A 56408-nucleotide genomic window follows, 5' to 3' on the forward strand; every position below is an offset into this window, starting at 1 on the left:
CTGCGCGGCGCTGGTCTCGATCAGCTACGCCTCGACAAGGCCCAAGCGCAAGCCCAGATGGAAAGCATCGGCCGCAGCTACCGCCTGATGGTCGAGGGCCTGATCGACGTGTTGCGTGCCCGCGCCAGTCTCAAGGGCGAGTTCCGCATGCAGCAAACGATGATCCAGCCTGCTGAAAACAATCCGTTGAAATTCGCCCCGAATGCCGACGAAGCATTACTGCTTTTGCTACGCCACGGAAACCAAGCGTTTATGGCGCCGGACCTCGCCGTGCGCGACAGTTTCAACGATCTGCGCGCCCACCAGTTGGCGGTAATGGCCGGCGTGGAAGCGGCGATCAAGCACCTGCTCAGCCGTTTCGAGCCGGCGCAATTGGAAGAGCGCATGGGCAAGCCCGGCGGGTTGTCGAGCATTTTCAACGGCTCGCGCCAGGCCCAGTACTGGCAGCAGTTCACCGAGCTCTACAGCAATATTTCCCGCGAGGCCCAGGAAGATTTCCAGGACCTGTTCGGCCGCGAATTCAGCCGGGCCTACGAAGAACACAGCGCACGACAGCGTCGCTAAACCCGCGCGCAACACATGAATTAACGGATAGCTAAGTACGTCATTGAGGACGCAGGATGATTCCCAGGTTTTTACTCGCAGCCGCCACCGTGCTACTGCTGACGGCGTGTGCCAAAGACGCCGCGAAACCCGAAGCGGTGGCAGAAGCAGAGGCCGATACAGCTGCTGTCGAGCTGCACTTCCACGCGATCAACGGGCTTAACCCCGGCGCCAGCGGCCAGGCCGCTCCGGTGCGGGTGCGTATTTTCGAGCTGAAAAACGCCGCCACCTTTGCACGCGCCGATTACTTCGCCTTGGCTGACCGCGCGCAATCCACCCTCGGCCTGGACCTGTTGGACCAGGACGAAGTGACGGTGCAGCCCGGCGAGCAACTGAGCATTCAGCGCGACCTCGACCCGTCCACGCGCCAGATCGGGCTGTTGGTGGGCTATCGAGAGTTGGACCGCGCGCAATGGCGCACAGTGATCAAAGTGCCCGCGCGCCAATACACCGAATACCAGATCAGCCTCGATGTACGCGCCGTGCGCGCCGACCTCGTGGTCTCACCATCCAGCCCTGCCCAATAAGAAGCAATCGGAGCTCCCATGTCCTGGAACAATCGCGTGGTCTGGTCGGAAGGCATGTTCATCGGAACGCAGCACTTCCAACAGCATGACCGTTACCTGGAAAACCTGATCGACGCCCGCAGCCGCCCGTTGTCCGCAGGCGCCTGGGGTTTTTCCGAGTTGCTGATCGACCAGGGCCTGCTGGCCCAGGGCAAGCTGGCAATCGTCTCGGCGCGCGGCCTGTTGCCCGACGGTACGCCCTTCAACATTCCCCATGATGACCTCGCGCCAAGCCCGCTGAATATTGACGACAACCTGCGCGACGGACTGGTGTACCTGGCCTTGCCGCTCAAGCGCGCCGGCGCCCGCGATACCGTGGACGAAGGCGAGGCCCTGGAAGCCGCGCGTTATGTGAGCCAGGTGCGTGAAGTACGTGACGACAACGCCCCCTTTGAAAACCGTGCGCCAGTGGCCGTCGGCTCTCGCGCCCTGCGCCTGTTGACCGCCCAGGATGGCATCAGCGATTACGCCGCTATCGGCCTGGTGCGCATCAAGGAAAAACGCGCCGACCGCGCGCTGGTGCTCGACGACACCTACATCCCGCCCGTACTGGACGTGGCCGCAAGCAAGCCGCTGACGGCGTTTCGCAGCGAACTGCTCGGCCTGCTGCACCAGCGCGGCGAAGCCTTGGCCGGCCGCGTAGTTGCCTCGGGCGCGGGTGGTGCGTCGGAGATTGCCGATTTCATGCTGCTGCAATTGGTCAACCGTGCCCAACCGCTGATCCAGCATTTGAGCCAGTTGAGCCCGCTGCACCCTGAACGCTTCTTCAGTGAATTGGTGAGCCTGGCCGGCGAGTTTTCGACGTTCTCGACCTCGGGCCGCCGCCCTCAGGAATACCCGCACTACCAGCACGACGACCTGGTGCTGAGCTTCGCCCCGGTGATGGCCGCGCTGCGTGAAGCGCTGTCGATGCTGATCGACAGCAAAGCCACGCCGATCCCGATTGTGGAGAAAGCCTATGGCATCCACGTGGCGATGCTGGCCGACAAAACCCTGATCGACAGCGCCAGCTTCATTCTTGTGGTGCGCGCCGATGTGCCCGGCGAAACCCTGCGCGCGCGCTTCGGCCAGCAGAGCAAAGTCGGTTCGGTGGAACACATCCGCGACATGGTCAACCTGCAACTGCCGGGCATTGGCCTGCTGCCGTTGCCGGTGGCGCCTCGCCAACTGCCGTACCACGCAGGCTCGACGTATTACGAGCTGGATCGTGGCAGCGAGCATTGGCAACAACTGAGTAATTCCGGCGGTTTCGCTTTCCACATCGCCGGGCAGTTCCCGGGCTTGAACCTGGCCTTCTGGGCGATCCGAGGATAATCCGCGATGCATCCCAATGATGATGACCGCACCCAGTTCATGCCGCGCCCCGGTGGCCGCGCGCCGGAACCTGTGCGTGCTGAGCCCTCGCCGCTGGCGATGCCGGCCGCGCCGATGCTCACTGGCAAGAGCCAGGGCCTCAACCCGCTGGAAAGTGCCGCCGGCCCGTTGCTCGCCTTGCTGACGCGCCTGCGCAACACCATCGCCCACCCGGCGCCGGCCAGCCTGCGCGCGCAGTTGCTGGCCTACCTGCGCCAGTTCGAAGAGCGCGCAGAAGCGGCCGGCATCGCCCGCAATGAAGTGCTGTTGGCGCGTTACGCGCTGTGCACCGCCCTTGATGAAGCGGTGTTGAGCACGCCTTGGGGCAGCACCAGTGATTGGGGCAAGCAAAGCCTGTTGATCACCGTGCATAACGAAGCCTGGGGCGGGGAAAAAGTCTTCCAGTTGCTTGATCACTGCCTGCAAAGCCCGCGGGAACGCCTGTATCTGCTGGAGCTTTTATACCTGTGCATGTGCCTGGGTTTCGAAGGCCGCTACCGCGTGATGAACGACGGTCGCAGCCATTTGGAAACCCTGCGCGAACGCACGGCCGCCGCTATCCGCAGCGCGCGTGGCGAACATGAGCGCGAGCTGTCGCCGCACTGGCGCGGCGTGACCGTGGCGCGGGATCGCCTGGCGCAATTCATGCCGCCGTGGATCGCCGTGGCCATCGGCGTCGCGCTGTTGCTGGCGTTGCTGTTTGGCCTGCGCCTCAAGCTCGCTTCGGATGCCGAGCCGGTGTTCAAGAATATCCATGCACTGGGCGAAATTCCGGTGCAGGCCATCGACCGTCCGGTGGCACAGCCGAAGGTGATCGAACGCCCGCGCCTGGCTGGCTTCCTGGTGGAGGACATCAAGGCCGGCCGCGTTGCCGTTGAAGATGCCGTCGACCGTTCTGTGGTGACCATCCGTGGCGATGAACTGTTTGCGTCCGCCAGCTCGAGCATCGTGGATGACTACCAGCCGCTGATGCTGCGCATCGCCGACGCCATCCGCAAGGTCAAGGGCCAGGTGCGCGTCACCGGGCACAGCGACAACCGCCCGATTGCCACGCTGCGCTTTCCGTCCAACTGGGCGTTGTCCGAGGCACGGGCCAAGTCAGTGCTGGAGATCCTCGCGGCCAAGACCGGCCAGTCGGATCGCTTCAGCGCCGAAGGCCGAAGCGACACCGAGCCGGTAGCCACCAACGCTACAGCCGAAGGCCGCGCCCGTAATCGTCGGGTTGAAATCACCGTATTGGCGGAGGGCGTCGAGTGAAGGCGTTTTTCAGTTTCATGATTCGCTGGGTGATCCCCGTGCTGGGCCTGATCGCCCTGAGTTTGATCATCTGGTTTGTCGGGCCGTTGCTCGACGTGCTGGTGCCGGAAGGGCGCCGTTGGGCGCTGATCATCCTGGTGTTTGCGGTGTGGATCGCCTACCGCATGTTCCGCATCATCCAGGCCCGCCGCCAGGCCGCCGAAGTGATGCGCAGCCTGGCCGCCGAAACCCCGGCCGACCCCAACAGCGTCGCCACGGCCGAAGAACTCACTACCTTGCGCCAGCGCATGGACGAAGCGCTGACGCTGCTGAAAAAGGCCAAGCTCGGTGGCGATGAGCGTCGCAATCTTTACGAGCTGCCGTGGTACGTGATCATCGGCCCACCGGGGTCGGGCAAGACCACCGCGCTGGTCAATTCCGGGCTGCATTTCCCATTGGCCGCGCAGTTGGGCGCCGGTGCCGTGCGTGGCGTGGGCGGTACGCGTAACTGCGACTGGTGGTTTACCGACCAGGCCGTGTTGCTCGACACCGCTGGGCGCTACACCACCCAGGACAGCAACTCCACGGTGGATAAAGCTGCGTGGCTGGGCTTCCTCGACCTGCTGAAAAAGCAGCGCTCGCGTCGGCCTATCGATGGCGCTTTTATCGCCATCAGCCTGTCGGACTTGCTGCTGGGCACCGATGCGGAACGTGCCGCCCACGCCGCGGCCATCCGCCTGCGTATCCAGGAGCTGTACACCCAACTGGGCGTACGGTTCCCGATCTACCTGATGCTCACCAAGCTCGACCTGGTGCCGGGCTTCATGGAGTTCTTCGACAACCTGAGCAAGGAAGACCGCGCCCAGGTGTGGGGCATGACCTTTGCACTGGACGATGGCAAGAACAGTGACAGCCCGCTGGCGCACCTGCAGAGCGAATTCGCCGGCCTGGAACAGCGCCTCAACGAACGCCTGGTCGAACGCCTGCAGCAGGAACGTGACCCGGCGCGGCGCGACCTGATCTACGGTTTCCCGCAGCAGTTCGGCGCGTTGAAGGATTGCCTGCAGAGCTTCCTCGAAGGCGTGTTCAAGCCCAATGCCTTTGAAGAACGCGTGTTGCTGCGCGGTGTGTATTTCACCAGTGGTACCCAGGAAGGCAGCCCGATTGATCGCTTGATCGGCGCGATGGCCCAGAGCATGAACCTGGACCGTCAGCACCTGGCACGCCAGAGCGGCACCGGGCGCAGTTACTTCATCGAAAAGCTCTTCACCGCCGTGGCGTTTGCCGAGCGTGGCCTGGTGGGGGTGAACCCCAAGGTCGAGCGGCGGCGCAAGTGGATTGCCCGTGGTGTCCTCGCCGCCACGGTTGCGTTGGTAGTGGTGGTCAGCAGCCTGTGGTGGGTGAGTTATCGCGCCAACCAGGCTTATATCGCCCAGGTTGACCAAAAGGTCGCGCCGCTGGGCCAGACCGTCCAGAACCTGAGCCCGGCGCAGCGCGAAGTGCTCGCCGTGCTGCCGTTGCTCAACGCCGTGAAGAACCTGGCAGGCGACTCGCCAAGCTGGTCCGAAGGGCTGGGGCTGTATCAGGGCGATATGCTCGAAGCCGAATCCGCCAGCGTCTATCGCAAGCTGTTGATCGCCGTGTTTGCACCACGCTTGGTGACGCGTATTGAAGAACAACTGCACGGTGGCGGTAGTTCCGACTTCCTCTACGAAGGCCTTAAGGCCTATTTGATGCTCGCCGACACTGAGCATTACGACCCGGACTTCATCAAAGCCTGGATCGCTCTTGACTGGGACCGCAACCTGCCGCGCGACCTGCCGGCCGATCAGCGCCAGGCCTTGGCCGGGCACCTGCAGGCGTTGTTCGAGCGCCATCCGCCGAGTGCGCGCCTTGACCCACGCTTGATTGATGACCTGCGCCGCCAGTTGCAACAACTGCCGGTGGCCCAGCGCGTCTACGACCGGGTCAAGCGCCAGAAACTGCCCGAAGGCATTCCGGATTTTCGTATCAACGAAGCCGCCGGCCGTGACGCGGCGCTGGTGTTCAGCCGTAAAAGCGGCAAGCCGTTGGGCGAACCGCTGAGTGGGTTCTTTACCGCCAAAGGCTATCGCCAGGCGTTCCTTCTGAGCAGCCTGAACCAGACCGGCACCCTCGCCGAAGAGCAATGGGTGCTGGGCCATGAGCAGGCCGACCAGCAGAACGTAGTGAGCCTCGCCGCTGACGTGCGTCGCCTGTATTTCCAGGACTACCAGCGCCAGTGGGATGCCTTGCTGGCGGACATCGACTTTGTGCCGATCACCAGCGTGGCCCAGGCGGCCGACGTATTGCGGGTGATATCCGGCCCGACCTCGCCGCTGAAAAAACTGCTGGTGGCGGTCGCCAAGGAAACCGACCTGCAAGCCGAAGAACGCCAGTTGGCCGCCAAAGGCGTGCCAGTGGAAGGCGGTGTCGACAAGCTCAAGGAGCGCCTGGGTAGCCTGCTCGGCCAGGAACAACCGACCACCCATGCGCCCGCCGCTACGGATGATCCAGTGACCGCGCACTTTGCCGAACTCAACAGCATCGTCAGCAAGAGTGAAGGCGAACCGGCGGCCATCGACGGCCTGCTCACGGACATGAACGCGCTGTATGTGCAGGTCAGCGCTATGGTCGGCGCCAGCGGCGATGCGTTGCTGGGCGAGGCGAAGAACCAGGCGGCGGCGGCGGCCACGCGGGTCAGCCTGAATGCCGAGCGCCAGCCGCCGCTGGTGCAGGGCATGGTCAAGTCGGTGGTCAATTCCACCACCAACAGCATGATGGGCGGGGTGCGTAACCAGCTGAACGCGGCGTGGGTCAGCGAAGTGGTCAACGTGTATCGCCAGTCCCTGGCTGGGCGTTATCCGATGTCGCCGGGCAGCGCCCGCGATGCCACCTTGGACGACTTCGGCCAATTTTTCGGCGTGGGCGGGGTGATGGATAACTACTTCCGCAAATACTTGCAGCCTTACGTCGACACCTCCACGCAAACCTGGCGCTGGCAGCCGGGCGCGGCGCAGAAACTCGGGATTGCACCGGGCGTGCTGCAAACCTTCCAACGTGCGGCGACCATTCGTGATGCGTTCTTCAGATCGGGGGGCACGCAGCCCGTTGTGCGTTTCGAACTCAAGCCCGTGTCGATGGACCCGACCATCACCCAGTTCCTGCTCGACCTCGACGGCCAGCAATTGAGCTACGACCACGGCCCAAGCCGCCCGGTTGCGATGCAATGGCCGAACCCCGGTAGCATTGGTGTGGTGCGTATTTCCATCATGCCGCCGTCGGCCAGTGGCCGCTCCGGTGTGACCCTCGATGGGCCATGGGCGTGGTTCCGTTTGCTGCAGCAATCGGACCTCACCGCCGGTAATTCGCCCGACCGTTTCAACCTGCGCCTGCGGGTCGACGGCGCGAGCATCGCCTATGAGTTGCGCGCCAACAGCGCCTTCAACCCGTTCAAGAGCCGCGTGCTCAGCGGCTTCAGCCTGCCGGAGCGGCTATGACGACGCTGGGTTTCTACGGCAAGTTGGCCAGCCGCGGCGACTTTGTCAGCCGCGCCTTGCCCCAGAGTTTTATCGGCCCGTGGGACAGCTGGCTGGCGGCAGGCTTGCTCGCCAGCCAGAGCAGCCTCGGCGGTGATTGGCTCAATGTGTACCTGGTCAGCCCGTTGTGGCGTTTTGTATTGGCGCCGGGCGTATGCGGGCCGGATGCGGCGGCGGGTGTGGTGATGCCGAGCATTGACCGGGTCGGGCGGTATTTCCCGCTGGCAGTGGTGGCGCTGCTTGATCACGACACCAATCCAGCGTCCCTCGTGGGCGGGCCGGACATCTGGTTCGAGCAGGCCGAAGAGCTGTTGCTCAGTACCCTGGATGCCGGCGCCACCTTTGAGCGTTTCAATGACGGTCTCGACACCCTGGGCTTGCCGGCGACTGAGCCGCGCGCAGTGGACAGCCGCTTCGCCGACCTGCAGCGCGTGAGCGCTACCGTGCCCCATGGGCGCATGACCGCACTCGCCGAACAGGCCTGTGAAGGCGCGAGTTTGTGGTGGGGCCGTGGTTCGCAACGGATTTCCCCTGGTTTATTGCGGTGTCAGGGCCTGCCTGCCGCTGGCGATTTTGCGCAGTTTTTGCTCGGACAAGAAGGTGTGGTGTAGATGGGCGCGACGTACAAATCCGCGAGCAAAAGCCATGTGGGCATGGTCCGCCAGGTCAACGAAGACGCCTGCCTGGACCTGCTGGAAAACCGCCTTTGGGTAGTTGCCGACGGCATGGGCGGGCATGCGGCGGGGGATTATGTCAGCAGCCTGATCATCGACAGCCTGCGCGGTGTGGCGCTGGGCCGTTCCCTAGAAGAATATTGCGCGGCCTTGCGCAATGACCTGATCCGCATCAACGCGGCCGTGCGCGAAGAAACCGCCAACCGTGGCGTGACCATGATGGGCAGCACTGTAGTGTTGCTGGCGGCGCGAGGCTTGCGCGGCGTGTGCCTGTGGGCCGGTGACAGCCGCTTGTATCGCCTGCGTGACGGCGTGCTTGAAGGCATTTCCCGCGACCACAGTTACGTGCAGGACCTGCAAGACAGCGGCTTGCTCAGCGAAGCCGATGCGCGCACGCATCCGCGCGCCAACATCGTCACCCGCGCGGTGGGCGTGGAAGCCCAGCTGGAGCTGGCAGCGGTTGACCTGCTGATTGCCCCCGGCGACAGCTACCTGCTGTGCAGCGATGGGCTGAACAAGACCGTCGAAGACCATGAAATCCGCGAAGTCCTCAGCCATGACACGCCGGATGAAATCGTGCGCAGCCTGGTGCATCTCGGGCTTAGCCGGGGCGCGCCGGACAACATCACCGCCATCGTCGTGAAGGTATCGTCATGAACATAGTCATCCCGGGTTATGACATCGAAGGCGAGATCGGCGAAGGCGCCATGGCCAGCGTGTACCTGGCGACCCAGCGTTCGCTGGAGCGCAAGGTGGCGTTGAAGGTGATGGCGGCGGCGCTGGCCGCCGACCCGAGCTTTTGCGAGCGTTTCCTGCGCGAGGGCAAGACCCTGGCGCGCTTGTCGCACCCGCACACGGTGACCATCCATGACATCGGCAATGTCGGTGAGCTGTATTACATGGCGATGGAATACCTGCCCAATGGCACGCTCAAGGAGCGCATTGCCGCAGGCCTGACGCCGGAGCAGGGCGTGACGCTGATCCGCCAGATCGCTTCGGCGCTGGGCTATGCCCACGCTCAAGGCCTGGTGCACCGCGATGTGAAGCCAGCGAACATTCTGTTTCGCGCCGATGGCACGGCGGTGCTGTCCGACTTCGGTATCGCCAAGTCTTTGGATGACCGCACTCAATTTACCCAGGCCGGTTTTGCCGTGGGCACGCCGAGCTATATGAGCCCGGAACAGGCGCGGGGCCAGGAGATCGACGGCCGCGCCGACCTGTATGCGCTGGGCGTGGTGCTGTATGAAATCCTCGTCGGCAAGTTGCCTTACAGCGGCACCGACGCGCTCTCTACGGCACTCGCACACCTGACAGAGCCTTTGCCGGAGTTGCCGGTGCACCATGGCCGTTATCAGGGTGTGCTGCGCAAGCTGTTGGCTAAGGACCCGGCGGAACGCTTCCCGGATGCGGACGCGCTGTTGCTGGCGCTGGACGAACTGCCGGCGGATTCACCGGAAGCCACGCTGGTGCGGCCGCTGCCGATCCCGCTGAGCTTTGATCTGGCGGGCATGACCCCGGTCACCATCGATATTCCGACCGATAAACCACAGCCGCAACCCGTGGTACGCCAACCTGTGGTGACCCCGACGCAACACAAGGCCGTGGCCGAGCAACACCGTGGGCCGGTGTTGGCCCTGGCCGCTGTTGCAGTAGCGGTTGCATTGGCCATTGGTGGCGCCAGTTATTGGTGGTTGAGCGGCAGCGATGAGCCGGCCAAGCCGCCTGCTGCGGTGGTGCCCAAGGTGACGCAACCGCCACCTCCAGTCGCTGAAGTGGATGGCGGTCAGCGCCCGCTGCTGATGGCGGGTAAGAAGACCCTGTTCCAGCGCGTGCTCAGCAAGCCCGGTGCGAAGCTTTCGGCGCACGCAGGCAGCGCGCCAGGAAAGGCGCTGCCGGCGTTCTCCGTACTCTACGTTTACCAGCGCAAAGACATCGACGGCAGCCCGTGGGTACGCGTCGGCGCGGCCACCGATGGGCGTAGCGATGGATGGTTGCCGGCCGCGCAGGTCAGCGACTGGAAGCAGAGCCTGGTGCTGAAATTTACCGAGCGCTCGGGCCGGGCACCGGTGATGTTCCTGCGTCAATCCAGTGAAGTCGAAAAGCTCTTGGCTGACCCGGCCGCCGCCAAAGGCGTGCTGGCCAAGGCGCAGAAAAACAGCGAAGACAATAGCCAAGTCCTTGCGCTGGAACCGACTGCCAGCGCCGTGCCGCAGAACCAGTTCTACCTGTTGCCGATCTTCGACTCCAAAGAGAGCTTTGACGAAAACGGCCAGCTGGTGCAGTTGCTCAATGTGGCCTCCATCGACCCAGGCACCAGCGCGGTTAAACCGGCCACGCCTGTGATCAAGGCGAATGCCGACGCCTTCCGCACGGCCGTTGTATTGGTGGTCGACACCACCGTGTCGATGCAGCCCTATATCGACCAGATCCGCGATGTGGTGCACGAACTGCAAACCCGCATCGGCGAGCGCGGCGAGTTGGACAGTGTCAGTTTTGGCATGGTGGGTTTTCGCAGCAGCATCAAGAAAACCCCTGGCCTGGAATACGTCGCCAAGACGCTGATCAGCCTCGACCAGGGGCGCGACCCGCAACGCTTCCTCGACATGGCGCGCCAGGTCAAGGCTTCCACCGTGTCCAGCCATTCCTTCAACGAAGACGCGTTCGCCGGGGTGATGCAGGCGGTGGACGGCATGGATTGGTCCGGTTACGGCGGGCGCATTATCCTGCTGGTCACCGATGCTGGTGCGCTGCGCAAGAACGATCCGTTTGCCGCCACCCAGATGAACGAGGCGGAAGTGCGCCAGGCCGCGCTGGGCAAGCAGATCAAGATCTACGCCCTGCACCTGCGCACCGACGCCGGCAAGAAAACCCACGCCGGCGCCGAAAGCCAGTACCGCATCCTCACCGCCGACGCCAACCCGCAGATTGGCGACCTTTACACGCCGGTGCCGGGTGGCGACGTGCGCAAGTTGGGCGAGCGCGTCGACGAGATCGGTACGGTGTTCGCCAACCTGGTGCATCAGGTGCGCAGCAACACGCCGCAGCCGGTGCCGTTGCTGAGTTCTGCGCCAACCCTGGCAGACAAATCCGCAGCGGTCGGCTATGCCATGCACATGGACTTTCTCGGTCGTAAGACCGCAAGCCAGGCGCCGCAACTGGTCAGCGCATGGACCGCCGACCGCGACCTTACCAACCCGGCGCTGCCGGCGTTCCAGGTGTGCGTGATGCTGACCAAATTGCAGCTTAACGACCTGCAGCAGTCGCTGAAACTGATCGTCGATGCGGCGCGCAAGACCCAGACCTCACCCAAGGATTTCTTCCAGGAAATCGCCAGCGCCTCGGCTTACATGAGCCGCGACCCGCAAGCCTTGCGCAAGGGCGGCAACCTGGCCGACGGCGGCGTCCTCGGCGAATACCTCGAAGGCCTGCCGTACCGCAGCAAGTCGCTGAGCATGACCCAGGACCTGTGGTTGTCGTTGAGCGTGGCCGAGCAGGAAGACTTTATCGACGAGCTGGATTCGAAAATCCGCCTCTACGAGACCTTCCACAATGACCTGGCCAACTGGGTCCGTTTCGGTGATGCCGAACCGGGTGATGCGTTGTACCGCGTGCCGTTGTCGACGCTACCGTGATGCTTAACCTGGGCGCGGTGCACAAGAGCCGGGGCGTCGGTAGCCAGCGCTATAGCCTGGTGATTCCGGCGCTGGCGCTGCGTGCGGGCGAGCAATTGGCGATTGTCGGGCCCAGTGGCTGTGGCAAAAGCACTTTGCTGGACATGTTGGCGCTGGTGTTGGCGCCGGATCAGGCCGGGCAGTTTGAATTCAATCAGCACGATATCCGTGGGCTGTGGCGCAGCGATCAGCAATCCACGCTGGCCGCACTGCGTAGTCAGCATTTGGGCTATGTGCTGCAAACCGGCGGCCTGCTGGGTTTTCTCGATGTGCGCGGCAATATTGATTTGTCGCGGCAACTGCTGGGGTTGAAGGATGACGGCAGCGTGGTGCGTCTGGCCGAGCAGCTGGAAATCAGCGACCAGTTGGCCAAGAAACCGGCGGCGCTCTCCGTGGGCCAACGCCAGCGCGTCAGCTGTGCCCGTGCGCTGGCGCATGCACCGCAACTGGTGTTGGCGGACGAGCCGACGGCGTCCCTCGACCCCTTGAATGCCGAGCGCGTGATGCAGGCGTTGCTGGCCCAGGCTCGCGAACATCGCTCAGCGTGTGTGATTGCCACCCATGACGAACCCTTGGCGCGCGCCAGTGGCTTGCAGGTGCGGCGTATCAGTTGCCGTCGCGACACCGACGGCGGCGTCACCGCCACCCTTGGGGAGGCGTGCTGATGCGCATCGGCCTGGTGGCGTCGCTGGCCTGGCAGGATTACCGCAACGATGCGTGGCTGTCGGCCTGTTCGGTGCTGGCGCTGGTGGCGGTGATCGCGCCGTTGCTGGTGTTATTCGGCCTGAAATTTGGACTGGTTAGCAGTTTGACCGAACGTTTGCAGACCGACCCCGCCACCCGCGAAATTATTCCGTTGGGCGGTGGTCGATTCAGCAGTGCATTTATCGAGCAACTCAGTCAGCGCAGTGACGTGGCGTTTGCCGTGCCGCGTACGCGGCAGATTGCAGCGACGGCGCAAGTGGGCGAGCTGAGCCTGGAAATGCTGCCGACCGCGGCGGGTGATCCGTTGTTGGGCGGTCTGCCGTTGCCAAAGGGCCTGGATCAGATCGTGCTGAGCCACACCGCGGCTGAGAAGCTCGCGGCGCGGCCTGGCGATTGGCTGGAGACCCGCTTTGCACGGCAAGTGGCGGGACGCGTAGAAGCCCAGCGCACGCGCTTGCAGGTGTTGGCGGTATTGCCGCTGGAAGCCTTTGCCCGTGACGGTTTGTTTGTTGAATTGAGTTTGCTGGAAGCCGTTGAAGATTACCGCGATGGTCGTGCAGTGCCGACGTTGGGTTGGGCCGGTGATGAGGTGGGTGTGAGCGCACAGCGCGTGTATCCCGCGTTTCGCCTGTATGCCCGCAACCTCACCGATGTGGAGCCGCTGCGGGTGTATTTCGCGAGGCAGAATGTGTTGGTGTCGACCCAGGCACAGACCATTGCGCAAGTGCAGTCGTTAAGCCGCAACCTGTCGATCATATTCTGGGTGATCTGCGGGCTGGCGTTGGCGGGCGCGTTTGCGGCGATCTTTGCCGGAGCGTTGGCCGCCGTGGCGCGCAAGCGTCGAGAGTTATCAGTGTTGCGCCTGTTGGGGTTTTCCACGGGCGGGCTGTTGGTGTTTGTGGTGGTGCAGGCGCTGTACAGCGCAGGTTTTGCTGCTGCGCTCAGTGCCGGGTTGTATGGCCTGGCCGAGGCCGCTTTGAATCAACTATTCGTGCAGGTGCCGGGCGAATACGCCAGCCACCTGCTGGCGCGTCATTACGGCCTGGCCCTGGCTGCCGTGCTCGGCGTAAGCGCCGTGGCGGCGGTTTGTGGCGGTTGGCGAGTGGCGCGTATCCAGGCTTCTGAAGGAATCAGAGATGTATAAGTTACTGGGCGCCGCCGTGGCGCTGAGCCTGGCCTCGATGGCCTGGGCTGATGACGCGAGTGACAAACTCGACAACCCCAAGCCGTTGCCGGATGACGTGAGCCTGCCGCTACCGTGTGAAGGCAACATGGTGTTCCGCTACGCCTATGTGCTGGCTCAAGGCACCCTGGACGATCGCGAAATCAGCCTCGGCTACCCCTTTGCCGAAGGCGAGGCGGGCTATAAGCAGTCGTTTATTTCCGGTTACCGCCGCGACTTCATCAACGGCCAGTTCACCCTCAAGGATTTGCCCAAAGGGTGGAACAAAGTCATCGCGCCGTTGATGCCGAAGACTGACGCCAAGACCCCGCTCAAGCCCATGCTGTACTTCATCGGCAAGTACGAAGTGACTGCACGCCAATACGCCCAAGTGATGGCCCAGGCGCAGTCACTGGCCAGTGGCGAACCGGCGCCTGCGTGCGATGCGCCCACCGGCATGGCCGGGCGTTTGCCCAAGGTGAAGCTGTCGCGCTTTGAAGCCGAGCGCTTCTCGGCGGTGTACAGCGCCTGGCTGATGAAATACCACCGCGAGTTACTGCCGGTCAGTGGGCGCGGTTCGTCAGCGGAGGATGGCGGGCTGGGCTTTGTGCGCCTGCCCACCGAAGTGGAATGGGAATACGCCGCGCGCGGTGGCCAAGCCGTGAGCCGTCAGGACCTTGAAGGGCGCCTGTTTCCGCGCCGTGTCGAAGGCAGCGAAAGCGACGGCCCGCTCGGTAATTACGCCGTGTTCAACCAGGTCGCCGGCGGCACTGGCCAGGCCGCACGCCTGATGCCCATCGGCACCAAATTGCCTAACCCGATTGGTCTGTTCGACGTGATCGGCAATGCGGCGGAAATGGTCCAGGAATCCTTCCAGCTGGTGCATGCCGGGCGCCGTCAGGGCACCTACGGCGGCTTTGTGGTCAAGGGCGGCAACTATTTGGAAGGCGAGGGCACGTTGTTCACCGGCATGCGCCGCGAGTACCCGTTGTTTGCGGCCGACGGCACCGAGCAAAGCAACGAGACCACCGGTTTCCGCGTGGCGATTGGCGCCTTGGCGGCGCCGCGTTCGCGCTACAAGGAACTGTTCGCGCAGTGGCAAAAGGAGGGTCGCCTGGCTTCGTTGACTGACGCCATCGACGACGCCCAGGAGCCGACCAAACGCCTGGACAGTATCATCGCTGCCAGCGTCGATCCCAAGCTGCAAGCCGAGCTTGGGCTGGTCAACGAAGAGCTTAAGCGCAACGTCTCGCTGATCGCCCAGCAACGCGAAGAAGCGGCGGGCAACCTGATTCAGTCCGCCGCGTTGGTGGCCGAAACCATCAGCAACTACAACATTCGCTTGGCCAATCTGCAGAAGAGTCGCCAGCAGGCTACCGACAACAAAGACGAGGCCAGCGCGCAGCTGTTTGACATGGCGATTGCCAACGGCCGCAGCGCGCTGGATGGCGCAGTGGCGATCTACATCGACAACCTGGCCACCGGCACGCGCTATACCGATGCGGTGATCCAGGCGCAGTTTCAACGGATCAAGGAAGAGTTGGATCGCAAGCCTGTGCTCGGCAAGAGCCTGGTGACGCGCGCAACACTGTTCGTTCGTCATGTTGGCAACTACCGCAAGCAACAGCGGGCCGACCCGGCAACGATCTTGAAGGAACTGCTCGCAGCGAGCGGTCAGCGATGATCGCTGGCTGTATGGCGAGCTTGGAAGGGACTCAGGCGGCGGTGGGCCGTGCTGGGCAATTCAAACTTAAAAGAGAACACATCTATGTTTTTTTCCCGTAAGGCGGTTTCCAAACGTCACTTGCTGCTGATCGCGGCCGGCTTCAGCACAGTGCTGACCGGTTGTGCCACGTCGCCGGCCTCCAAGGTCGCGTCGAGCACCAAGGTCGAGTACTACCCGAACTGCTACGAGCCGGTGCAGCACCTGCGCGCGACTGATTCGGACATGACCAAGTCGGTCGTCACTGGCGCGGCCATCGGCGCGGCCGGCGGCGCACTGCTGGGGGCTTTCACTGGCGACAAGGAAAAGCGCGGCCGCAACGCCGCGATTGGCGCTGCGGGCGGCGCCTTGGCTGGCGGCGCGGCGGGTTACTACACCGAGCGTCAGAAGCAGATCAGCGATGACAATCAACGCATTGCTTCCTACTCCACCGACTTCAACAAAAGCGCGTCCGACATCGACCGCAGCACCGCCTATGCCAAAGCCTCGCAGCAGTGCTACCAGGGCGCATTCACCAAGCTGGTGGCCGACCGCAAGGCCAAAACCGTCAACGAGACTGAAGGCCGCAAGCGCCTGGCGGAAATCGTTTCGGGCCTGAAGGAGTCCAATGACCTGATCGTCGCGGTCAACGGCAAAGCCAGCGAAGACCTGAACAATTACACCCAGGCCTACGAGAAAGACCTGCAGCAAGTAGGCGTGCAGCGTAATGACGTAGTCACCGTGGCCCAAGCCGACGTGGCGCCGCTGGTCGTTCCGGCCAAGAAAGGCAAGAATCCGCCAAAAGTCGCGAAGAAGAAGAAATTGCCGGTCGTGCCTAAAGAAGCGGTCACCACCGAGAAGAGCATCCAGGCCGTTCAGGCCAAGCAAGCTGAAAGCAAGCAGGTCGCCAGCGCTGGCAAGGCTCAGATGGAAGGCGCCTGCCGCGATCCAAACCTGGCCGACTGGGCCCCGGTACCTTGCCCAAACGTTTAAGTAACATGCTGCTATAAGCGTCAAACGCCAGCCGATCTTCCGCTAATGCGCAAGATCGGTGGCGTTCTCTTAGCAAATCGTTAAACTGCTGCGGCCACTCAATAATTACACCGAGGCCGTGTGCATGAAATTTCGTCTTCTGCTGTGGGTGCTGGGCCTGATGATGGGCAAAGCCAGCCGCACCAATCCTGCCTTCCAGCAGCAACTGGGTGATAAAGACCTGGCTTTCCAGCTGCAGACCCTCGACGGCAAGGTTGCCCGTCACTTCATCGTCAAAGACCAGCGCATCACCAGCCGCTCAGGTGTTCACCCTGCGCCGGCGTTTGCCATTGCCTTTAAAGATGCCGCCTACGGCTTCGCCACGATGCAGGCGAAGAACAAGCAACTGGCGTTCATGACGGGGATTCAAGACAAGTCGATCCAGATCAAGGGTAACCCGGCGCTGGTGATCTGGTTCCAGGGGTTGACCAAGTATTTGGGGCGTAAGCGCAGCTCCAAGCGATGAGCCATAAGCTGCAAGCTTGAAGCTGACTACTTGAAGCTTGCAGCTGCTGTTAAGCCTGACTGAATTGCGACGCCAACTCACGCAACAACACCTCGGCATCCAGCACTTTGCCGACCACCTCTTCAGCCTTGTCCCGCGTCAGCCCCAAGCGCTCAAGCAGCGCATCCGGAATCGTCTCATCCGGCCCCGAACCAATCCCTCGGCTGCGCAACAAGCGCACGGCCAAACACACCAGGTTCGGATACTCAGCGTATTGCCCGTCATAAGTCGGGTCGTGCTGGAAGCGCAGCGCGGTGGATAACTCATCCGGCATGTCCCAGTAGCGCATCAGCCAGGCACCGATCTGCTCGCGACTGATGCCCAGCAGGTGTTGCTCTACATAGCTGTGGCACAGGTGCGGGTTGACCTCCAAGTGACGGCAGATCAGCGAGAAGTGCGGCGGGAACACGTGGGCCAGCAGCAGGTAACCGAAGTTGTGCAGCAGGCCGGCGAGGTAGGTCAGGCCGGCTTCCGGGCGCTGGGCGCGCGGCATGGCGCGGGTCAGACCCTCGATTACGGCGGCGGTGTAGATCGACTGATGCCAGTACGGCGTGGCTTGGTGCGGGTTGTCCTTGGGCAGGCTCAAGGTCTTGCCCAGAGCCAGGCCCAGCGCCAGGCTGATCACCAGGTCAAAGCCGAGCACGCGCACGATGGCGTCCTCAACGGAGCGGATCTTGCCCGGCGACGCGTAGTAGGGCGACGCGGCCCAGCTCACGACTTGCGCGGCCAGGGCCGGGTCGGTCTCCACTACGCCGGTGATGTCATCGATGGTGGCGTTGGGGTCGACACGCAGCTTGATAATCTTCTGCGCAGTGTCGGCCAGCGGTGGAATCTCGATGGTCGCTTCCAGGCGCTGCTGGATGCGGCGCGCGGTGAACGCCTGCATGGCCTGGGTGATTTCCTCACGGTCATCATTCGGGCGGTCAAGGTTGGGGCGGATGTTGCTCAGCTGCTCGCCGAAGTGGCCGGCGCTGGCCTTGGTGAGCATGGTCTTGAAGGCGTCGCTGGAGATCTCCAGCAACAGCCCAGCTTCACCCGAATGCACCAGCAGACTCGGCTCGTTGAGCAGGCTGCCTTCGTACAGGCACGGCGAGCTGGTGAGCGGCGGCAGGCCCGGCAACAGGCTCAGGTCATGTTTGCCGAGCATGCGTGCGACGCGGTCCGGCGACACGGCGATCAGGCGGCGGCCAGTGAGTTCGGTGAGGCGGTTGAGGTCGAGCAGCTGGTTCTGCGGGAACAGCACCATCAGTGCGCCCACTGCATCTTCCAGCAGCACCGCCTGGACCTTTTGCGCAGGATTCAGGCCCTGTAGATCGCTGACTTCCGTGTAGGGGATGGCGAGTTTTGCGAGCAGAGCCCGAATGACCGGCGGTGCGGTCAGTGGGGCTGTGGCGAGGGCAACTTCTGACATGGCCTGATCCAATTTCTTACATTCAACGAAGTATAACCAGCTTGATACATAGTTGGTCGACTAACTGTGGTTTGTGACGCGGTTGGCTATGGGGGCTGTCGTTCCTGCTGGCGCCATCGCCGGCAAGCCAGTGCCTACACGGTCTTCAGACCTGGCCGTATTGCTGCCCATGGCGCAACCAGCGATCCAGCAACGGGCTGACATGTTCCGGCCAGCGCTCCATCAATGCTTGCGCCGCATCGCGCACGGCGGGAAGCAAATCGGCGTCGCGCATCAGGTCGGCGACCTTGAATTGCAGCAGGCCGGTTTGGCGGGTGCCGAGCATTTCGCCGGGGCCGCGCAGTTCGAGATCCTTTTCGGCGATGATAAAACCGTCGTTGGTTTCGCGCATGATGCCCAGGCGCTGGCGCCCGATCTGTGACAGCGGCGGATGGTACAGCAGCACGCAATGGCTGGCTGCGCTGCCCCGCCCGACACGACCGCGTAACTGGTGCAGTTGCGCCAAGCCCAGGCGCTCGGGGTTTTCGATGATCATCAGGCTGGCATTGGGCACGTCCACCCCCACCTCGATCACGGTAGTGGCCACCAGCAGTTGCAGGTTGCCGGCCTTGAATTCGGCCATCACCGCGGCCTTTTCCGCAGGCTTCATGCGCCCGTGGATCAGCCCGACCTTGAGCTCACCCAGGGCGCTGGTGAGGTCTTCAAAGGTGGTCTCGGCGGCCTGGCAGGTCAGCTCTTCGGACTCTTCGATCAGCGTGCACACCCAGTAGGCCTGGCGGCCTTCGGCACAGGCACCGCGTACGCGCTCGATCACTTCGACACGGCGGGTGTCGGTGACCAGCACCGTGTTGACCGGGGTACGGCCGGGCGGCAATTCGTCGAGGATCGAAGTGTCGAGGTCGGCGTAGGCGCTCATGGCCAGGGTGCGCGGGATCGGCGTCGCGGTCATGATCAACTGGTGCGGGTTCATCCGGCCACCCACGCCTTTCTGGCGCAGGGCCAGGCGCTGTTGCACGCCGAAGCGGTGCTGTTCGTCAATGATCACCAGGGCGAGGTTCTTGAACTTCACTTCCTCCTGGAACAGTGCGTGGGTGCCCACCACCATCGGTGCGCCACCGGCGATTTGCTCCAGCGCGGCGGCACGCACCTTGCCCTTGAGCTTGCCTGCCAGCCACGCGACTTCCAGGCCCAGCGGTTCGAGCCAGCGCTTGAAGGTGATGAAGTGTTGCTCGGCGAGAATCTCGGTGGGTGCCATCAGCGCCACCTGGTAACCGGCTTCCAGGGCTTGCAAGGCAGCGAGGGCGGCGACCACGGTCTTGCCCGCGCCCACGTCGCCCTGGATCAGCCGCAGCATTGGCTCTTTCTGGCTGAGGTCGTAGGCGATTTCATTGCCGACGCGCTGCTGGGCACCGGTCGGCGCGAAGCCGAGGTTGGCCAGGTATTGGGCAGGCAAACGCGTTGCCTTGGGCATCGCCGGGGCGCGCAGGGAACGCATGCTCTCGCGCAGGCGTTGCTGGGACAGTTGGTGGGTCAGCAGTTCTTCAAAGGCCAAGCGGTGCTGGGCCCAGTGATGACCCAGCGCCAGTTCATCGACATCGGCGTCGGCGGGCGGGTGATGCAGGTAGCGAATCGCATCGTCCAGCGGCGCCAGTTGATAGTCGCGGGCCAGCTCCAGGGGCAGCCAGTCGGGCAGGCTCTTCGGGCCAAGCATCGCCAGGGTCTGCATGCACAGTTGGCGCAGGCGCTGCTGGGTCAAGCCCTCGGTGAGCGGGTAGATCGGGGTAAGTGTAGTGTCGACCGGCGGCGGTTCGTCGCCCGTGATGGCGCGGTATTCCGGGTGGTAGATCTCCAGGCCCGACGCGCCGGGCCGCGCTTCGCCATAGCAACGCACGCGTGTGCCGCGTTTGAGGCCTTCCTTCTGCGCATTGCTGAAATGGTAGAAGCGCAGGCTCAGGCCACCGGTACCGTCCTGCAGGCGCACGACCAGGCTACGGCGCTTGCCCATCACCACGTCGGCGCCGCTGACGGTGCCTTCGACCACCGCATCCTGCCCAGGGCGCAGATGGCCGATGGGCACCACGCGGGTACGATCCTGGTAGCGCAGGGGCAGGTGAAACAGCACGTCCTGGAGGTTCTCCAGGCCGACCTTGGCCAGCTTCTCGGCCATGGCCTCGCCGACACCCTTGAGTGCCGTCACCGACACCTGCGACAGCTCCGTCATATTGTTGCTCAGCTCGCGGCAGGCGGCTTGGCCACCGAACACAGGCGGATCGAGTCGGCGAGGATCTCAATCGCTTTGGGCCGTGGGAAGCTGGCGCGCCAGGCGATCGCCACGGTGCGGAACGGCACCGGCGGCGTCAGTGGGCGCACTGCGATGACGCCGGGGGCGTAGTGATGGCTGTCCACCGCCGACAGCGGCAGGATTGAAATGCCCAGGCCGGAAGCGACCATGTGGCGAATGGTTTCCAGGGAACTGGATTCCACGGTGGTGTGCTTGGCACCGTCGTTGCCCTTGGTCAGGGTCGGGCAGGCTTCCAGCACCTGGTCGCGGAAGCAGTGGCCTTCGCCGAGCAGCAGCAGGCTCTTGTCGTTGAGCAGGCCGGCATCGATGGTGTCTTTTTGTGTCCACGGATGGGAGGCGGGCATCAACACGTAGAACGGCTCGTCGTAGAGCGGCAGGGTCAGTACGTCTGCTTCGTTGAAAGGTAAGGCGATGATGATCGCGTCCAACTCGCCGTTGCGCAGTTTGTCGCGCAAGACGTGGGTGAAGTTTTCTTCGATATACAGCGGCATCTGCGGCGCAACGCGATGCAGTTGCGGGATCAGGTGCGGAAACAAGTATGGGCCGACGGTGTAGATGGCGCCGACTTTCAGCGGTGCGGTCAGCTGGTTTTTGCCGGCCTGGGCCAGTTCGCGAATGCTTTGCGCCTGCTCCAGCACCTTCTGGGCCTGGGCCACGATGCCTTCGCCCACCGGGGTGAGGCGCACGGCGCTCTTGCTGCGCTCGAAAATCAGCACACCGAGTTCGTCTTCAAGCTTTTTCACGCCCACCGACAGCGTCGGCTGGCTGACGTGGCAACGCTCGGCCGCGTGGCCGAAGTGCTGCTCTTGGGCGAGGGTAACGATGTAGCGTAATTCTGTAAGAGTCATAGCGGGCGTCCATGAGGTTGCGGGCCAAGCATACCGGCTGCAATCGATAGACGCACGTTATCAGAACTTTGGTTGGGATTGAGCGGGGAGTGCGGAGGATTTAGCTGAAAAACGGATTTTTTGAGGCAGTGAAATCAAATGTGGGAGCGGGCTTGCCAGCGATGCAAGCACCTCGGTCTATCAGTTGCACCAAGGTGATGCTATCGCAGGCAAGCCCGTTCCCACACAAGCTGACTCCTGCAACCTTCAGCGGCGACGCTTCTCAATGTTGTACACGAACGGTGCAACGATCTCGATGCTGCCGCCTTTCAACATATAGGCTGGTGGCTTGGGCAGCGGCTGGGCACGACGGATCATGTCCAGGGTCGCGCGGTCCAGGTCGGCATTGCCGGAGCGGCCCACCAACTCATAGGACAGCACGTTGCCTTCGGCATCCACCACAAACTTCAGGCGGTTCAGGCCTTCTTTGCCACGAGCCTGGGCACCTGGTGGGTACTTCTTGTACTTCTGCAAGTGCGCCAACAGTGCGCCTTCCCAAGACGCTTTGGCGGCGACCTGTTGCGGCGAAGGGCCAGGCACGGGCTGGGCCGATTTTTCCGCTGGCGTGTTAGTTGGTGGAGCGTCGCTCGGCGGTTCCTCGGAGGGTTTCTCCTTGGGTGGCTCGATCTTTTTCTCCACAGGCTTGGGCGGCTGCGGTTTTGGCTTGGGCTTGACCGGCTTGGGCGCCTGGATCGTCGGCTTGGGTGCCTCGGCCATTTTCGGCAGGGGCAGCTCTTCGACCGGTGCAGGCGGTTGCGGCGGCGTGACCACCTTGGGCGGTGCAGGCGGCGGTGGGGCTGGCATCGGTGCCAGGTCGATGACCATGGCGGCCGGTGGCAACTGCACCGTACGCGGCGCTGACCAATGCAGCGCGATAGCGATCGCGACGGCATGCACGCCCAGTACGACGGCGAGGCTGGTGCCATAACGCGTCAGTTTGTGGCGCGTTGTGATCATTTCTTGGCTGCCGTCTCAAGTCCAACCAGGCCTACCTTGAGGTAGCCGGCTGCCCGCAGGGCGTCCATCACGCTCATCAGGTCGCCATAGTCCACGCCTTTGTCAGCCTGGAAGAAGATCGTCGTGTCTTTCTTGCCTTGGGTCTTGGCGTCGAGCACCGGCCCCAGGGTTTCCGTCTTGACTTCTTCTTCACCCAGGAACAGGCGTTGGTCCGCCTTGACGCTGAGGAAGATGGGTTTTTCCGGCCGCGGCGCCGGCTTGGCGCTGGACGCGGGCAGGTCAACCTTGATGTCCACGGTCGCCAACGGTGCGGCCACCATGAAGATGATCAGCAGCACCAGCATCACGTCGATAAACGGCGTGACGTTGATTTCGTGGTTCTCGACGAGTTCGTCGTCGCCTTGATTCAAATGCAGGCCCATGGCCGATTACCCCACTTTCACCATGTGCGGTTGCGAGCTGCGCTCGGTAGGCAGGTGATCGAGGTCGCGGCTGACCAGCAGCAGGACTTCAGCCGACGCGTCCGATACCTGGGCCTTGTAGCCGGCTATCGAGCGGGCGAAGACGTTGTAGATCACTACCGCAGGAATCGCGGCAACCAGGCCCAGTGCAGTAGCCAGCAGGGCTTCGGCGATGCCGGGGGCAACGACGGCAAGGTTGGTGGTTTGGGTTTTGGCGATGCCGATGAAGCTGTTCATGATGCCCCACACGGTACCGAACAGGCCGACGAAGGGTGCGGTCGAGCCGATGGTTGCCAGCACGCCGGTGCCGCTGCTCATGTTTCGACCGCAGGCCGCCACTAGGCGCTCCAGGCGGAAGGCCACGCGTTCCTTGATGCCTTCTTTTTCGCGGGCGTTGGCCGACAGGCGCATTTCTTCCAGCGCGTCGTGCACCAGGGTGTTGGCCAGAGTGCCTTTCTTGGTCGCGCTTTCGCTCGCTTCCTTAAGGGTGGTGGCCTTTTTCAGGTGGACGATTTCGCTGCGCAGGCGACGCTTGGCACCCAGCAGTTCGAGGCCTTTGGCGATCCAGATGGTCCAGGTGATGATCGAGGCAATGGCCAGGCCGATCATGACGGCTTTCACCACGACGTCGGCGTTCTGATACATGCCCCACGGCGACAGGTCGTGGGCCATGCCCAAGGTGTTGTCTTCTTCCAGAACTACGCCGGTGTCGTCGGCGGAGGCTGGGTCAGCAGCCTGGGCCGGGTCGGTAGCGGCTGGCGCGGCGGCCGGTGCGGCAGCAGCAGGCGGGGTAGCTGGCGCGGTGGCATCAGCCAAGGCGGCGGTCGGTGCCAGCAGAACGCTGAACAGCAGCGCAGCAATCGCGCGCCAAGCGCGGGACGGGCTGTGAAGCTTGGTTGGCGAAGCGGGGGTTGTATTACGTGTCATGCTGGCCGGACCTGAGTAAAAAAATGAGTGATCGTCCTTCCAGACCCAAGGGGTCGAGGACAAATGGGCGGTTATTATTGCAAGTAATTCTTGTTAACAAAAGTAATACAGTAACTTTATTTATGCTTTTTCTGGCCGGCGATCCACCGAGGCGGCTAACCTAGACCTTTCAATACGGAGTTTTGTGATGTCAGCGCCTTCTGTTGTGATTGCCGGCTGTGGCGATGTAGGTAGTCGGCTGGCAAGCCAATTGCTCGCCTCGGGATGGGAGGTGCATGGCTTGCGGCGGGATATTTCGCGGCTCCCTGACGGTGTGATAGGCATTGCTGGCGACCTGTTCAACAAGGATTGCCCTGACACCTGGCCGATCGGCGGGGTGGATTACCTGGTGTACTGCGCCGCCGCGACTGACCACGACGAAGCCGGCTATCGCGCCGCTTATGTAGAAGGGCTGAAACACGTACTGGAGTGGTTGGGCGACTACGGTCAGGAGCCGAAACATTTGTTGTTTGTTTCCAGCAGCAGCGTCTATGGGCAGCAGAATGGAGAGTGGGTCGACGAAACGTCGGAGACTCAAGCCAAGGGTTATTCCGGGCAAGTGATGCTGGAGGCTGAGCAAGTGGCGCTCAATAGTGGCATTCCGGCCAGCATCGTCCGATTGACCGGTATTTATGGCCCAGGCCGCGAATGGCTGCTGACCCAGGTTCGCCAGGGCTACCGTGTCGCAATTGATCCGCCTTTATATGGCAACCGGATTCATGCGGATGATGCGGCGGGCTTGTTGGCGTTTTTGTTGCGGCATGTGGAGCAGGGTGGCTCGTTGGATGAGATCTACATCGGCGTCGACGATGCGCCCGCTCCGCTGGCGGAAGTGGTGGCGTGGTTGCGCGAGTATCTGGGTGTGACGGAGTGGTCCGAGGATGCGAGTGTGCGTCGTGCGGGCAGCAAGCGATGCAGTAATCCGCGGGCGAAGGCGCTGGGTTGGACGCCGACCTATCCAACTTACCGCGAAGGCTACGCGGCGATCCTCAGAGGCTGAAACACAGTTAAAAAATATGGGAGCGGCGGTGCGCCGCGCCCACATTTGAATCTGTGTTTGGCAGCTTAATTACTTTTCCAGCAACCACTGCCGCGGTCCGGGCGTAAACGAAGGCACTTCATCCGCTCCCGCAGTATTGATCGCCTGGAAGATTTCCAGCTGCTTGCCCTTGCGCACAAAAATCCACGGGTTGCCCTGGCCGTTGAGTTGCAGCCAGATGCTGTCATAGCCGCCGCTCATCGAGGCGCAATCACCGGCCAGGCACAGCGAGTACCGATCAACATTAGGCAAGCCGACAACCTTGCCGTCAGCCTGGAACTGCACGATGGCGCCGCTACCGAAGCCGTCGGTGATCTTCCAGTCGCCGCCCATGTAGGCCGCGTAAAGCGCACGCTCAAAGTTCGCGCCGATGGGAGCACCGTCCGGCGCGGCGTCCTTGGGGCGGGCAAGCAGCTGTGCTGGCTCGTTGTCGTTGGCCGATTGCAGCAGTTGTTCACCTTTACGCTTGAGCTCGGTGGCTGAGCTGCCGTAGAAGTCTACGCTCCAGGCGCCGGATTTCTCACCCAGCAACTTGCCTTCGGCTACTTCAAAACCGTTGTAGTAGCGCGCCTGCGCGGCCTTGGTATTAACCTCCCATTCGAGGTTAGGGCCATAGCTTTGCAGGGCTTCACGCAAAGGGCCGCCCTTGGCTGCCGCATCGATGGCGACCTGGTTGATCCAGGTGCCGCTCACGTCCAGGTCGGCAGGGTTGCTGGCGCAGCCGCCGAGCAGCAGGGCGAGCAATGATGAGGCTACAAGCGCTTTGCGCATCATGAAATCCTTTTAAAACGAAGTCGGCGCAGCCTATGGGAGGGCCGCGCCGGGTGTTTTACTCGATGACCAGAATCGCGTCCATCTCAACCTGCGCACCCTTTGGCAGGGCAGCAACGCCGATAGCGGCGCGGGCTGGGTACGGCTGTTCGAAGTACTTGCCCATGATCTCGTTGACCTTGGCGAAGTGGCTCAGGTCGGTGAGGAAAATGTTCAGCTTGACGATGTCCTTGAACGAACCACCGGCAGCTTCAGCAACCGACTTGAGGTTTTCGAAGACCTGCACAGTCTGTGCTTCAAAGCCTTCCACCAGTTCCATGGTCTTCGGGTCCAGTGGGATCTGGCCGGACATGTAGACGGTGTTGCCCGCCTTGATCGCCTGGGAGTAAGTGCCGATCGCGGCCGGGGCTTTCTCGCTGGTGATAACGGTCTTGGTCATTTATGACTCCTTGTAAGAGGTGGTGACGTATTTGAAGCCCTATGCCCGCATACGGGTGATGCGGATCACACCGATCAGGGCGCGCAGTTTCTTGATCACGCGGGCTAGGTGCACACGGTCGTGCACGCTGACCACCAGCTGGACCACGCTGATGCGACCATCGCGCTCGTCCATGCTGATTTTCTCGATATTGCCGTCGGCCGCGTTGACGCTGCTGGCCAGCAGGGCGATCAGGCCGCGTTGGTGTTCCAGCTCCACGCGCAACTCGACGTTGAATTCGCCGGTGACATCCTTGGCCCACGAGAGCTGGATGCATTTTTCCGGGTTGTGACGGACTTCGGTGATGTTCCGGCAGTTGTCCAGGTGCACCACCATGCCTTTGCCCGCCGACAAGTGGCCGACAATCGGGTCGCCCGGGATCGGCGTGCAACACTTGGCGTAGCTGAGCACCAAGCCTTCGGTGCCGCGAATCGCCAGTGGGCCTTCCGGGCTTGGTAGCTGTTCACCTTCGCCGAGCAAGCGGCGGGCGACGACGTAGGCCATGCGGTTGCCCAGGCCGATATCTTCCAGCAGGTCTTCGATGGTTTCCTGGCGATACTCGTGAAGCATCGCTTGCACGCGCTCTGTAGGAACTTTGTCCAGGGCACTGTCGAAACCATTAAGTACCTTGTTCAGCAGGCGTTCGCCGAGGCTGATGGATTCGGAGCGGCGCTGCAGCTTCAGGGCGTGACGGATATGTGTGCGCGCTTTGCCGGTGACCACAAAGTTGAGCCAGGCTGGGTTCGGGCGTGCGCCCGGTGCGCTGACGATCTCGACCGTGGAGCCGCTTTGCAGCGGTTCGGACAGCGGCGCGAGGCGGCGATTGATCCGACAGGCAATGCAGCTGTTGCCCACGTCGGTGTGCACTGCGTAGGCAAAGTCGACCGCCGTGGAGCCTTTGGGCAGTTCCATGATCCGGCCTTTGGGCGTGAACACGTAGACCTCGTCCGGGAACAGGTCGATCTTCACGCTTTCGATAAATTCGAGGGAGTTGCCGGCACGTTGCTGCATTTCCAGCACGCCCTTGACCCACTGGCGGGCGCGGGCATGTGTGCCTTTGGGCTGCTCGTCGCCGCTGGATTTGTACAGCCAATGGGCGGCGATGCCGTTGTTGGCCATCTCTTCCATTTCGCGGGTGCGGATCTGGATTTCGATCGGCACCCCGTGCATACCGAACAGCGTGGTATGCAGCGACTGGTAGCCGTTGGCCTTGGGAATCGCGATGTAGTCTTTGAAGCGGCCGGGCAGGGGCTTGTACAAATTATGTACAGCGCCGAGCACGCGGTAGCAGGTGTCGACCTTGTCGACGATGATCCGGAACGCGTACACGTCCATGATCTCGTTGAAGGCCCGACGCTTGCCGCGCATCTTTTTGTAGATGCCGTAGAGGTGCTTCTGCCGCCCGCTGACTTCGCCTTCGATCTCGTCGATCGCGAGGCAATGGCTCAGCGACTCTTCGATTTTGTTGACGATTTCCTTGCGGTTGCCCCGGGCGCGTTTGACCGCCTGGTAGATGCGCGCCGAACGCATCGGGTGCATGGCTTTGAAGCCGAGGTCTTCGAACTCGATACGAATGGCATGCATGCCCAGCCGGTTGGCGATGGGCGCGTAGATTTCCAGGGTTTCCTTGGCGATGCGCCGGCGCTTTTCGCCGGACAGCACTTCCAGCGTGCGCATGTTGTGCAGCCGGTCTGCCAGCTTGACCAGAATCACCCGAATGTCGCGGGCCATGGCCATGGCCATCTTCTGGAAGTTTTCCGCCTGGGCTTCGGCCTTGGTCTCGAAGTTCATCTGGGTCAGTTTGCTGACCCCGTCGACCAGTTCGGCCACGGTTTCACCGAACTGCGCTTGCAGCGCTTCTTTGGCGATACCGGTGTCTTCGATCACGTCATGCAGCATTGCGGCCATCAGGCTTTGATGGTCCATGTGCATGTCGGCAAGAATATTTGCCACCGCAAGGGGATGCGTGACATACGCCTCGCCACTACGGCGGCGTTGCCCGTCGTGGGCTTGTTCGGCGTAGAAATACGCTCGGCGGACCAGGTTGACCTGGTCTGGGCCGAGGTAGGCCGATAAGCGATCGGCGAGGGCGTCTATGCTCGGCAAAGTGTTAACTCCTGCCGTTGGCTGTGACCCCGCGCCGTGCTACGTCGACCAGGCATAGGCTTAGACGGCCTCGTTGGACTCGTCCTCGAACGCTGCAAACAGCGGTTCGTCTTCAACGATTTCGGCGTTGGCGATGAACTCGTAGCTCATCAGCCCTTCAGCGATTTCACGCAGCGCCACAACGGTAGGCTTGTCGTTTTCCCACTGGACCAATGGCTCTTTGCCGCCAGTGGCCAGTTGACGGGCACGCTTGGTAGAGAGCATGACCAGCTCAAAGCGGTTATCCACGTGTTCTAGGCAGTCTTCAACGGTTACGCGGGCCATGGTATTCCTCGGAGCGAATGCAAGATGCGCGCTGCCCGGTTGGGCAAGCGGACTAAACAGTTTAAAAAATCACCAGCGTTTAGGGAAGCGCTGATTTTTCTCAGGCCCTCGCAAAACCGCTACAAGCGCCAATGTAAAGCCCTTGCAGCGGTTTTGGGAAGAGCCAATCAGCCGAGCAGTTCGGCCAGTAATTTGCCGAAACGCTGTTGTTGGCGCTTTTGCTGGAGCTGGTTGGTGCGGAAAATCGCCTTCAAATCGTCCAAAGCGTGGGCAAAATCGTCGTTGATGATCAGGTAGTCATAGTCGACGTAATGGCTCATTTCGCTGACGGCCTCACGCATGCGGCCTTCGATGATCTCGTCGCTGTCCTGGCCGCGATTTTTCAAGCGCTGGTGCAAGGCTTCAAGCGACGGAGGCAGGATAAAGATCGAACGCGCCTTGGGCATCAGCTGGCGCACTTGCTCGGCTCCCTGCCAGTCGATTTCCAGAATCAGGTCGTGGCCTTCGTCCAGGGTCTGCTGCAAGTGGCTTTGCGACGTGCCGTAGAGGTTGCCGAAGACTTCGGCGCGCTCGAGGAAGTCGCCGTGCTCGATCATCTTGACGAACTCGGTGCGTTCGACGAAGTGATAGTGCACGCCGTTCACCTCACCCGGGCGCATGGCGCGGGTGGTGTGGGAAACCGAGATGCGGATCTGCTCGTCAGCGTCGGTCAGGGCCTTGACCAGGCTGCTTTTGCCCGCGCCCGAGGGGGCGGAAATGATGTAAAGGGTGCCGGTGCTGTGGGTCATGGAGGTTGCCTTACTCAATATTCTGTACTTGTTCGCGCATCTGCTCGATCAACACTTTGAGGTTGACCGCAGCCGTAGTGCTACGCGGATCGAACGCCTTGGAGCCCAGTGTATTGGCTTCGCGGTTGAGTTCCTGCATCAGGAAGTCCAGGCGCCGACCGGCGGCTCCTCCCGATTTGAGCACGCGGCGCACTTCAAGGATGTGGGTGCTCAGACGATCAAGCTCCTCGGCGACGTCGCTCTTTTGCGCCAGCAACACCATTTCCTGTTCCAGGCGCACCGGGTCGAGGTCGGCCTTCATGTCGGTAAAGCGGTCGAGCACCTTCTGGCGCTGGGTGGCGAGCATCTGCGGCACCAGCTCGCGCAGGGTGACCACGTCTGCTTCGATGGAGGTAAGACGCTCGCTGATCAGGCGTGCCAGCTCGGCGCCTTCGCGCTCGCGGCCGGCCTTGAGCTCCTTCAAGCCCTGGTTGAACAGGGCGAGGGCTTCGGCGTTGAGGGCTTGCGGGTCGGTGGCGTCGGCCACCAATACGCCAGGCCAAGCCAGCACTTCCAGTGGGTTGAGCGCGGCAGGTTGCTTGATCAGGCCGGCGATGGTCTCGGCGGCGGCCACCAATTGTGCCGCGCGGTCGCGATCAACCTGCAGCGGCTTGCCGGTGGTTTCCTCGGTAAAGCGCAGGGTGCATTCCAGCTTGCCACGGGAGATGCCCTGGCGCAGCGCCTCACGCACGGCGCCTTCGAGATCGCGGAATGACTCCGGCAGACGCAGGTGCGGTTCCAGGTAGCGGCTGTTGACCGAGCGCAGCTCCCAGCTCAGGGTGCCTTGTACGCCGGCTTTTTCGACGCGGGCGAAGGCGGTCATGCTGTGCACCATGGAGGTACCTCGCGTTGCAGTCCCGCAAACACGGGCTGATGGTTAAGAAGGCGCAGGATTGTAGCGCAGTGGGGCGAGCACGCCCAAACTCGACCATTCGTAACAGGATTTTTTAGCAGTGCCCCGAATCGGCTCGCGGCTCTATAATGCTCGGCAGTTTTTCGTCCTCAGTACAGGTGTCTCCCTATGAAACGTCCAAGTGGTCGCGCTGCCGATCAGCTCCGCTCGATCCGCATCACCCGCAACTACACCAAACACGCCGAGGGGTCTGTACTGGTCGAGTTTGGCGATACCAAGGTGATCTGCACCGTCAGCGTCGAAAACGGCGTACCGCGTTTCCTTAAAGGTCAGGGCCAGGGTTGGTTGACCGCCGAGTACGGCATGCTGCCGCGTGCCACCGGTGAGCGTAACCAGCGTGAAGCCAGCCGTGGCAAGCAAGGCGGCCGCACCCTGGAAATCCAGCGCTTGATCGGTCGTTCCCTGCGCGCAGCCCTGGATATGTCCAAGCTGGGCGACGTGACCCTGTACGTCGACTGCGACGTGATCCAGGCCGACGGCGGCACCCGCACCGCGTCCATCACCGGCGCCATGGTCGCCCTGGTTGATGCACTCAAAGTGATCAAGAAGCGTGGCGGCCTGAAAGGCGGTGACCCGCTCAAGCAAATGATCGCTGCCGTATCGGTAGGCATGTACCAGGGCGAGCCTGTGCTGGACCTCGACTACCTGGAAGACTCGGCCGCCGAGACCGACCTGAACGTGGTGATGACCAGCACGGGTGGCTTCATCGAAGTGCAGGGCACTGCCGAAGGCGCGCCGTTCCAGCCGGCTGATCTGAACGCGATGCTGGCCTTGGCCCAGAAAGGCATGACCGAGATTTTCGAACTGCAGAACGCCGCCCTGGCTGACTGAGTCGGCCTCAAGGAGAAACGCCATGAATGACAGCCAGATGCCGGTGCCTACGCCTTCCTACGAAGTGCGTCAGGGGGCAATGTTGTGCCATCTCGCGGCGTTTCTGGGGTTTGTGTTCCCCTTCGGCAGTGTCGTGGGGCCGCTGATCCTGTGGCAGATGAAGAAGGAAGTGGACCCGTTCATTGATGATCAGGGCAAGGAAGCCCTGAACTTCCAGATCACCGTGGCCATCGCCTGGATGGTTTGCATCGTGCTGGCCTTCGCGGTGGTTGGGTTTTTCCTGATGTTCGCCCTGGCGATCGCCACGGTGGTGCTGACCATCATTGGTAGCATCAAGGCCAACAAGGGCATTGCCTATCGCTATCCCTTGACCTGGCGCGTGATCAAATAATGAACAGGCACAAAAAAACCGGCAGCGATGTCGGTTTTTTTGTGCCTGGAAAAAGACCTTAGATAGTCAGTGTCCAGTCGTAGTCCACGATCAGCGGCGCGTGCTGCGAGAAGCGCGGCTGGCGCGGCAGGCGTGCGCTGCGAACGAACCGGCGCAGACCTGGGGTCAGCAACTGGTAGTCGAAACGCCAGCCCAGGTTAAGCATCTCAGCCTGTTCGTTGTCCGGCCACCAGCTGTACTGGTCGCCTTCGCGGCTGACTTCGCGCAGGGCATCCACATAGCCCATGTTGCCGACAATCTCGTCCATCCAGGCGCGCTCTGGCGCCAGGAAGCCCGGGGATTGCTGGCTGTCGCGCCAGTTCTTGATATCCAGCTTTTGTTGCGCCACGTACAGCGAGCCACAATAAATGTACTCGCGACGTTTGCGCCGCTGTTTATCCAGATAACGGGCGAAATCGTCCATTAGCTTGAACTTCTGGTTCAAGTCTTCATCGCCGTTCTGCCCCGAAGGGAGCAGCAAGGTCGCGATGCTGACCTTATCGAAATCGGCTTGCAGGTAGCGCCCGTAGCGGTCGGCTGTCTCGAAGCCGAGGCCGCTGATGACCGCCTTGGGTTGCAACCGCGAATACAAAGCCACGCCACCTTGGGTGGGCACTTCGGCATCGCAGGCATAAAGGAAGTAGCCATCCAGTTGGAAGGCTGGGTCGTCCAGTTCAAAGGCGGAGGCGCGGGTATCCTGCAGGCAGATGACGTCGGCATTCTGGGCTTGCAGCCAACTGAGCAAACCACGCTCGACTGCAGCCTGAATACCATTAACGTTCACACTGATGATCCGCATAAATGGCCCCAAAAATCGCGTGCGTGTATGATACACGCCGTCTACCTAATTAGCTAAATCCGTGGTATCTGAGGCTTTTTTCATGCAGGCGTATCAACGCGATTTCATTCGTTTTGCCATCGATCGCGGCGTTTTGCGCTTCGGTGAGTTCACTCTGAAGTCCGGGCGCACCAGCCCGTACTTTTTCAATGCAGGCTTGTTCAACTCGGGTTCGGCCCTGGCTCAGTTGGGTCGTTTCTACGCGGCAGCCATCGTTGAAAGCGGTATTTCCTTCGACGTTTTGTTCGGTCCGGCCTACAAGGGCATTCCCCTGGCAGCTGCGACTGCCGTGGCACTGGCTGAGCATCACGGGCGGGACCTGCCGTGGTGCTTCAACCGCAAAGAGGCCAAGGCCCATGGCGAAGGTGGCAGCCTGGTGGGCGCGCCGCTCACCGGCGATGTGTTGATCATCGATGACGTGATCACTGCCGGTACTGCCATCCGCGAAGTGATGCAGATCATCGCGTCCCAGGACGGCGCCAAGGCCGCCGGTGTACTGATCGCGCTGAACCGCCAGGAGCGTGGCAACGGAGCGTTGTCGGCAATTCAGGAAGTGGAGCGCGATTTCGGTATTCCGGTAGTGAGCATCGTGTCGCTGAACCAGGTACTGCAGTTCCTGGAGGATGATCCTCAGCTCAAGCAACACCTGCCGGCTGTGCGTGCGTACCGCGAGCAATTCGGCGTCTGACACAGTAAATCCTGTGGAGTTGTCGTGTGTGCGGGCTTGTTCGCGAAGGCGGTCTTTCAGTGATACGGGTGCTGACTGATCCACCGCTTTCGCGAGCACGCCCGCTCTCACAGGGGATCTCCCCATTGCTGCAAAATCAGTGTCCAAAAAAAGGCCCCGCTCAATCAAATTGAGCGGGGCCTTTTTGTTTGCAGTGTTTAAGGACGCTTGCGGTTACTGATCAGTGTGCCCACACCCGTGTCGGTGAAGATTTCCAGCAGGATCGCGTTCGGTACCCGGCCATCCAGGATCAATGAGCTGCCCACGCCGCCTTGCACCGCTTCCAGCGCGCAACGGATTTTCGGCAGCATGCCGCCGTAGATGGTGCCGTCGGCGATCAACTCGTCCACTTGTTGAGTGGTCAGGCCGGTCAACACCTTGCCTTCCTTGTCCATCAGGCCGGCGATGTTGGTCAGCAGCATCAGCTTTTCAGCCTTCAGCGCTTCGGCCACCTTACCGGCCACCAGGTCGGCGTTGATGTTGTAGGACTCGCCGTTTTCACCCACGCCTATTGGCGCGATCACCGGGATGAAGTCACCTTTCACCAGCAGGTTCAGCAGGTCTGTGTTGATGCCGATGACTTCACCCACCTGGCCGATGTCGATGATTTCCGGTTGGGTCATCTCCGGCGTCTGGCGGGTCACCGTCAGTTTTTTTGCGCGGATCAGCTCCGCGTCCTTGCCGGTCAGGCCAATGGCGCTGCCGCCGTGGCGGTTGATCAGGTTGACGATGTCCTTGTTGACCTGGCCGCCGAGGACCATCTCCACCACGTCCATGGTTTGCGCGTCAGTGACGCGCATGCCATCGATGAAGTGACTCTCGATCGACAAGCGCTTGAGCAGATCGCCGATTTGCGGGCCACCACCGTGGACTACCACCGGGTTGATCCCCACGGCTTTCATCAACACGATGTCGCGGGCAAAGCCGGTTTTCAGCTCTTCGCTTTCCATGGCATTGCCGCCGTACTTGATCACCAGCGTCTTGCCGACGTAGCGTCGGATGTAAGGCAACGCTTCGGAAAGGACCTTGGCAGTGTTGGCAGCGGCTTCGCGTTCGAGGGTCATTCAGGGCTCCGGTTAAAAATCAGAACGGTAATTGGAGATCAGGGGCAACACGTTTCAACTGGGCGTGGAACACGTCCTTGATGCGCTGCAACTCAGCCTCGGTATCCGCCTCGAAACGCAGGACCAGCACCGGTGTGGTGTTGGACGCGCGAACCAGGCCCCAGCCTTTGGCGTAATCGACTCGCACACCATCAATGGTGGTCAGGTTAGCGCCTTCGCCCCATTGCGCATCGTGCAGTGCGTCAATGATGCTGAATTTGCTCTCCTCGGTCACATGGATATTGATCTCTGGCGTAGAAATATCATTCGGGAAGGTCTGAAACAGCTCTTCGGCCGTGGATTTTTCCTTGCTGAGGATCTCCAGCAGACGGGCGGCGCTGTAAATGCCGTCGTCAAACCCGAACCAGCGCTCCTTGAAGAACACATGGCCGCTCATTTCGCCGGCCAACAGCGCGCCGGTTTCCTTCATTTTCTTTTTGATCAACGAGTGACCGGTCTTCCACATTAGCGGGCGACCGCCATATTCCTTGATCAGTGGCGTGAGGCGGCGGGTGCACTTCACGTCGAAGATGATCTCGGCGTTGGGGTTGCGCGCCACCACATCGCGGGCGAACAGCATCAGCAGGCGATCCGGGAACACGATTTCGCCGGTTTCGGTCACCACACCCACGCGGTCGCCGTCACCGTCGAAGGCCAGGCCCACGTCAGCCCCGGTTTCCTTGACCTTGGCGATCAGGTCCACCAGGTTTTCAGGCTTGCCCGGGTCTGGGTGATGGTTCGGGAAGTTGCCGTCGACGTCGCAGAACAAGGGGATCACTTCGCAGTTAAGGGCTTCGAGCAACTGCGGAGCGATCACGCCGGCCGCGCCGTTGCCGCAGTCCACCACCACTTTCAGGCGGCGTGCGAGTTTGACGTCGCCGGTGATTTCATCAGAGTAGCGCTGCAGGATGTCGACTTTGGTGACGGTGCCCTGGCCGCTGGCCAGGTTGTTGGTCTTCAGGCGGTTGTGCAGGGCCTGGATCTGTTCGTTGGCCAGGGTGTCGCCAGCGATGACGATCTTGAAGCCGTTGTAGTCCGACGGGTTATGGCTGCCGGTGAGCATCACTCCGGACTTGCCGGCCAGTACGTTGGCTGCGTAGTACAGCGCAGGCGTCGGCACCAGGCCCACGTCGCTGACATGGCAACCGCTGTCGGCCAGGCCCTGGATCAACTGTTCCACCAATTCCGGGCCGGACAGGCGACCGTCACGGCCAACCGAGACGTTGGGCTCGCCCTGGGCCTGGCTCTGTGAGCCGATGGCACGGCCAATCCAGTAGGCTGTTTCGGCAGTCAGGGTCTTGGGCACCACGCCACGAATGTCATAGGCGCGAAAGATGCTGTCGGGGAATGTCGGGGCTACGCGGGCTGCGGTACTCATCGCGGGGGGAAACTCCATCTGAAGGGGGCAAGGCTAGCCTCAATGTGGCTGACCGGCAGGCTCAAACTGAAGGGTATGACGGTGTTTTCGGCAGAGAGTTCGTGGTGCAAAAATGCCATCGGCGTGCTGGCTCCGACTTGTTTTCTGCGTAATGCGTTGATTTATATGGAGAAATCTCGCTGATAAAATCCGCGCATTCTTCGTCCTGAAAGCCCAGCGGTGGCGTCGGGCCGGGCAACGGCGCCCGGCCAGATTCAGCTTAGTCAGTGGCTGCCGGAATGCCCGAACCCGCCCGCGCCGCGCTGGGTTTCGTCGAACTCCTCTACCAGTTCGAAATGCGCCTGTACGACCGGCACCAGTACCAACTGGGCAATGCGCTCGCCGACGGCGATGTTGAACGCGGTCTGGCCACGGTTCCAGCACGACACCATCAGTTCGCCTTGGTAGTCCGAGTCGATCAGGCCCACCAGGTTGCCCAGCACGATGCCATGTTTATGGCCCAGGCCGGAGCGCGGCAGGATCAGCGCAGCCAAGCCAGGGTCGCCGACATAGATCGACAGGCCCGTTGGAATCAGAATGGTCTGGCCCGGCTCAAGCACCGTGTCTTGCTTGAGCATGGCGCGCAGGTCGAGGCCGGCGGAGCCCGGGGTGGCGTAGGCCGGCAGCGGGAATTCGTTGCCGATGCGTGGGTCGAGAATCTTGGCTTGCAAAGCGTGCATGGACATTAAACCTGGTTCAGCCGTTGGGCGATAAAAGAGATCAGTTGGCGGGCAATCTTGCCCTTGCTGGTCTGGGCGAAAAGGGTGGCGTGCAGCTCGCGATCGATCACGCTGCACGCGTTTTCCTCACTGTTGAAGCCGATGCTCGGGTTGGCGACATCATTGGCAACGATCAGGTCGAGGTTTTTGTCTTTCAATTTGCGTGCTGCGTAGTCCAGCAAATGCTCGGTCTCGGCCGCGAAGCCGACACTGAACGGACGGTCCGGGCGCGTGGCGATGGTGGCCAGGATGTCCGGGTTACGCACCATTTGCAGGAGCAGGCCGTCACCGCTCGTAGGGTCTTTCTTGAGCTTTTGCGGGGCGACGACTTCCGGGCGGTAGTCCGCAACCGCTGCCGAGGCGATAAACAGGTCGCACGGAATGGCCGCCTCACAGGCCGCGAGCATGTCGCGGGCGCTGACTACGTCGATTCGCGTGACCCGATCCGGGGTCGGCAAATGCACCGGGCCGGTGATCAAGGTAACGCGTGCGCCTGCCTCGACCGCCGCTTCGGCCAGCGCAAAGCCCATTTTTCCTGAGCTATGGTTGGTGATGTAGCGCACCGGGTCGATGTTTTCCTGGGTCGGGCCAGCCGTGATCAGCACATGCTTGCCGGTGAGCGCCAAGTGCTGGAAGCACTCGGCGGCGCACTGGGCCAGGTCGGTGGCTTCAAGCATGCGACCCATGCCGACATCGCCGCAGGCCTGGCTGCCGGACGCCGGGCCGAATACCTTGAGGCCACGGCTTTGCAAGAGTTGGGTGTTGGCCTGGGTGGCCGGGTCGCGCCACATGGCCTGGTTCATGGCCGGGGCGATGGCGACGGTGGCGTCCGTGGCCAGTACCAGGGTGGTCAGCAGGTCATCGGCGATGCCTTGGGCCAGGCGCGCGATCAGGTCGGCGGTGGCCGGGGCGATCAGCACCAGGTCGGCCCATTTGGCCAGCTCGATATGGCCCATGGCGGCCTCGGCCGCCGGGTCCAGCAGATCCAGGTGAACCGGGTGCCCGGACAAGGCCTGCATGGTCAACGGCGTGATGAACTCACTGCCGCCGCGAGTCATGACCACGCGCACTTCGGCGCCTTGGTCCAGAAGCCTGCGGACCAGCTCTGCGCTCTTGTAGGCGGCAATGCCGCCGCCAACGCCGAGAACGATGCGTTTCCGATACAGACGCTGCATTGGTTTGCCTTTCCAGTTCAGTGATGCCAGTTCAGTGGCGCCTGCGATGCCCCCTCCCCAGGGGAAATCGCGGCAAAAAAGAGGGCCTACGATAACACAGCGTCCGCGAGGCAACAGCGGTGCACGTGGCGCACAGGACGCATATGGAAAGGGAGGCGGGATGAGTATTCGCGATTGGCCAGCAGCAGAGCGGCCGCGAGAGAAGCTTTTGGAATGGGGCGCAGCGAGCCTGTCGGATGCCGAGTTGCTGGCGATCTTCCTGCGTACCGGGGTCGCTGGCAGGAGCGCGGTGGACCTGGCGCGCCATCTGTTGGCGCAATTCGGTGGCTTGCGCCCATTGTTGGAGGCCAGCCAGGCGCTGTTCAACCAGCAATTGGGCCTTGGGCCGGCGAAATTTGCGCAGTTGCAGGCAGTGCTGGAAATGTCCCGGCGACATATGGCCGAGCGCCTGCGTAAGGATTCGGTGCTGGAAAGCCCGGTAGCCGTGCGTGATTACCTGAAGGCTTTGCTGCGCCATGAGCCTCACGAGATCTTCGGTTGCCTGTTTCTCGACTCAAAACACAGGGTGCTGGGTTTCGAAGCGTTATCCCAGGGCACCATTGACGCGGCGATGGTTTACCCCCGGCAAGTGGTCAAGCGCGCCTTGGCATATAACGCGGCGGCATTGATTCTGTGCCACAACCATCCTTCCGGCAGCGCAGAGCCCAGTGCGGCTGATCGAAAATTGACCAAGTTGCTGCAAAAGGCCTTGGAAGTAGTGGACGTGCGGGTACTGGATCACATCATCGTGGGGGATGGCGATCCGTTGTCGATGGCTGAATATGGGTGGATGTAAGCCCGCCCATTGGGGCGGGCTTGGTTGTCAGGGCTTGATGCTGACCTTGGAGAAATCCTGGCGCCCGAACGGGCTCACCTGATAGCCCTCGACATTCTTGCGGGTCAGGGCAAATGCCGTAGGGTGCGCCAATGGCAGCCACAACGCTTGCTGCTGGATCTGCGCCTGGGCCTGCTGATACAGCTTGCTGCGTACCCCCTGTTCGCTGGTGGTCTTGCCGGCGCTGATCAGCTTGTCCAGGGCTGGGTCGCAGTAGCGGGCGAAATTGGTGCCGGACTTGACTGCCGCACAGGAGAACTGTGGGGTAAGGAAGTTATCCGGGTCGCCGTTGTCGCCGGCCCAACCCATGAACAGCAAGTCGTGTTCGCCGGCTTTGGCGCGGCGAATCAACTCGCCCCATTCGATCACGCGGATCTCGGCCTGGATGCCGACCTTGGCCAGGTCAGCCTGCAGCAGTTGTGCGCCGAGGTTGGGGTTGGGGTTCAGCAGGCTGCCGGTGGGGCGGGTCCAGATAGTGGTCTTGAAACCATCCTTGAGCCCGGCACGGTTGAGCAGCGCCTTGGCCTTGGCGAGGTCCTGTGGATAACCGGGCAGCTCTTTGGCGTAGCTCCAGGTGTTGGGCGGGAAAGGCCCGTTCGCGGCTTCGGCAGTGCCTTCAAACACGGCCTTGAGGTAGCTGCCCTTGTCGAAGGCCAGGTTGATCGCTTGGCGTACTTCGGGCTTGTCCAGGGGCGGGTGCTGGGTGTTGATGGCCACGAAGGCGGTCATGAAGGCGGCGGTTTTCTCCACCTTGAGCGCCGGGTCTTTTTCGGCCTCGCCCACGTCCAGCGGCTTGGGCGAAAGGGCAATCTGGCATTCATTGCGGTGCAATTTCTGCAGGCGCACGTTGGCGTCAGGCGTGATCGCGAAGATCAAGTTATCCACAGCCGGTTTGCCGGCGAAGTAGTCCGGGTTGGCCTTGTAGCGCACCACGGCGTCTTTCTGGAAGCGGCTGAAGATGAACGGCCCGGTGCCGATGGGCTGGCTGTTGAGCTTCTGCTGCGTGCCGGCCTTGAGCAGTTTGTCGGCGTATTCGGCCGGGTAGATCGAGGCAAAGCCCATGCTCAGGGCGGCGAGGAAGGTGGAGTCGGCGTGATCCAGGGTGAAGCGCACGGTCAGCGGGTCGAGAGCGTCGATCTTCTTGACCAGTGCGGGCAACTGCAGCGACTGCGCATGGGGGAAACCGCTCTGGGCGATCTTGTGCCAAGGGTTGGCCGGGTCGAGCATGCGTTCGAAGCTGAAGCGCACGTCTTCCGCGGTCAGTGTACGGCTAGGGGTGAAGTATTCGGTGCGATGAAATTTCACATCCGGGTGCAGCTTGAAGGTATAGGTCAGGCCATCCGCTGAAACGTTCCAGCTGTCTGCCAGGCTTGGCACCAATTTGCCGCTGGCCGCGTCGTAGTCCACCAGGCGGTTCATCAGCACGTCGGCTGAAGCATTGGTGGTGGTCAGTGAGTTGTATTGCACCACATCGAACCCTTCGGGGCTGGCCTCGGTGCAAACGCTCAGATTGGTGGCAGCAACAGCCGCCGGAGCGATAAATAGAGGGGCAAGCAAGAGCGGTAGGGCAGCGAGGCGCATGTTCGGTTTCCTTTGCAGATCGAAGGCCCATCTGCGAGTGCAGTCTGGAAAAGTTCTACCGTAGAGGTCTGATAGATAAATGACTAGCCCATTTTTGCCTGTGCTTTTGCCTGAAATGCTGTTTTGATGGCGCCTCAGCGCGTTCCGCCGTGCACTTCACTGCGCGCGCGGGCGCTGTAAATCATTCTGTGCGACGAGTGGTCGATTGTTACTGCGGCCCCTATTAGCAACGGTTCAGGCGTTTGCCGCCGAGATTTACGCCGGTAAAAACACACGGGCTGTTGTTGCAATAGGGTCTTTCTGGTATAAAGCAGCGCTCTTTTCTAGGGGCCCGGTTCCTTCGCTTGTAGGTGTAGCCGGTAAGACCCTAAAGAAACGCGGCGCCTGGCGCCAAATGACTGAGAGATTAAGCGGCCAACCCATGCCGGGTTGGGCATGTGGTTTTAGAGGGCTGAGGCATGTCGAGAGTATGTCAAGTTACCGGTAAGGGTCCGGTGACTGGGAATAACATTTCCCACGCAAATAACAAAACCCGTCGTCGTTTCCTGCCAAACCTGCAGCATCACCGCTTCTGGGTTGAAGAAGAGAAACGTTTTGTCCGTCTGCGCGTATCTGCTAAAGGCATGCGTATCATCGACAAGCGTGGCATCACTGTCGTGCTGGCCGAAATTCGTGCCGCTGGCAAGATTTAAGGAGCTATATCATGCGTGAATTGATTCGAATGATCTCTAGCGCCGGTACTGGTCACTTCTACACTACCGACAAGAACAAGCGTACTACCCCGGACAAGCTCGAAAAGAAAATGTTCGACCCGCGCGTTCGCAAGCACGTGATCTACAAAGAAGGCAAAATCAAGTAATTGGTTTTCTTCAATGTGAAAAAAAGCCCGTCTCTCACGATTCGGGCTTTTTTTTGCCTGCGATTTACTGATCAGGCCTTTTGTTCGAACACCACGTAGATCTTGCGGCACGGCTCCAGCACTTCCCAGGTGCCGCTGAAACCAGCCGGGATCACGAAGCGGTCACCAGCGCGCAAGGTCTTGGCGTTGCCGTCCGCATCACGTAGGACAGACACACCCTGCACAATCTCGCAGTACTCATGCTCGCTGTAGTTGACCTTCCAGTGCCCCACCTCACCTTCCCAGACCCCGGCGCTCATTTGGCCGCACGGGCTGTTGTAGTGGTTGTAGATCGTTTGCTCGGGATCGCCCTTGAGGATTTTTTCGGCAGCAGGGCGGTAGCGCTCGGCGGCGGTCTTGGCTTGGCTGAAGTCGACGATGTCCTGGATGCTCATGTGCGTTTCCCGTCTGGCCTGCGGTTGGAGAGCCCAAAGTCTATGTTTATTAAAATGAACATCGCAAGGGCGTTTACTGGCGTTATGTCAAATATATTGAAACATCCCCAGCCGCTGGTTTAGGGTGGCAGCTGCCTTGAGCCGAACAGATGGCTGGCCGGGCAAGCATTCTTTGAGGCTGCCGGGGGACATCGCCTGGCCCTCGTATTCAATAAGAGGAGGACACTCGCATGACCACCCTGACCCGTGCCGACTGGGAGCAACGCGCCAAGGATCTGAAGATCGAAGGCCGCGCCTACATCAATGGCGAGTACACCGCCGCCGTTTCCGGTGACACCTTCGAATGCATCAGCCCGGTCGATGGCCGCCTGCTGGCCGCTGTTGCCAGCTGTGACGCCACCGATGCCCAGCGCGCTGTGGAAAACGCCCGCGCCACGTTCAATTCCGGTGTGTGGTCGCGCCTGGCACCGGCCAAACGCAAAGCCACCATGATCCGTTTCGCCGCGTTGCTCAAGGCCAATGCCGAGGAGCTGGCGCTGCTCGAAACCCTGGACATGGGCAAGCCGATCAGCGACTCCCTGAACATCGACGTACCCGGCGCGGCGAATGCCCTAAGCTGGAGCGGCGAGGCCATCGACAAGATCTACGACGAAGTTGCCGCCACTCCGCACGACCAGCTGGGTCTGGTGACCCGCGAGCCAGTCGGCGTGGTGGGCGCTATCGTGCCGTGGAACTTCCCGCTGATGATGGCCTGCTGGAAGCTCGGCCCTGCGCTGTCCACTGGTAACTCGGTAATCCTCAAGCCGTCCGAAAAGTCCCCGCTGACCGCCATCCGTATCGCAGCCCTGGCCGTTGAAGCCGGTATTCCAAAAGGCGTGTTCAACGTGCTGCCGGGTTACGGCCACACCGTGGGCAATGCGCTGGCGCTGCACATGGACGTCGACACCCTGGTGTTCACCGGTTCGACCAAAATCGCCAAGCAACTGTTGATTCGCTCCGGCGAGTCGAACATGAAGCGCGTGTGGCTGGAAGCCGGCGGCAAGAGCCCGAACATAGTGTTTGCCGATGCTCCGGACCTGCAAGCGGCCGCCGAATCTGCCGCCGGCGCCATCGCCTTCAACCAGGGCGAAGTGTGCACCGCGGGTTCGCGCCTGCTGGTGGAGCGTTCGATCAAGGACACTTTCCTGCCGTTGGTGATCGAGGCCCTCAAGGGCTGGAAGCCCGGCAACCCGCTGGACCCAGCCACTAACGTGGGGGCGCTGGTGGATACCCAACAAATGAACACCGTGCTCTCGTACATTGAAGCCGGCCATGCCGATGGCGCCAAGCTGGTAGCTGGCGGCAAGCGCACCCTGGAAGAGACCGGCGGCACTTACGTCGAACCGACGATTTTCGACGGCGTGACCAACGCGATGAAGATCGCCCAGGAAGAGATCTTTGGCCCAGTGCTGTCGGTGATCACCTTCGACACTGCAGAAGAAGCGATCAAGATCGCCAACGACACTGTCTACGGCCTGGCTGCTGCGGTGTGGACGTCAGATATCTCCAAGGCGCACCTGACCGCTAAAGCCTTGCGTGCCGGTAGCGTGTGGGTCAACCAGTACGATGGCGGCGACATGACTGCGCCGTTTGGTGGCTTCAAGCAGTCGGGCAACGGTCGCGACAAGTCGCTGCATGCGTTCGACAAGTACACCGAGCTGAAGTCGACCTGGATCAAGCTCTAAGCCACACCGCAGTCCAAATGTGGGAGTGGGCTTGTGTGGGAGCCGGCTTGCCTGCGATAGCATCACCAAGGTGTGACTGACACACCGAGGCATCTGCATCGCGGGCAAGCCCGACTCCCACACAAGCTCGCTCCTACAGTTCGTTTGCAGCCCTTGAAATAATTATCCACAGGAGCGTGGACATGCGTTGGGCGACCTATTTCGCCGTCCTGGCCTCGGTGCTCAGCGTCGGCCTGGCCCTGGGCGTCAGCATGCCGCTGGTGTCCCTGCACCTGGAAAGCTGGGGTTATGGCAGTTTTGCCATCGGCGTGATGGCGGCGATGCCGGCCTTCGGTGTGCTGCTCGGTGCGAAGGTGTCCAGTCGCATGGCCTCATGGCTCGGCACCGCCAACCTTATGCGCCTGTGTTTGTGGGCAGGCGCGATTTCCATCGGCTTGTTGGCGATCCTGCCCAGCTACCCGGTGTGGCTGGTGCTACGGCTGATGATCGGGGTGATCCTGACCATCGTATTTATCCTGGGCGAAAGCTGGATCAACCAGTTGGTGGTGGAGCAGTGGCGTGGCCGTCTGGTGGCACTGTATGGCTGCACTTATGCCCTGAGCCAACTGTCCGGCCCACTGTTGCTGGGCTTGATCGGCACCGACCATGACTACGGTTTCTGGGTCGGCGTCGGTCTGTTAGTGGTGGCGCCGTTGCTGTTGCTGGGGCGTTCCGGCGCACCGAGCGCCGAGTCCTTCAGTGTGACCTTCGCTGACCTGTGGCGTTTCTGCCTGAGCCTGCCGGCGATTGCGTGGGCGGTGGCGTTATTCGCTGCGTTCGAGGCGATGATTCTGACGTTGTTGCCGATTTACTGCCTGCAACAAGGCTTTACCGCCGAAATCGCCTTGGTCATGGTCAGTACGGTGGTGGTCGGCGATGCGCTGCTGCAATTGCCCATTGGCGCACTGGCCGACTACCTGCCTCGGCGCACGCTGTTCCTGAGTTGTGCGGTGCTGTTGCTGGCGTCGAGCCTGGCGATTCCGTTGTTGATGCATACGCCGCTGATCTGGCCGATCTGGGTGTTGTTCGGCGCGAGTGCTGGAGGCTTGTTTACCCTGTCGCTGATCCTGATCGGCGAGCGTTATCGCGACGATGCACTGGTGCGCGCCAATGCCCACGTGGCGCAGCTGTGGGGTATCGGTTGCCTGATCGGCCCTTTGGTGGCAGGGGCGGGCAGCCAGTGGATCAGCGGGCATGCGTTGCCGCTGCTGATGGCAGCCGGTGCGTTGGGGTTGGTGGTGCTGTTGCTGCGCCAAGGCGCGTTCGGCGTGGCGCAACCGGCCTAATAGGTGGGAGCTGGCTTGCCAGCTCCCACAGTTGATCTCCTCTGGCTTTAGAGCATGCGTTCCAAGCCAACTGAGGTAGCGAACCACGCATTGAACCGCCGCCACCAACTGCCCGGCTCGCGGGTCAGGGTGTGCAGTTGGCCGTTATCTTCGGTCGTCCACACTATTTGGCCATCCTGCAATTTCGCCTCATAGCTCAAGTCCGGCGCCATGCCTTGCAGCGCCAGGTTACGCACGTGCTCCGCCAGCTCGGGGCTGTCGACCAACACGCCGACTTCGGTATTCCACAGCACCGAACGTGGGTCGAAGTTGAACGAGCCGATAAACGATTTCTGCCGGTCAAAGATCATCGCCTTGCTGTGCAGGCTGGAGTCCGAGCCGCGGAAGGTGCTGCGCCGGAACAGATGCGGCCCGCTGCCCGCGCTGGGGTCACCGGGCTGACGGCGCAGTTCGTAGAGCTTCACGCCGTGCTCCAGCAGCGCCTTGCGATAGGGCGCATAACCACCGTGCACGGCCGGCACGTCAGTGGCTTCCAGGGCGTTGGTCAGCAGGCTGACCGACACCCCCGCATCGGCGCGCCCGGTCAGGTACACCAGCCCCGGTTGCCCCGGCACGAAATACGCCGAGATCATCATCAGCTCGTGGCTGACCCCTTCCAGTTCCGGCGCCAGTTGAGTGGTGAGCAGCAACCGAGGGTCTGGGTCGGCCTTGGACAGCACCTTGCTCGGTGCGTCCCACAGGGCCTGGTTCCAGGCCCAGATCAGTTCGCGGCGCCAGATGTCCATGCGCGGTTGGGTCTGGTAGGTGCGCAAGCGGTTGTACAGCGCATGGTTCTGCTGGCGCGATTCGGCCAGCGACGCTTCCAGGTAAACGCGCGCGTCGGCCAGGTCGCCTTTGGACGGTGCATTGGAAACGAAGTTGTCGATAGGCTTGCTCAGGGCGCTGTTCCAGTATTGGTCGAAACTGTGGCCAAGCTGCTCGGCTACCGGGCCCACGCTGAGCATGTCGATATCGGTGAAGTTCAGGTTGGGCTCGGCATCGAAATACTCATCCCCCAGGTTGCGCCCGCCGACGATGGCCACGCTGTTGTCCGCCAGCCATAGCTTGTTGTGCATGCGCCGATGCTGCAGCGACAGGTTGAACAAGCGGCCCATGGCGCGCGTCACGCCGGTGCTGCGCCCCAGGTGCAGGGGGTTGAACAGACGGATTTCGATCTTGGGGTGGGCGGCGAGCGTGGCGATGATCTGGTCGAGGCCGTCGCTGGTGGTGTCGTCCAGCAGGATGCGCACGCGCACACCACGGTCGGCGGCCTTGAGCAGTTCGTCCACCAGCATGCGCGTGCTGATGCCGTCGTGCACGATGTAGTACTGCAGGTCGAGGCTGGTCTGGGCGTTGCGGATCAGTTCGGCACGGGCCATGAAGGCCTCGCTGCTGTTGGGCAGCAGGCGAAAACCCGAGCGCCCTTGATACGGTGCGGCCTGGGTCTGGATCGAGCGGCCGAACGACGATTGCGCGGCGGGCAGGGCGTCGCTGGGGATGCGCGGTGCAGGCACCGTGGCGCAGCCGCCCAGGGCCAGGGCTCCCAACAGGAAAAACGGGAATAGCCGTTGAATCATCAAGGGAGTTGCTTCCAGATCAGGGCGGTTGTCGGCATATGACGGCAATTTCCTGCGAAAGGTCAGTCGGCCGCCTCGGCCAGCATTTTGCTCGCGGCAGCCCCCACCTTGCGCACAGCTTCTTCAATCTGCGGCGTAGGTTTGGCAGCGTAGTTCATGCGCAGGCAGTTCCGGTACTTGCCCGATGCAGAAAAAATGCTGCCTACGGCAATCTGGACGCCTTGCTCCATCAGCACGCGGTTGAGCTTCAAGGTATCAAAGCCCTCCGGTAGCTCGACCCATAGCATGAAGCTGCCCTGGGGCCGGCTGGCGCGCGTGCCTGTCGGAAAATAGCGGCTGACCCAGTCGAGTATCAAGTCGCGATTACGTTGGTATTGGGTGCGCATCCGCCGCAAATGCGGCTCGAAGTGCCCGTTTTTCAGGAATTCGGCAATGGCGATCTGCGGTTGTGTCGCCGTGGAGCCCGTGCTGATGTATTTCATGTGCAGCACGCGCTCCAAGTATCGACCGGGAGCCACCCAACCAATGCGCAAACCAGGCGCCAGGGTTTTCGAGAACGAGCTGCACAGCAGTACACGGCCGTCTTCGTCGAAGGACTTGATGGTGCGCGGGCGCGGGTAGCTATAGGCCAATTCGCCGTACACATCGTCTTCAATGATTGCCACGTCAAAGCGCTGGGCCAGGGTGAGTAGTGCACGCTTGCGCGCCTCCGGCATGATGTAACCCAGGGGGTTGTTGCAGTTGGGGGTCAGTTGGATGACCTTGATCGGCCACTGTTCCAGCGCCAGCTCCAGTGCTTCGAGGCTGATGCCGGTGATCGGGTCAGTAGGGATTTCCAAGGCTTTCATGCCCAGGCCCTTGAGGGTCTGCATTGCACCGTGAAAGCTCGGCGAATCCACTGCGACGATATCGCCAGGCTCGCAAATGGCGTGGATACTGGCGGACAGCGCCTCATGGCAACCGGTGGTGATCACGATGTCCTCGGCGTTCAGCTGGCAGCCAGAATCCAATGACAGTCGCGCAATTTGCTCGCGCAGCTCCATACAGCCGAGGATGTTGTCGTAATACAGGCCGGGCAGGTCCTGGCGGCGGCTCACGCGGGCGAGGCTGCGCAGCAAAGGTTTCAAGGTCGGGGACAGCACATCTGGCATGCCTCGGCCCATCTGTATGACATCTTTGCGCGGCACCGCGCGAATCAGCTCCAGTACCTGGTCCCACTGGGATATCTCTACCGGTCGTTGGGCCGGGCGACCAATCTCCGGCAAGGCCGGCAGCTCGCGGCCGACGGGTACAAAATAGCCTGATTTCGGCTTGGGCATAGCGAGGCCGTTGTCTTCCAGTAACCGATACGCCTGCTGCACGGTGCTCAGGCTGACCCCGTGTTCCACACTCAAGGCCCGTACAGAAGGCAAGCGATCACCGGGGCGATAGAAGCCTTGTTCGATGCGCGTGCCCAATAATTCGGCGAGGTTCACATAAAGGGTCATGGCGGTCGCTCCTAGGGGGCCAGTACAGATGAGGCGAAAATACAGGATTCAGCCCCCCATAGGCAGTATCTGTATGGATTTAATAAAGTCGGGTTGAATCTGTATTGGTTTGTGTTGCGCACTCATGCTTGTCACTCAAGGCAACAACGTAAATGAGGGGCAGCAAAATGAACGGTATGAGCGATGTGCGGCTGGCGTTACACAGTCAGGAACTGGAGGCTGGGCATGAGCGGGCAACCGCGCCGCGCAACGTCAGCCACTGGAACCTGTTCTGGCAACGCCGTCAAACGCGCAAGGCGTTGCTGCACTTGACCCGTGAGCAACTGCGCGACGTCGGGCTGACTGCCGAACAGGCGCGCCAGGAAGGGTTGAAACCTTTCTGGCGCAACTGATTCACACCAGCTCTTTGAAGCGGTGCCAGAGCATCCCAAGCGCCAACAGCGGCGAGCGCAGGTGCTTGCCGCCAGGGAAAGTCATGTGCGGCACCTGGGCAAACAGATCGAAGCGGCCCTGTTGCTGGCCGCTGATGGCTTCAGCGAGCAGCTTGCCCGCCAGGTGTGTGGCGTTGAGCCCATGGCCGGCGTAGGCCTGGGCGTAATACACGTTGGGCTGCTCCGCGAGACGGCCGATCTGCGGCAGGCGGTTGGCGCCGATGCCGATCATGCCGCCCCATTGGTAGTCGATTTTCACATCGGCCAACTGCGGGAATACCTGCAACATTTTCGGGCGCATATAGGCGCTGATGTCCTGGGGATCACGGCCGGAATAATGGCAGGCACCGCCGAACAACAGGCGACGGTCGGCGGACAGTCGGAAGTAATCCACCGTTACCCGTTGGTCACACACCGCCATATTCCGAGGCAGCAGTTTGCTGGCCTGCGCTTCGCTTAACGGCTCGGTGGCGATGATGTAGCTGCCGGCGGGCAACACCTTGCCGCTCAGGTGCGGGTTGAGGCTATTGAGGTAGGCGTTGCACGCCAGCACCAAGGTCTTGGCGCGCACGCTGCCCTGGGCGGTGTGCACGTTGAGGTCGGGGCCGTAGTCGATGCGCGTGACCTGGGAGTGCTCGAACAGCTTCACACCCAATTGCTGCGCGGCGGCGGCTTCGCCGAGGGCCAGGTTGAGCGGATGCAAGTGGCCCGAGCCCATGTCGATCATGCCGCCCACGTAGCGCTCGGAGCCGATTACGCTGCTCATCTGGTCTGCTTGCAGCAGGCGCACCTCATGGCGATAACCGAGGCTGCGCAGTTCTTCGGCGTCTTCGGCCAGGCCTTTGAGGTCTCGGGGTTTGTTGGCGAGGTCGCAGTAACCCCATGTGAGGTCGCAGGGGATCTGAAAACGTTCGACGCGCTCACGTACGATCTCCACGGCTTCCAGGCCCATCAGCTTCATTTGGCGCACACCATCGGTGCCGATCACATTGGCGAACTGGTCCAGGCCATGGCCGACGCCACGAATCAACTGGCCACCGTTACGTCCGCTGGCGCCCCAGGCGATCTTGCGCGCCTCCAACAGCACTACGCTGAACCCGCGCTCGGCAAGCTCCAGAGCCGTGTTCAGCCCGGAAAAACCGCCGCCGACCACGCACACATCGGCAGTGACTTCGCCTGCCAACACGGGGTAATCCGGTTGCGGCACGCTGCTGGCGGCGTAGTAAGAGGCGGTGTGCCGGGCGCTGGCGGTCATGGGAGCATCCCTGTTTGGAAAATTTGACGCAGGATACAGCGGTCGGGCGAAGCTGTCTGCGCAGAGCGTTTTACGGCAGAATCCACACTTATTCGCCGTTCGGTAAATGTTTAGATGAGTTGCAACAGTCAGAAGATCAGCGCGCTGCGTCGGCAGATACCTTCGTTCGAGTGCGTCCCCGGTTGCCACGATTGCTGTGGGCCGGTGACCACTTCGCCCGAAGAAATGTCGCGCCTGCCGCGCAAGACGGCTGCAGAGCAGGACGCGGCCATGGATGAGCTGAACTGCGTACACCTGGGGCCCGATGGTTGCACGGTGTATGACGAGCGGCCGTTGATCTGTCGGCTGTTCGGCACCACCAAGACGTTGCCGTGCCCTAACGGGCGGCGGCCGGTGGAGCTGATTCACCCGCGGGTGGAAAAGCAGATCCACGAATACATGGCGAGTACCCGGCAGGTGCTGGTTTAACGGCTGGGCTCGGTCCAAATGTGGGCTGAGTCGTGTCAGTGAGTCAGTCCGGGATAGGCAGATTCAGGCTCTCCTTCACTTCTTCCATCACGATATAGCTCTTGGACTCCCGCACATGGGGCAGTTTGAGGAGGATATCGCCGAGCAGTTTGCGGTACGACGCCATCTCGGAGATCCGCGCCTTCACCAGATAGTCGAAGTCTCCAGACACCAAATGGCACTCCAGCACATGCGGCAGTTTCAGCACGGCGCGGCGGAATTCCTCGAAGGTGTCGCCAGATTTGTAATCGAGGCTGATCTCGACAAATACCAGCAGACTGCCCTTCAAGTGCTGAGGATTGAGGCGCGCGTTGTAGCCCATGATGATCCCTTCACGCTCCAGCCGGCGCACTCGCTCGGTACATGGCGTGGTCGACAGCCCGACCTTTTCCCCCAATTCCGTGAACGAAATACGTCCGTCGGTTTGCAGGATGCGCAGGATGTTGCGGTCGATCTTGTCCAGCTCCCGCTTGGTCTGGGTGTTGGTACGCATAGGGGATACGCCTCTGTGAAAAGGGTTTTTGCCGAGAATTGTCGCCAAATATAGGTAGTTATATAGTGAAATGCACTGGCAATTGTTTTTTACACTGAGCTCATCATTGCTCGAATAACACACGTCAGCGGCCATGCCCGCGATGAGGATATAAAAATGCGCGTTCTGGTCTTGGGTAGCGGCGTGATTGGTGTGACCAGTGCCTACTATTTGGCGCGGGCCGGCTTTGACGTCGTGGTGGTTGACCGCCAACCTGCCGCCGCCATGGAGACCAGTTTCGCCAACGCCGGCCAGGTGTCCCCAGGCTATGCATCGCCATGGGCCGCGCCGGGCGTGCCGCTCAAGGCCATCAAGTGGCTGCTGCAACGCCACGCACCGCTGGCGATCAAGGCCACCGCCGATATCGACCAATACCTGTGGATGGCGCAGATGCTGCGCAACTGCACCGCCAGCCGTTATGCGGTGAACAAGGAGCGCATGGTCCGCCTGTCCGAATACAGCCGCGACTGCCTCGACGAACTGCGCGTTGAAACCGGCATTGCCTACGAAGGCCGCAGCCTCGGTACTACCCAACTGTTCCGCACCCAGGCACAACTTGACGGTGCCGCTAAAGACATCGCCGTGTTGAAAGAGTCCGGCGTGCCGTTCGAACTGCTCGACCGCGCCGGTATCGCCCGTGTTGAGCCGGCCTTGGCCAACGTCACGGATATCCTCGCCGGAGCCTTGCGCCTGCCGAATGACCAAACCGGCGACTGCCAAATGTTCGCCACGCGCCTGGCCGATATGTGCACGCAGTTGGGTGTGGAATTCCGCTTTGAACAGAATATCCAGCGTCTCGACTACGCCGGCGACCGCATCAATGGTGTATGGATCGACGGCAAGCTGGAAACCGCCGACCGCTACGTACTGGCCCTCGGCAGCTACTCGCCGAAATTGCTCAAGCCGCTGGGGGTCAAGGCGCCGGTCTACCCGCTCAAGGGTTACTCGCTGACCGTGCCGATCACCAACCCGGCGATGGCGCCGACTTCGACCATTCTCGACGAGACCTACAAGGTCGCGATTACCCGTTTCGACAACCGCATCCGCGTCGGCGGCATGGCTGAAATCGCCGGTTTTGACCTGTCGCTTAACCCGCGTCGGCGTGAAACCCTGGAGATGATCGTCAATGACCTTTATCCTCAGGGCGGCGATTTGACCCAAGCTTCGTTTTGGACCGGCCTGCGCCCGACCACGCCCGACGGCACGCCGATTGTCGGTGCCACCCCGTTCAAGAACCTGTTCCTGAATACCGGCCACGGCACGCTCGGTTGGACCATGGCGTGTGGCTCCGGCCGCTTGCTGGCTGACCTGATGGCCAAGAAAACCCCGCAAATCAGCGCCGAAGGCCTCGATATTTCCCGTTATGGCAACCACCAGGAGTCCGCACGACATGTCAATCCAGCGCCAGCTCACCAATGAGCGCATGAGCCAGATCGTTGTCCACAACGGTACCGTGTATCTGGCCGGGCAAGTCGGCGACGACATGAGCGCCGGGATTGAACAGCAGACCCGTGAAACCCTGGCCAATATCGAGCGTCTGCTGGACCTGGCCGGCACCGACAAGACCAAATTGCTGTCGGTGACGATCTACCTGAAAGACATCGACGCCGATTTCGCCGGCATGAACGCGGTGTGGGACAAGTGGCTGCCCAATGGCGTTGCCCCGGCCCGTGCCACGGTTGAAGCCAAGCTGTGTGAACCGCAAATCCTAGTGGAGCTGTCCGTAGTGGTGGCGCTGCCTTAAGCAAGATCCCTCTCCCGGTGCCGATGCTGTATGTCGGTGCCGGTTTTTCTTTACTCTGCCGCCTAGAAGCCTGCCGCCATGCGTCCAGCCCGTGCCCTGATCGACCTCCAAGCCCTGCTTCACAATTACCAACTGGCCCGTGAAGTCACGGGGGCCAAGGCCCTTGCCGTGATCAAGGCCGATGCCTACGGTCATGGTGCCGTGCGCGTGGCACAGGCGTTGGGAGCCGAGGCTGATGGATTTGCCGTGGCGTGCATCGAGGAAGCATTGGAACTGCGCGCCGCCGGGATTCGTGCGCCAGTGCTACTGCTGGAAGGCTTTTTTGAAGCCGACGAACTGCCGCTGATCATCGAGCATGATTTCTGGTGCGTGGTGCATTCGCTGTGGCAACTGGATGCCATCGAACAGGCCAGACTGAGCAAGCCGTTGACCATCTGGCTCAAGCTCGACTCCGGCATGCACCGCGTTGGCCTGCATCCCAAGGATTATCAAGAGGCTTACCAGCGCCTGCTGGCCAGCGGTAAGGTGGCCAAAATCGTACTGATGAGCCACTTTGCCCGCGCCGATGAACTTGACTGCGTGCGCAGTGATGAACAAGTTGCAGTGTTTGAAGCGGCGCGCCAGGGCTTGTCGGCCGAGGTCAGCCTACGTAACTCGCCGTCGGTCATGGGCTGGCCAACTGTGTCCAGCGACTGGGTTCGCCCCGGCATCATGCTTTACGGCGCCACGCCGTTTGGTGAAGACCAGGCTGTGGCGGCGCGTTTGCAGCCGGTGATGACGCTGGAATCCAAGGTGATCTGTGTACGGGAATTGCCAGCCGGTGAGCCGGTGGGCTACGGCGCGAAGTTCATCACGCCCAAGCCGATGCGCATTGGTGTGGTTGCCATGGGTTATGCGGATGGCTACCCGCGTCACGCGCCGACCGGTACGCCGGTAATGGTGGCCGGGCAACGCAGCCAGTTGTTAGGGCGTGTTTCCATGGACATGCTGTGCATCGACCTGACTGACGTGCCGCAGGCCGGGCTTGGGTCAACGGTAGAGCTGTGGGGCAAAAATATCCTCGCCAGTGACATTGCGGTCGCCGCCGAGACCATTCCCTATCAGCTGTTCTGCAACCTGCGCCGCGTGCCAAGGCTCTATTCCGGCGCTTGATCGCCAGATACGCGTGCAACCGCCTGGGATTTAGGCCCAAGTGTTGTAAATACTGAACGCTGTCGCCATGATAACGCTCAATTACAACAAAGCCTGAACCCTAGGAGGCACCTGCATTGGACGTCGGCGAACGACTGCAATCCATCCGTAAACTGAAGGGTCTTTCCCAGCGTGAGCTCGCCAAGCGCGCGGGTGTCACCAACAGCACCATTTCGATGATCGAAAAAAACAGCGTCAGCCCCTCGATCAGCTCCTTGCGCAAGGTGCTGGGCGGCATCCCCATGTCCATGGTCGAGTTCTTTTCCGAGGAGATCCTCCAGGAAATACCGACGCAGATCGTCTATAAAGCCAATGAGCTGATCGACATCTCTGACGGCGCCGTCACCATGAAACTGGTAGGTCGGGCGCACCCGACACGGGCGATTGCGTTTCTGAACGAAATCTACCCGCCGGGCGCCGACACGGGCGAAGAAATGCTCACCCACGAAGGTGAAGAAACCGGGATCCTGGTGGAGGGTCGCTTGGAGTTGGTGGTCGGTTTTGAAACTTTTGTGCTCGAAGCTGGCGATAGCTACTACTTTGAAAGTACCAAGCCCCATCGTTTTCGCAACCCGTTCGACGTGCCGGCGCGACTAATCAGCGCAGCCACACCCGCGAACTTTTAAGAATAGAGGCGCCCTGCCAGCATTGCAGAGGTTCCCGTAGCAGTATTCCGTGAAGCCGAATCTCCCTTTGTTTAATAGGGTTGTTTCGGCCAGGCGGGCTAACCGTTATACTTTCGCCGCCTGCGAAACCGTGGCCGCAGGCGTGAATAGCCACCATTGAGGGTGAACGCGTGAACCTAATTATGAAAATGCTGGCCGCACCAGCAACCGTACTGGCCCTATGGGCTGTCAGCGCTCAAGCTGCGACCAATGATGACATTGCCAAGCGCCTGGAGCCTGTCGGCCAGGTGTGTGTTCAGGGTCAGGAATGCAAGGGGATGGAGGTCGCCGTGGCAGCGGGTGGCGGTGGGGCGAAAACCCCCGACGAAATCATCGCCAAACACTGCAACGCCTGTCACAGCACCGGCCTGCTGGGTGCGCCAAAAATCGGTGATACCGCCGCCTGGAAAGAGCGAGCCGACCAACAGGGCGGCCTCGACGGCATTCTGGCCAAGGCGATCACCGGTATCAATGCCATGCCACCTAAGGGTACTTGCGCTGATTGCTCGGATGATGACCTTAAAGGCGCCATCAAGAAGATGTCCGGCCTCTAATCAGCCGATCTTCGCCAAAAAAGCCGCTTTCGGGCGGCTTTTTTGTGCCCGCAATTAGTGTTTCACCACTGTTCTTTGCAGCAAAGACCCGCCACTCTCTGTCCAACCCCTAATCACGGAATGTTCAGGAGGGTCGGATGGTGCAGTTGTGTTCAATCGAGCAAGCAGTTGATGACGTACTGGCGCGCTTGCCGGCGCATATCCACATGGGCATGCCGCTTGGCCTGGGCAAGCCCAACCTGTTTGCTAACGCGCTGTACCGGCGCATCGCTAAATTGCCGGATCGGGCGCTGACGATCTATACCGCCCTAAGTCTTGGCCGTCCGACGATGGGCGATGGCTTGCAGAAGCGCTTTCTCGAACCCTTTATCGAGCGAGTGTTTGGCGATTACCCCGAGCTGGATTTCCTCGCTGACCTGCATAAAGACAGCCTTCCAAAAAATATCCACGTGCAGCAGTTCTTCATGCAGCCCGGCAGCTTGCTCCACAGCGAGTCGGCGCAGCAGGACTACGTCAGCAGCAACTACAGTCACGCTGCCCGCGACATTAATGCCGCCGGCCTGAACCTGGTGGCGCAATTGGTTGCGAGCAGCGCCGAACATCCTGATCGCCTGAGCCTGAGCTGCAATCCGGACATCACCCTCGACCTGCTGCCGATGATCGCCAAGCGACGTGATGCGGGGGAAACCGTGCTGATCGTTGGCCAAGTCCATAGCGATTTGCCCTACATGCCCGGCGATTCCGAGTTGGGCATGGACGCCTTCGACTACCTGATTGATGAAAAAGACAGCACCACGCTGTTCTCCACGCCGAATATGCCGGTGGGTTTGCAGGATCACTTTATCGGTCTGCATGCCAGCACCCTGGTGCGCGATGGCGGCACCTTGCAGATCGGTATCGGCTCGATGGGCGATGCGCTGACCGCCGCGTTGCTGGCGCGCCAAGCCGACAACGAGGCCTACCGGCTGCTGCTGACCGACATCGATGTGTATCAATGGGCGCCTTTGATCAGCCGGGAAGGTGGTGTCGATCCGTTCGCCCGTGGCCTGTATGGTTGCAGCGAGATGTTCGTCAACGGCCTGCTGGTACTGGCGGACGCGGGGATTATCCGCCGTAAGGTTTACCCGGATGTGGCGACCCAGGCGCAGGCCAACGCCGGCACGCTCGACGATGCGGCGCAGCCTGATGGCATCTCGATCCACGGTGGTTTCTTCCTTGGCCCGCGCAGTTTCTATCAGCGCCTGCAGGAAATGACCCACGCCAAGCGCCTTGAATTCAACATGACCCGCATCAGCTACATCAACGAGCTGTACGGCCAGGAAGAGCTCAAGCGCCTGCAACGCCTGGATGCGCGGTTTATCAACAGCGCGATTATCGTCACGTTGCTTGGCGCGGGTGTCGCCGACCAGTTGGAAGACGGTCGCGTGCTCAGCGGTGTGGGCGGGCAGTACAACTTCGTGGGCCAGGGCCATGCACTGGAAGGCGCGCGTTCGATCCTGATCCTGCGCAGCTGGCGCGAGTCGGCGGGGGAGGTCAGTTCCAATATCGTTTGGGGCTATGGGCATTGCACGATTCCCCGGCACCTGCGGGATATTGTCATCACCGAGTATGGGATCGCCGATTTGCGTGGGCAGACGGATGCCCAGGTTATCGAGGCATTGCTTAACATTACTGACTCACGCTTCCAGGACGATTTGATCGAACAGGCGCAAAAAGCCGGCAAGTTGCCCAAGGATTTCCAGCTGGATCCGCGCTTTGCCGATAACACGCCCGAGCGGCTACAGGCGATTCAAACGCGCCATCGTCGGTTGTTTCCGGAATATCCACTGGGCAGTGATTTCACCGATGAGGAACGGGATTTGTTGCGGGCGCTGAACTGGCTCAAGAGCAAATTCAAGCTGACGGAGATGCTGGAGTTAGGCAAGGCGGCGTTGGATGCGCCTGAACCGGAGGCGTATCCACAGCATTTGAAGCGGATGCGGTTGGATAAGCCGGAGGGACTGAAAGAGGACTTATACCAGCGTCTGCTACTCGCTGGCCTGCAGGCCACCGCGCACTAACAGCCAACACAGATCAAAATGTGGGAGCGAGCAACCCCGCACATTTTGATCTGTATTCACCTGGGATTTGCGGTGTCGCAAATTATTCGATGAAGGTGACCACGCCACCGGCCAGCGATTT

Annotated in this window: 53 protein-coding genes and 1 pseudogene (2 of these 54 cut by a window edge); 30 read left to right on the forward strand and 24 right to left on the reverse strand. The window is 61.5% G+C overall.

The genetic code is table 11. From position 1 onward, the window contains the following. The 13 genes from tagH to AACY30_RS09575 all read left to right on the forward strand — a co-directional run. A protein-coding gene (gene tagH, locus AACY30_RS09515; protein ID WP_339540216.1) for a type VI secretion system-associated FHA domain protein TagH crosses the window boundary here: on the forward strand, window positions 1-564 show its 3' portion. Its footprint begins 789 nt before the window's first position; 564 of the gene's 1353 nt are visible here — the last part of the coding sequence; its start codon lies off the left edge, out of view; its stop codon occupies window positions 562-564. Window positions 565-620: 56 nt separating this feature from the next. Further along, complete coding sequence (gene tssJ / locus AACY30_RS09520) at window positions 621-1130, forward strand: type VI secretion system lipoprotein TssJ (RefSeq protein WP_339540217.1); 510 nt, start codon at window positions 621-623, stop codon at window positions 1128-1130. 18 nt (window positions 1131-1148) lie between these two features. Next, window positions 1149-2483: a type VI secretion system baseplate subunit TssK gene (gene tssK / locus AACY30_RS09525; RefSeq protein ID WP_339436645.1), complete on the forward strand. Its 1335-nt coding sequence runs from the start codon at window positions 1149-1151 to the stop codon at window positions 2481-2483. A gap of 6 nt (window positions 2484-2489) precedes the next feature. Next, window positions 2490-3779 (forward strand): DotU family type VI secretion system protein, encoded by a 1290-nt coding sequence (locus AACY30_RS09530; RefSeq protein ID WP_339428290.1) that lies wholly within the window; start codon window positions 2490-2492, stop codon window positions 3777-3779. Further along, window positions 3776-7276 carry a type VI secretion system membrane subunit TssM gene (gene tssM, locus AACY30_RS09535; protein ID WP_339529926.1) on the forward strand — a complete coding sequence of 1167 codons (3501 nt, stop codon included), beginning with the start codon at window positions 3776-3778 and terminating at the stop codon, window positions 7274-7276. Before AACY30_RS09530 ends, tssM begins: the two co-directional genes overlap by 4 nt. Then, a complete protein-coding gene (gene tagF / locus AACY30_RS09540) occupies window positions 7273-7926 on the forward strand; it encodes a type VI secretion system-associated protein TagF (protein WP_339540218.1) in 654 nt (217 codons plus the stop codon). The genes tssM and tagF overlap by 4 nt, the downstream gene beginning before the upstream one ends. Beyond that, window positions 7927-8646: a PP2C family protein-serine/threonine phosphatase gene (locus AACY30_RS09545; protein WP_339415074.1), complete on the forward strand. Its 720-nt coding sequence runs from the start codon at window positions 7927-7929 to the stop codon at window positions 8644-8646. Further along, a complete protein-coding gene (locus AACY30_RS09550) occupies window positions 8643-11621 on the forward strand; it encodes a serine/threonine-protein kinase (RefSeq protein ID WP_339540219.1) in 2979 nt (992 codons plus the stop codon). Before AACY30_RS09545 ends, AACY30_RS09550 begins: the two co-directional genes overlap by 4 nt. Then, window positions 11621-12325, forward strand: a complete 705-nt coding sequence (locus AACY30_RS09555; RefSeq protein ID WP_339540296.1) for an ABC transporter ATP-binding protein — start codon at window positions 11621-11623, stop codon at window positions 12323-12325. Before AACY30_RS09550 ends, AACY30_RS09555 begins: the two co-directional genes overlap by 1 nt. Then, window positions 12325-13509: an ABC transporter permease gene (locus AACY30_RS09560; protein ID WP_339471086.1), complete on the forward strand. Its 1185-nt coding sequence runs from the start codon at window positions 12325-12327 to the stop codon at window positions 13507-13509. The genes AACY30_RS09555 and AACY30_RS09560 overlap by 1 nt, the downstream gene beginning before the upstream one ends. Next, complete coding sequence (locus tag AACY30_RS09565; protein WP_339471084.1) at window positions 13502-15211, forward strand: formylglycine-generating enzyme family protein; 1710 nt, start codon at window positions 13502-13504, stop codon at window positions 15209-15211. Before AACY30_RS09560 ends, AACY30_RS09565 begins: the two co-directional genes overlap by 8 nt. Before the next feature lie 84 nt (window positions 15212-15295). After that, window positions 15296-16222 carry a type VI secretion system-associated lipoprotein TagQ gene (gene tagQ, locus AACY30_RS09570; RefSeq protein ID WP_339471082.1) on the forward strand — a complete coding sequence of 309 codons (927 nt, stop codon included), beginning with the start codon at window positions 15296-15298 and terminating at the stop codon, window positions 16220-16222. 124 nt (window positions 16223-16346) lie between these two features. Further along, entirely contained in the window at window positions 16347-16727 is a 381-nt protein-coding gene (locus tag AACY30_RS09575) for a helicase (RefSeq protein WP_065948786.1), read from the forward strand. A 49-nt stretch (window positions 16728-16776) separates the two neighbouring features. Here the strand turns inward: AACY30_RS09575 and AACY30_RS09580 are convergent, their stop codons facing one another. The 6 genes from AACY30_RS09580 to exbB all read right to left on the reverse strand — a co-directional run bounded on the left by AACY30_RS09580 (window position 16777) and on the right by exbB (window position 23711). Then, window positions 16777-18177 carry an aminoacyl-tRNA deacylase and HDOD domain-containing protein gene (locus AACY30_RS09580; RefSeq protein WP_339471080.1) on the reverse strand — a complete coding sequence of 467 codons (1401 nt, stop codon included), beginning with the start codon at window positions 18175-18177 and terminating at the stop codon, window positions 16777-16779. Window positions 18178-18322: 145 nt separating this feature from the next. Beyond that, window positions 18323-20398 (reverse strand): ATP-dependent DNA helicase RecG, encoded by a 2076-nt coding sequence (recG, locus tag AACY30_RS09585; RefSeq protein WP_339415080.1) that lies wholly within the window; start codon window positions 20396-20398, stop codon window positions 18323-18325. A gap of 8 nt (window positions 20399-20406) precedes the next feature. Then, window positions 20407-21327, reverse strand: coding sequence for a hydrogen peroxide-inducible genes activator (locus AACY30_RS09590; RefSeq protein ID WP_003213305.1), 921 nt, complete (start codon window positions 21325-21327; stop codon window positions 20407-20409). Between the two features lie 246 nt (window positions 21328-21573). Then, window positions 21574-22323 (reverse strand): energy transducer TonB, encoded by a 750-nt coding sequence (locus AACY30_RS09595; RefSeq protein ID WP_339415081.1) that lies wholly within the window; start codon window positions 22321-22323, stop codon window positions 21574-21576. Further along, complete coding sequence (gene exbD / locus AACY30_RS09600) at window positions 22320-22745, reverse strand: TonB system transport protein ExbD (RefSeq protein WP_017526806.1); 426 nt, start codon at window positions 22743-22745, stop codon at window positions 22320-22322. The genes AACY30_RS09595 and exbD overlap by 4 nt, the downstream gene beginning before the upstream one ends. A gap of 6 nt (window positions 22746-22751) precedes the next feature. Further along, on the reverse strand, window positions 22752-23711 hold the full coding sequence (gene exbB, locus AACY30_RS09605) for a tonB-system energizer ExbB (protein ID WP_339540220.1): 960 nt from the start codon (window positions 23709-23711) through the stop codon (window positions 22752-22754). A 187-nt stretch (window positions 23712-23898) separates the two neighbouring features. On the opposite strand from exbB, the gene AACY30_RS09610 reads away from it, so the two are divergent. After that, on the forward strand, window positions 23899-24750 hold the full coding sequence (locus tag AACY30_RS09610; protein WP_339471076.1) for an SDR family oxidoreductase: 852 nt from the start codon (window positions 23899-23901) through the stop codon (window positions 24748-24750). A 69-nt stretch (window positions 24751-24819) separates the two neighbouring features. On the opposite strand, the gene AACY30_RS09615 is transcribed toward AACY30_RS09610, so the two are convergent. From AACY30_RS09615 to AACY30_RS09640, 6 genes are all read right to left on the reverse strand, one after another. Then, a complete protein-coding gene (locus AACY30_RS09615; RefSeq protein WP_339540221.1) occupies window positions 24820-25560 on the reverse strand; it encodes a hypothetical protein in 741 nt (246 codons plus the stop codon). 58 nt (window positions 25561-25618) lie between these two features. Beyond that, window positions 25619-25999 carry a RidA family protein gene (locus AACY30_RS09620; RefSeq protein ID WP_339471072.1) on the reverse strand — a complete coding sequence of 127 codons (381 nt, stop codon included), beginning with the start codon at window positions 25997-25999 and terminating at the stop codon, window positions 25619-25621. 39 nt (window positions 26000-26038) lie between these two features. Continuing rightward, window positions 26039-28144, reverse strand: a complete 2106-nt coding sequence (spoT, locus tag AACY30_RS09625; protein ID WP_339415086.1) for a bifunctional GTP diphosphokinase/guanosine-3',5'-bis pyrophosphate 3'-pyrophosphohydrolase — start codon at window positions 28142-28144, stop codon at window positions 26039-26041. Between the two features lie 60 nt (window positions 28145-28204). Next, a complete protein-coding gene (rpoZ, locus tag AACY30_RS09630) occupies window positions 28205-28468 on the reverse strand; it encodes a DNA-directed RNA polymerase subunit omega (RefSeq protein WP_003176920.1) in 264 nt (87 codons plus the stop codon). A 167-nt stretch (window positions 28469-28635) separates the two neighbouring features. Next, on the reverse strand, window positions 28636-29256 hold the full coding sequence (gmk, locus tag AACY30_RS09635) for a guanylate kinase (protein WP_065875477.1): 621 nt from the start codon (window positions 29254-29256) through the stop codon (window positions 28636-28638). A 10-nt stretch (window positions 29257-29266) separates the two neighbouring features. Continuing rightward, window positions 29267-30130, reverse strand: coding sequence for a YicC/YloC family endoribonuclease (locus tag AACY30_RS09640; RefSeq protein ID WP_339471071.1), 864 nt, complete (start codon window positions 30128-30130; stop codon window positions 29267-29269). Between the two features lie 186 nt (window positions 30131-30316). Between AACY30_RS09640 and rph the strand changes: the two genes are divergently transcribed. Both rph and AACY30_RS09650 read left to right on the forward strand, forming a co-directional pair. Then, window positions 30317-31039, forward strand: a complete 723-nt coding sequence (gene rph, locus AACY30_RS09645; protein ID WP_003213280.1) for a ribonuclease PH — start codon at window positions 30317-30319, stop codon at window positions 31037-31039. A 22-nt stretch (window positions 31040-31061) separates the two neighbouring features. Continuing rightward, complete coding sequence (locus AACY30_RS09650; RefSeq protein ID WP_065875476.1) at window positions 31062-31430, forward strand: DUF4870 domain-containing protein; 369 nt, start codon at window positions 31062-31064, stop codon at window positions 31428-31430. Between the two features lie 58 nt (window positions 31431-31488). On the opposite strand, the gene AACY30_RS09655 is transcribed toward AACY30_RS09650, so the two are convergent. Further along, on the reverse strand, window positions 31489-32268 hold the full coding sequence (locus AACY30_RS09655; protein ID WP_003195493.1) for an exodeoxyribonuclease III: 780 nt from the start codon (window positions 32266-32268) through the stop codon (window positions 31489-31491). An 82-nt stretch (window positions 32269-32350) separates the two neighbouring features. Between AACY30_RS09655 and pyrE the strand changes: the two genes are divergently transcribed. Continuing rightward, on the forward strand, window positions 32351-32995 hold the full coding sequence (pyrE, locus tag AACY30_RS09660) for an orotate phosphoribosyltransferase (protein WP_339471070.1): 645 nt from the start codon (window positions 32351-32353) through the stop codon (window positions 32993-32995). Between the two features lie 197 nt (window positions 32996-33192). Here pyrE and argB read toward each other — a convergent pair whose 3' ends face one another. The 4 genes and pseudogenes from argB to coaBC form a co-directional block, all read right to left on the reverse strand. Next, window positions 33193-34098, reverse strand: coding sequence for an acetylglutamate kinase (gene argB, locus AACY30_RS09665; RefSeq protein ID WP_339471068.1), 906 nt, complete (start codon window positions 34096-34098; stop codon window positions 33193-33195). A gap of 19 nt (window positions 34099-34117) precedes the next feature. Next, window positions 34118-35524 (reverse strand): annotated as a pseudogene (locus tag AACY30_RS09670) (phosphomannomutase/phosphoglucomutase); the annotation flags it as partial. 254 nt (window positions 35525-35778) lie between these two features. After that, the gene (gene dut, locus AACY30_RS09675) at window positions 35779-36234 is read right to left on the reverse strand and encodes a dUTP diphosphatase (RefSeq protein ID WP_003213270.1); all 456 of its coding nucleotides are present in this window, start codon (window positions 36232-36234) and stop codon (window positions 35779-35781) included. A 5-nt stretch (window positions 36235-36239) separates the two neighbouring features. Further along, window positions 36240-37448: a bifunctional phosphopantothenoylcysteine decarboxylase/phosphopantothenate--cysteine ligase CoaBC gene (gene coaBC / locus AACY30_RS09680; protein WP_043048060.1), complete on the reverse strand. Its 1209-nt coding sequence runs from the start codon at window positions 37446-37448 to the stop codon at window positions 36240-36242. A 160-nt stretch (window positions 37449-37608) separates the two neighbouring features. On the opposite strand from coaBC, the gene radC reads away from it, so the two are divergent. After that, entirely contained in the window at window positions 37609-38283 is a 675-nt protein-coding gene (gene radC / locus AACY30_RS09685; RefSeq protein WP_339415090.1) for a RadC family protein, read from the forward strand. A gap of 27 nt (window positions 38284-38310) precedes the next feature. Here the strand turns inward: radC and AACY30_RS09690 are convergent, their stop codons facing one another. Continuing rightward, the gene (locus AACY30_RS09690) at window positions 38311-39903 is read right to left on the reverse strand and encodes an ABC transporter substrate-binding protein (RefSeq protein WP_339436652.1); all 1593 of its coding nucleotides are present in this window, start codon (window positions 39901-39903) and stop codon (window positions 38311-38313) included. A gap of 458 nt (window positions 39904-40361) precedes the next feature. Between AACY30_RS09690 and rpmB the strand changes: the two genes are divergently transcribed. Both rpmB and rpmG read left to right on the forward strand, forming a co-directional pair. Then, window positions 40362-40595: a 50S ribosomal protein L28 gene (gene rpmB, locus AACY30_RS09695; RefSeq protein ID WP_003176907.1), complete on the forward strand. Its 234-nt coding sequence runs from the start codon at window positions 40362-40364 to the stop codon at window positions 40593-40595. Window positions 40596-40606: 11 nt separating this feature from the next. Then, window positions 40607-40762 carry a 50S ribosomal protein L33 gene (gene rpmG / locus AACY30_RS09700; RefSeq protein ID WP_003176906.1) on the forward strand — a complete coding sequence of 52 codons (156 nt, stop codon included), beginning with the start codon at window positions 40607-40609 and terminating at the stop codon, window positions 40760-40762. A 71-nt stretch (window positions 40763-40833) separates the two neighbouring features. Here rpmG and AACY30_RS09705 read toward each other — a convergent pair whose 3' ends face one another. Next, a complete protein-coding gene (locus AACY30_RS09705; RefSeq protein ID WP_339415092.1) occupies window positions 40834-41196 on the reverse strand; it encodes a cupin domain-containing protein in 363 nt (120 codons plus the stop codon). Window positions 41197-41426: 230 nt separating this feature from the next. Between AACY30_RS09705 and AACY30_RS09710 the strand changes: the two genes are divergently transcribed. Beyond that, on the forward strand, window positions 41427-42920 hold the full coding sequence (locus tag AACY30_RS09710) for an aldehyde dehydrogenase (RefSeq protein ID WP_339471064.1): 1494 nt from the start codon (window positions 41427-41429) through the stop codon (window positions 42918-42920). Between the two features lie 182 nt (window positions 42921-43102). Continuing rightward, window positions 43103-44245: an MFS transporter gene (locus AACY30_RS09715; RefSeq protein WP_339471062.1), complete on the forward strand. Its 1143-nt coding sequence runs from the start codon at window positions 43103-43105 to the stop codon at window positions 44243-44245. Between the two features lie 47 nt (window positions 44246-44292). On the opposite strand, the gene AACY30_RS09720 is transcribed toward AACY30_RS09715, so the two are convergent. Both AACY30_RS09720 and AACY30_RS09725 read right to left on the reverse strand, forming a co-directional pair. After that, window positions 44293-45861 (reverse strand): phospholipase D family protein, encoded by a 1569-nt coding sequence (locus AACY30_RS09720; RefSeq protein ID WP_339471060.1) that lies wholly within the window; start codon window positions 45859-45861, stop codon window positions 44293-44295. 62 nt (window positions 45862-45923) lie between these two features. After that, window positions 45924-47348 carry an aminotransferase-like domain-containing protein gene (locus AACY30_RS09725; RefSeq protein ID WP_339540222.1) on the reverse strand — a complete coding sequence of 475 codons (1425 nt, stop codon included), beginning with the start codon at window positions 47346-47348 and terminating at the stop codon, window positions 45924-45926. Window positions 47349-47515: 167 nt separating this feature from the next. Between AACY30_RS09725 and AACY30_RS09730 the strand changes: the two genes are divergently transcribed. Beyond that, window positions 47516-47740, forward strand: coding sequence for a DUF1127 domain-containing protein (locus AACY30_RS09730; protein WP_339471056.1), 225 nt, complete (start codon window positions 47516-47518; stop codon window positions 47738-47740). A 1-nt stretch (window position 47741) separates the two neighbouring features. Here the strand turns inward: AACY30_RS09730 and AACY30_RS09735 are convergent, their stop codons facing one another. Further along, the gene (locus AACY30_RS09735; protein ID WP_339471054.1) at window positions 47742-49034 is read right to left on the reverse strand and encodes an NAD(P)/FAD-dependent oxidoreductase; all 1293 of its coding nucleotides are present in this window, start codon (window positions 49032-49034) and stop codon (window positions 47742-47744) included. A 114-nt stretch (window positions 49035-49148) separates the two neighbouring features. Between AACY30_RS09735 and AACY30_RS09740 the strand changes: the two genes are divergently transcribed. Next, a complete protein-coding gene (locus AACY30_RS09740) occupies window positions 49149-49502 on the forward strand; it encodes a YkgJ family cysteine cluster protein (RefSeq protein WP_314564404.1) in 354 nt (117 codons plus the stop codon). Between the two features lie 43 nt (window positions 49503-49545). Here the strand turns inward: AACY30_RS09740 and AACY30_RS09745 are convergent, their stop codons facing one another. Then, a complete protein-coding gene (locus AACY30_RS09745; RefSeq protein WP_003176896.1) occupies window positions 49546-50034 on the reverse strand; it encodes an Lrp/AsnC ligand binding domain-containing protein in 489 nt (162 codons plus the stop codon). Between the two features lie 156 nt (window positions 50035-50190). Here AACY30_RS09745 and dadA point away from each other — a divergent pair, with 156 nt between their 5' ends. The 6 genes from dadA (at window position 50191) to AACY30_RS09775 (ending at window position 56287) form a co-directional block, all read left to right on the forward strand. Beyond that, on the forward strand, window positions 50191-51492 hold the full coding sequence (dadA, locus tag AACY30_RS09750; RefSeq protein WP_339540223.1) for a D-amino acid dehydrogenase: 1302 nt from the start codon (window positions 50191-50193) through the stop codon (window positions 51490-51492). Then, entirely contained in the window at window positions 51464-51817 is a 354-nt protein-coding gene (locus AACY30_RS09755; protein ID WP_339540224.1) for a RidA family protein, read from the forward strand. The genes dadA and AACY30_RS09755 overlap by 29 nt, the downstream gene beginning before the upstream one ends. 78 nt (window positions 51818-51895) lie before the next feature. Further along, a complete protein-coding gene (alr, locus tag AACY30_RS09760; protein ID WP_339456507.1) occupies window positions 51896-52969 on the forward strand; it encodes an alanine racemase in 1074 nt (357 codons plus the stop codon). 116 nt (window positions 52970-53085) lie between these two features. Further along, window positions 53086-53634: a cupin domain-containing protein gene (locus AACY30_RS09765; protein ID WP_339471048.1), complete on the forward strand. Its 549-nt coding sequence runs from the start codon at window positions 53086-53088 to the stop codon at window positions 53632-53634. 182 nt (window positions 53635-53816) lie between these two features. Beyond that, the gene (locus AACY30_RS09770) at window positions 53817-54227 is read left to right on the forward strand and encodes a c-type cytochrome (protein WP_339415449.1); all 411 of its coding nucleotides are present in this window, start codon (window positions 53817-53819) and stop codon (window positions 54225-54227) included. A 137-nt stretch (window positions 54228-54364) separates the two neighbouring features. Further along, complete coding sequence (locus AACY30_RS09775; RefSeq protein WP_339540225.1) at window positions 54365-56287, forward strand: acetyl-CoA hydrolase/transferase C-terminal domain-containing protein; 1923 nt, start codon at window positions 54365-54367, stop codon at window positions 56285-56287. Window positions 56288-56369: 82 nt separating this feature from the next. Here AACY30_RS09775 and AACY30_RS09780 read toward each other — a convergent pair whose 3' ends face one another. Next, window positions 56370-56408: the final stretch of a xanthine phosphoribosyltransferase gene (locus AACY30_RS09780; RefSeq protein ID WP_003195447.1), read on the reverse strand. The gene runs 534 nt beyond the window's last position; 39 of the gene's 573 nt are visible here — the last part of the coding sequence; the start codon falls outside the window, past its right edge; it ends in the stop codon at window positions 56370-56372.

Origin of the sequence: Pseudomonas sp. RA_5y_Pfl1_P24, from assembly GCF_963970945.1 — a bacterium.
Taxonomy (GTDB): Bacteria; Pseudomonadota; Gammaproteobacteria; order Pseudomonadales; family Pseudomonadaceae; genus Aquipseudomonas; species Aquipseudomonas tritici.

Bases quoted from the DNA above. Each gene is read 5' to 3' on its own strand.
- tssJ (WP_339540217.1), top strand. From the start codon at position 621: ATGATTCCCAGGTTTTTACTCGCAGCCGCCACCGTGCTACTGCTGACG.
- tssK (WP_339436645.1), top strand. From the start codon at position 1,149: ATGTCCTGGAACAATCGCGTGGTCTGGTCGGAAGGCATGTTCATCGGA.
- AACY30_RS09530 (WP_339428290.1), top strand. From the start codon at position 2,490: ATGCATCCCAATGATGATGACCGCACCCAGTTCATGCCGCGCCCCGGT.
- tagF (WP_339540218.1), top strand. From the start codon at position 7,273: ATGACGACGCTGGGTTTCTACGGCAAGTTGGCCAGCCGCGGCGACTTT.
- AACY30_RS09545 (WP_339415074.1), top strand. From the start codon at position 7,927: ATGGGCGCGACGTACAAATCCGCGAGCAAAAGCCATGTGGGCATGGTC.
- AACY30_RS09550 (WP_339540219.1), top strand. From the start codon at position 8,643: ATGAACATAGTCATCCCGGGTTATGACATCGAAGGCGAGATCGGCGAA.
- AACY30_RS09555 (WP_339540296.1), top strand. From the start codon at position 11,621: ATGCTTAACCTGGGCGCGGTGCACAAGAGCCGGGGCGTCGGTAGCCAG.
- AACY30_RS09560 (WP_339471086.1), top strand. From the start codon at position 12,325: ATGCGCATCGGCCTGGTGGCGTCGCTGGCCTGGCAGGATTACCGCAAC.
- AACY30_RS09565 (WP_339471084.1), top strand. From the start codon at position 13,502: ATGTATAAGTTACTGGGCGCCGCCGTGGCGCTGAGCCTGGCCTCGATG.
- tagQ (WP_339471082.1), top strand. From the start codon at position 15,296: ATGTTTTTTTCCCGTAAGGCGGTTTCCAAACGTCACTTGCTGCTGATC.
- AACY30_RS09575 (WP_065948786.1), top strand. From the start codon at position 16,347: ATGAAATTTCGTCTTCTGCTGTGGGTGCTGGGCCTGATGATGGGCAAA.
- AACY30_RS09580 (WP_339471080.1), bottom strand. From the start codon at position 18,177: ATGTCAGAAGTTGCCCTCGCCACAGCCCCACTGACCGCACCGCCGGTC.
- recG (WP_339415080.1), bottom strand. From the start codon at position 20,398: ATGACGGAGCTGTCGCAGGTGTCGGTGACGGCACTCAAGGGTGTCGGC.
- AACY30_RS09590 (WP_003213305.1), bottom strand. From the start codon at position 21,327: ATGACTCTTACAGAATTACGCTACATCGTTACCCTCGCCCAAGAGCAG.
- AACY30_RS09595 (WP_339415081.1), bottom strand. From the start codon at position 22,323: ATGATCACAACGCGCCACAAACTGACGCGTTATGGCACCAGCCTCGCC.
- exbD (WP_017526806.1), bottom strand. From the start codon at position 22,745: ATGGGCCTGCATTTGAATCAAGGCGACGACGAACTCGTCGAGAACCAC.
- exbB (WP_339540220.1), bottom strand. From the start codon at position 23,711: ATGACACGTAATACAACCCCCGCTTCGCCAACCAAGCTTCACAGCCCG.
- AACY30_RS09610 (WP_339471076.1), top strand. From the start codon at position 23,899: ATGTCAGCGCCTTCTGTTGTGATTGCCGGCTGTGGCGATGTAGGTAGT.
- AACY30_RS09615 (WP_339540221.1), bottom strand. From the start codon at position 25,560: ATGCGCAAAGCGCTTGTAGCCTCATCATTGCTCGCCCTGCTGCTCGGC.
- AACY30_RS09620 (WP_339471072.1), bottom strand. From the start codon at position 25,999: ATGACCAAGACCGTTATCACCAGCGAGAAAGCCCCGGCCGCGATCGGC.
- rpoZ (WP_003176920.1), bottom strand. From the start codon at position 28,468: ATGGCCCGCGTAACCGTTGAAGACTGCCTAGAACACGTGGATAACCGC.
- gmk (WP_065875477.1), bottom strand. From the start codon at position 29,256: ATGACCCACAGCACCGGCACCCTTTACATCATTTCCGCCCCCTCGGGC.
- AACY30_RS09640 (WP_339471071.1), bottom strand. From the start codon at position 30,130: ATGGTGCACAGCATGACCGCCTTCGCCCGCGTCGAAAAAGCCGGCGTA.
- rph (WP_003213280.1), top strand. From the start codon at position 30,317: ATGAAACGTCCAAGTGGTCGCGCTGCCGATCAGCTCCGCTCGATCCGC.
- AACY30_RS09650 (WP_065875476.1), top strand. From the start codon at position 31,062: ATGAATGACAGCCAGATGCCGGTGCCTACGCCTTCCTACGAAGTGCGT.
- AACY30_RS09655 (WP_003195493.1), bottom strand. From the start codon at position 32,268: ATGCGGATCATCAGTGTGAACGTTAATGGTATTCAGGCTGCAGTCGAG.
- pyrE (WP_339471070.1), top strand. From the start codon at position 32,351: ATGCAGGCGTATCAACGCGATTTCATTCGTTTTGCCATCGATCGCGGC.
- argB (WP_339471068.1), bottom strand. From the start codon at position 34,098: ATGACCCTCGAACGCGAAGCCGCTGCCAACACTGCCAAGGTCCTTTCC.
- dut (WP_003213270.1), bottom strand. From the start codon at position 36,234: ATGCACGCTTTGCAAGCCAAGATTCTCGACCCACGCATCGGCAACGAA.
- coaBC (WP_043048060.1), bottom strand. From the start codon at position 37,448: ATGCAGCGTCTGTATCGGAAACGCATCGTTCTCGGCGTTGGCGGCGGC.
- radC (WP_339415090.1), top strand. From the start codon at position 37,609: ATGAGTATTCGCGATTGGCCAGCAGCAGAGCGGCCGCGAGAGAAGCTT.
- AACY30_RS09690 (WP_339436652.1), bottom strand. From the start codon at position 39,903: ATGCGCCTCGCTGCCCTACCGCTCTTGCTTGCCCCTCTATTTATCGCT.
- rpmB (WP_003176907.1), top strand. From the start codon at position 40,362: ATGTCGAGAGTATGTCAAGTTACCGGTAAGGGTCCGGTGACTGGGAAT.
- rpmG (WP_003176906.1), top strand. From the start codon at position 40,607: ATGCGTGAATTGATTCGAATGATCTCTAGCGCCGGTACTGGTCACTTC.
- AACY30_RS09705 (WP_339415092.1), bottom strand. From the start codon at position 41,196: ATGAGCATCCAGGACATCGTCGACTTCAGCCAAGCCAAGACCGCCGCC.
- AACY30_RS09710 (WP_339471064.1), top strand. From the start codon at position 41,427: ATGACCACCCTGACCCGTGCCGACTGGGAGCAACGCGCCAAGGATCTG.
- AACY30_RS09715 (WP_339471062.1), top strand. From the start codon at position 43,103: ATGCGTTGGGCGACCTATTTCGCCGTCCTGGCCTCGGTGCTCAGCGTC.
- AACY30_RS09720 (WP_339471060.1), bottom strand. From the start codon at position 45,861: ATGATTCAACGGCTATTCCCGTTTTTCCTGTTGGGAGCCCTGGCCCTG.
- AACY30_RS09725 (WP_339540222.1), bottom strand. From the start codon at position 47,348: ATGACCCTTTATGTGAACCTCGCCGAATTATTGGGCACGCGCATCGAA.
- AACY30_RS09730 (WP_339471056.1), top strand. From the start codon at position 47,516: ATGAACGGTATGAGCGATGTGCGGCTGGCGTTACACAGTCAGGAACTG.
- AACY30_RS09735 (WP_339471054.1), bottom strand. From the start codon at position 49,034: ATGACCGCCAGCGCCCGGCACACCGCCTCTTACTACGCCGCCAGCAGC.
- AACY30_RS09740 (WP_314564404.1), top strand. From the start codon at position 49,149: ATGAGTTGCAACAGTCAGAAGATCAGCGCGCTGCGTCGGCAGATACCT.
- AACY30_RS09745 (WP_003176896.1), bottom strand. From the start codon at position 50,034: ATGCGTACCAACACCCAGACCAAGCGGGAGCTGGACAAGATCGACCGC.
- dadA (WP_339540223.1), top strand. From the start codon at position 50,191: ATGCGCGTTCTGGTCTTGGGTAGCGGCGTGATTGGTGTGACCAGTGCC.
- AACY30_RS09755 (WP_339540224.1), top strand. From the start codon at position 51,464: ATGTCAATCCAGCGCCAGCTCACCAATGAGCGCATGAGCCAGATCGTT.
- alr (WP_339456507.1), top strand. From the start codon at position 51,896: ATGCGTCCAGCCCGTGCCCTGATCGACCTCCAAGCCCTGCTTCACAAT.
- AACY30_RS09770 (WP_339415449.1), top strand. From the start codon at position 53,817: ATGAAAATGCTGGCCGCACCAGCAACCGTACTGGCCCTATGGGCTGTC.
- AACY30_RS09775 (WP_339540225.1), top strand. From the start codon at position 54,365: ATGGTGCAGTTGTGTTCAATCGAGCAAGCAGTTGATGACGTACTGGCG.